This window comes from Inhella sp. (genome assembly GCF_041912635.1).
Lineage (GTDB): Bacteria > Pseudomonadota > Gammaproteobacteria > Burkholderiales > Burkholderiaceae_C > Inhella.
Genome location: NZ_JAYRMO010000016.1, coordinates 1 through 54,129 on the forward strand (window position 1 = coordinate 1; position 54,129 = coordinate 54,129).

Here is a 54,129-nt window from a genome sequence, read left to right on the forward strand (position 1 = left end):
GCAAGCCCAAGGAGAAGAAGGCCGTGGTGCTGACGATCGCCAGCCCCGAGTTCCGCCTGGTGCTGGCGCTGCATGTGCGCCTGGACGCCGAAGGCAAGCAGCATTTCGCGCGCCTGAACCGTGTGGATGCCGCGGAGTGGAGCGAACAGGCGTTCGTGGATGCGGTGTCCGAGTGCGGAAACATCTGCGTGGGCACGATGAACCGCGAATTGGGGCGGCACTTCACGCATGTCGGCATGTCCACGCCCAATCTGCTGGAGCGCGAGGCGCTGGCTTACCTGGACGCCCTGGGGGCGGGCCACCGCCGGCTGTACCAGGTCAGCGGTCTGGGCCTGGACTTTTACGCCACCCTGTTCGTGTCCGCCTTCGTGCCGCTGGACTTCCACGCCGAGGTGGAAACCGAGGCCGAGGAAGCCGACGCCGGCGAACTCGAGATGTTTTGAGTCAGCAGCCCACGGAGCCGCCCATGCACGCCGTCGCCAAACTGCAGGTCAAGGTGCTGGTGCTGGAAGAAGAGGGTGGTGCGGCCGAAGCCCTCAAGGCCTTCTGCGAGGGCGCGGACCTGCTGCCCGTCAAGGTGCAGTCCGAGCACCTGATGGCGGTGCTGCGCTCCAGCATCGATCTGGGCGCGCTGTTCCTTTCTGAGGCCTATGCCTGCCAGGGCCTTCAGGGCCGGCGCCTGGCGCATGAACTGCATCGCATCCGCCCCGAGCTGCCCATCTTTCTGCGCTGCGCCGAGCACACGGCCTTGAGCGAGGCCGATCAGCGCGTGGTGCGCCACGCCTACCGGCTGGATGAGCTGGAGGGCATGGCCGCCGTCATCCAGGCCTCCCTGTTCTCGCTCGTCTACCCCGAACCGCTGGTGCGCGGCATCGCCGAACTCACCTTGCAGGCCCTGCAGGGCCAGTTCAAGGACATCACCGTGCTGGCCGAGGCGCCCATCATCGTGCGCGACCGGCTGATCTACGGCGAGGTCTATTCGCTGATCCCCCTCGAAGCCAGCTGGTGTCGCGGCTACATGATGCTGCAGATCGAGGAGCGCGGCTTGCAACGCCTGCAGTCCCACCAACTGGCCGACATGGAGAGCACGCACCGCGACTCGATCCGTGCCATCAACAACGTCTTCTCCGAGACGACGAACCTGATCTGGGGCGCCTTCAAGAACCGCTTCATCGCCTGCGAGGACGCGAGCCTGAGCAAGATGACCCAGGTCCCCATCGTCATCAACCACCCGCAGCGCTACATCTCCTTCGGTAGCGAAGACCCGCAGCTGTGCTTCCGCTACCACCTGTGGGACAACGCGCTGCAGCAGGGCGAGGCCATCGAGCTGCACCAGCGCTTCGTCTTCAACCTCAGCTGGTCGCCCGAACTGTTCCGCGAAAACCAGGCGGCGGCCGATTCGATGCTGGCTTCCGGCGAGCTCGAACTTTTCTAAGTCCAACACCCCGAAACCCCCGAAAGCAGAGACCCATGGCACAAGTTCTTGTCGTCGACGACTCCAGCACCGTGCGCGATGAAGTGGCCGGTTTCCTCAAGAAGAACGGCTTGGACGTGGCCACCGCCAACGACGGCCGAGACGGCCTGGCCAAGCTCAAGGCCGACCCCAAGATCAAGCTGGTGGTCAGCGACGTCAACATGCCGAACATGGACGGCCTCACCATGGCCGAGAAGATCCGCGGCGAGCTGGGCAACAAGACCGTCAACATCGTCATGCTGACCACCGAGAACAGCCCGGTGATGAAGGAGCGCGGCAAGGCCGCCGGCGTCAAGGGCTGGATCGTCAAGCCCTTCAAGGGCGACGCGGTGATCGCCACCTTCAAGAAGCTGTGTGAGTAGCGTGCCACAGCTGGCTTCGCATAACCCGGCTGCGCTAGTTAGTGATCAGGCTGATGGTCCACTTGCTGAAGCTTCAATTAGCTGGCGGCTCTAATCAGGTTGGAGTGAAAGCAATCCAACCCTAGGCTCTATCAAGTCCAATGAGATTTGTGGCTCCGTTTCACCGAAGGTGGAAAGCCAGAAAGGCTTCGGCGTTCCTAGGAGCTTGAAACCAAGCCCGATGCCTTGGCGATTGAGAACGTAGACGTTGACGGTGTCCCAGTTTTCAGTGGTCCAGCTCATGCACTCCATGTGCTTGTGCAACTCGTGTCTGCGGGCGGGAAGCCAAACGACAGCGCTCCACTTTCCGTCCTTCTCTTTCAACTTCGGCTCACCATTTCGTCGAATTGGAGAGGGGTACTTGATTGGAAGAGCGCTCGCAAGAGCTGGTGAACTTGGCAGATCAAGTTCAACGGTATAGCTGTACGCCTTCCCACCGATGTGCATACCGTTTGTGATTACGGCGTCTACAAGAGCTGGCGAAGAGCTTGGATTTCGCGCCCACGTGAGGCCTCGATAGATCCGCGCATGTTCGCGCGAAAGGTGACCTACCTTGGACCCTGCAATGAACACACCCACAGCTTCAGTGTCATGCGGGTTGGTGTCCTCGGGCACAAGCGTGGCGGTGCAGTAAACCCAAGCGCGTTCGTCTGCTCGATTCTGTGCAACCGCAGCGATCTCTTCCCTATAGAACGACTCGCCTACCACTTCGAGTCCGAACTCGCCGTTGCCTTGAATGTAGGGCTGTTCTGGCATTTGGGTTGCTCAACGGTTGATGTAGCGACGTGATATCCCGACTCAGCAGAAATCGATGGTCTGCCGCCACTGATCTTCGGCAAGCGAACCTCTGTGGAAGTTCGCAGCCTAGTGCAGTGTTGCCGACAGCATGCGTTTTACTGAGGGCTGTGCGCATGGACGCAGCCCGCCGGGATTTCGCCCCGGCAAGCGACTCACTTTCTTGCTCGTGCAAGAAAGTAAGCAAAGAACACGGCCCCGATTCCGGCGCCCCGCCTGCGGCGGGGTCCCCTGCGCTGCGCGAAGCGCCGGGCCGGCCCAAAACTCACTGCGTTCGCTTTGCTCACTCCGTTCAGACAGTTGGGCCGAGCTTGATGGGTGGGCGTGCGTGCCGCACGCCGCCCGGCGCTTCTGTGCTGCTCGGCACCTGCATAGGGGCAGCAGCCAATAGCCGAAGACCGAACAGCCCGGCCTTCGACGATGGAGCCGTTTCCCGGCTGCTGGCTGTTCGGCTGTTGGCTGTCCGCCCTTCGTAGCTGCCGAGCAGCACAGCGGCTTGGGGCGCGCGCGCCGCGCGCTTCAACTTCTGGCCCAGGGCGGCCGTCCAAACGGAGAGAGCGAAGCGAACGCAGTGCGTTCCGCCCTGCGGCCCCAAGACGCGAGCAGCGCAGGGAATCCCCGGCCGCAGGCCGGGGACAGCGTAGCGGGCGCGTGTTCTTTGCCTACTTTCTTGCACGAGCAAGAAAGTAGGTCGGCTGCCGGGACGAAATCCCGGCGGGCTCTCAGGCGGGGCTCAAGTTCCTGTCGATCGGATCGCAAGAAGGGGGCTCAATGCATGCCAAGACTGCAACACCACACTGCTGGCAGGTAGTCATCACGCGGCATCACCCTGTTCCTGGTGGTACTGCGTCACCCGCTCCACCTCGTTCTTCGAACCCAGCACCACCGCCACACGCTCATGCAGCTTGGTGGGGCTGATGTCGAGGATGCGCTGCTTGCCGTTCGTGGCCAGGCCGCCGGCCTGCTCGACGATGAAGCCCATCGGGTTGGCCTCGTACATCAGGCGCAGCTTGCCGGCCTTCTGCGGTTCGCGCGCGTCCCAGGGGTACATGAAGATGCCGCCGCGGCAGAGGATTCGGTGCACATCCGCCACCATGCTGGCGATCCAGCGCATGTTGAAGTCCTTTTCGCGCGGACCCGTCGTGCCGGCCAGGCATTCGTCGATGTAGCGCTTCACCGGCGGGGCCCAGTGGCGCAGGTTCGACATGTTGATGGCGAACTCCTTGGTGTCGGCCGGGATCTTGACGTTGTCCTCGGTCAGCACCCAGGAGCCCATCTCGCGGTCCAGCGTGAACATGGCCACGCCATCGCCCACCGTCAGCACCAGGGTCGTCTGCGGCCCGTAGATGCAATAGCCGGCGGCGGCCTGCTGCTTGCCGGGCTGCAGGAAGTCTTCCTCGCTGACGCCGCGGTGGTTGTTGACCTTGCGCAGCACCGAGAAGATGGTGCCGATGCTGACGTTGACGTCGATGTTCGAGCTGCCGTCGAGGGGATCGAACAGCAGCAGGTACTCGCCCTGCGGGAAGCGGTTCGGCACCACATGGATGGAGTCCATCTCTTCGGACGCCATCGCGGCCAGGTGGCCGCCCCACTCATTGGCTTCGATCAGCACCTCGTTGGCGATGATGTCCAGCTTCTTCTGCACCTCGCCCTGCACGTTCTCGCTGTCGGCGCTGCCCAGCACATCACCCAGCGCGCCCTTGTTGACGCTGATGGCGATGCGCTTGCAGGCGCGCGCGACGACCTCGATCAGCAGGCGCAGCTGCGGCGGGATGCTGTTGTTCTGGCGCTGTTGTTCGACCAGGTACTGGGTCAGGCTGATGCGGGAGCTCATACGACCTCCAAGGCCTTGGTGACGATCTCGCGCACGTCATTGCTGAGTGTGCTGCGCTCGGCCAGGCGCTGCAGCGCCACCCTGGCCGCGCCGCGGAAGGGCTCGGCCAGCGTGGCCCAACGGTCCATGGCGCGCGCCAGGCGGCTGGCGGCCTGGGGGTTGATGGCGTCGAGGTGCGCGACCTGATCGGCCCACAGCACGTAGCCGCCGGCATCGGCGCGGTGGAAGGCGCCCGGGTTGAAGTTGCAGTACTGCACCAGCAGGCTGCGCGCGCGGTTCGGGTTCTTGAGCGTGAAGTCCGGGTGCTGCAGCAGCTTCTTGACGCGCTCGAACACCTTGCCGTCGCGCTCGGGGGCGCGGGCCTGCAGCATGAACCACTTGTCGATCACCAGGGCGTCGTGCGCGAACTGGGCATGGAAGTGGGCCAGCGCGGCGTCGGCCAGCGGCGCGTGCGCGCTCACCAGCGCGGCCAGGGCGCCGAAGCGCTCGGTCATGTTGTCGGCGTCCTTCACGCGCTGGTAGGCCTTGCCAGGCCACACCGGCTCGCCGCTCAAGGTGGAGGCACGCACCAGCAGGCTCAGGGCCAAGTTGGCCAGCGCGCGGCGGCCGGCGTCCTCGGCGCTGGGGCGGTAGCCGCCGCTCACCTGGTGGGCCTCGAAGGCCCATTCCCAATCGGCGCGCAGGGCCTGGGCGATTTGCGTCCAAGCGGCCTCGACGGCGGCGTGGATGGCCTGCGGGTCCACCACCTCCAGCTGCTCGGCCAGGTAGGCGGCCTCGGGCAGGCGCAGGGCCTCGGCCTTGAAGGCGGCATCGAGCTGCGGGTGACGCAGCACGGCGCGCATGGCGTCCAGGTAGGCGGCGTCCAGCACCAGGGCTTGGCCGGCGCGCACGGCGCCGAGGATGCGGTTCAACGCCAGGCGCTGGCTGGCCTCCCAGCGGTTGAAGGCATCGCTGTCGTGCTGCAGCAGGTTCAAGAGCTGGGCGTCGCTCAGGCCGTCGTCCAGCAGCACCGGGGCCGAGAAGCCCCGCAGCAGCGAGGGCGTGGGCTCCATCAGCACGTTGACGAAGTGGAACTCCTGCTCGGTCTGCTCCAGCAGCAGCACGGTCTCGCTGCCGTGGCTGGCCAGCTCGCCTTCCCACTGCAGCGGCAGGGCCTGGCCCTCGGGGCCGAGGAGGCCCATGCGCACGGGGATCAGCTGGGGCAGCTCACCCTTGCCGTTGTGCTGGCTGAGTTTGAGCGTGTAGCGGTGCGACTCGGCGTCGTACTGGCCGCGCGCCGTCACGCGCGGCGTGCCAGGCTGGCTGTACCAGCGCTTGAACAGATCCAGCTGGCTGGCCAGCTGCGAGCCCGGGTTGGCATCGGCCATGGCCTGGGCGAAGTCGTCGCAGGTCACGGCCTGGCCGTCGTGGCGCTCGAAGTAGAGCTTCAGGCCCTTGGCAAAACCCTCGCGGCCCAGCAGGGTCTGGTACAGGCCCACCACCTCGGCGCCCTTTTCGTAGACGGTGGCGGTGTAGAAGTTGTTGATCTCGACATAGCTGTCCGGGCGCACCGGGTGGGCCATCGAGCCGGCGTCCTCGGGGAACTGCACGGCGCGCAGGGCGCGCACCTGCTGGATGCGCTGCACGGCGCGGGCCGAAGGGGAGCCCGCCATGTCCATGCTGAATTCGCGGTCGCGGAAGACGGTCAGGCCTTCTTTCAGCGAGAGCTGGAACCAGTCCCGGCAGGTGACACGGTTGCCGGTCCAGTTGTGGAAGTACTCGTGCGCCACGATGGCTTCGATGCGCTGGAAGTCGGCATCCGTCGCCGTGGCGGGCGAAGCGAGCAGGGCGCTGGTGTTGAAGATGTTCAGGCCCTTGTTCTCCATCGCGCCCATGTTGAAGTCGCTGACCCCCACGATCATGAAGCGCTCCAGATCCAGCGGCAGGCCGAAGCGCGCCTCGTCCCAGACGATCGAGGCGATCAGCGAGTTCATCGCGTGCTCGGTCTTGTCCAGGTCGCCACGGCGCACGTAGACCTGCAGCAGGTGGTCCTTGCCCGAGCGGGTGCGGATGCGCTGCTCGCGCGCCACCAGATCGGCCGCCACCACGGCGAACAGATAGCTGGGCTTGGGGAAGGGGTCGTGCCACTTGGCGAAGTGCTTGCCACCGTCCAAGTCACCCTGCTCCAGCAGGTTGCCGTTGGAGAGCAGCACCGGGTACTTCGCCTTGTCGGCGCGCAGCAGCACGGTGTAGACCGCCATCACGTCGGGGCGGTCCAGGAAGTAGGTAATGCGGCGGAAGCCCTCGGCCTCGCACTGGGTGAAGAAGCCGCCGCCCGAGGTGTAGAGGCCGCTCAGCGCGGTGTTCTTTTCGGGGCAGCAGGTGTTGCGGATGACCAGCTCGAAGTCGCGGTCCGGCGCGTCGATGGTCAGCTCGTTGCCGTCCTGGCGGAAGCTCACCGGTTCGCCGTCGATCATCACGCGCAGCGGCGTCAGCTCTTCGCCGTGCAGCACCAGCGGGCCATGCGGCTGGTTGGCATTGCGCTTGACGGCCAGTTTGCTGGTGACCAGGGTCTTGGCGGGGTCGAGGTCGAGCGTCAGGTCGACGGTGGCGATCCAGTAGGTGGGCGCCTGGTAGTCGTGGCGGTGGATGACGTGGGCATGGCCTTCGCGCATGGCTGGCTCCTTCGCGGATATAGAAAAAGCCCGGCTGGGGCCGGGCTGGAACGATCAGACGCCCTGCTTGAGGGATTCGGTGATGAAGGCGTCGAGGTCGCCATCCAGCACCTTCTGGGTGTTGGAGATCTCGACGTTGGTGCGCAGGTCCTTGATGCGGCTCTGGTCCAGCACGTAGCTGCGGATCTGGTGACCCCAGCCCACATCGGTCTTGCTGTCCTCAAGCTTCTGCTGCTCGGCCATGCGCTTCTTCATCTCGTGGTCGTACAGGCGCGAGCGCAGGCGGCGCCAGGCGACGTCGCGGTTGCTGTGCTGGCTGCGGCTGTCCTGGCACTGCACCACGATGCCGGTGGGGATGTGCGTCAGGCGCACCGCCGAGTCGGTCTTGTTGATGTGCTGGCCGCCGGCGCCGCTGGCGCGGTAGGTGTCGGTGCGCACATCGGCCGGGTTGATGTCGATCTCGATCGAGTCATCGATTTCCGGGTAGACGAACAACGAGGCGAAGCTGGTGTGGCGGCCGCCGCTGCTGTCGAAGGGGCTCTTGCGCACCAGGCGGTGCACGCCGCTCTCGGTGCGCAGCAGGCCGAAGGCGTACTCGCCTTCCACCTTGATGGTGGCGCCCTTGATGCCGGCCACGTCGCCCGGGGTCTCGTCCTCGATCGTGTACTTGAAGCCCTTGCGCTCGCAGTACTTGATGTACTGGCGCAGCAGCATGCCGGCCCAGTCGCAGGCCTCGGTGCCGCCGGCGCCGGCCTGGATGTCGATGAAGCAGTTGCTCGGGTCCGCCGGGTTGTTGAACATGCGGCGGAACTCGAGCTCCTCGACGGCGGCGGTCAGCTTGGCCGTCTCGCCTTCCAGGGTCTCGATCGAGTCGTAGTCATCCTCGGCCTTGGCCATGTCGAACAACTCCAAGTTGTCGGCCAGATTGCCTTCGAGGTGATTGATGGTCTCGACCACGCGGTCGAGTTCGCGCTTTTCCTTGCCCAGTTCCTGGGCCCGCTTGGGCTCGTTCCAGACGGCAGGGTTTTCGAGGGCGGCGTTGACCTCGTTCAGTCGCAGGGCTTTGCGGTCGTAGTCAAAGATACCCCCGGAGCGCGTCGGTGCGCGCGCGGAGGTCATTGATCAGCGTGCCCAAGGCATTGATGCGTTCGGCGTCCATGTGCTTCGTTCGGTTGGGGGCCCGTCAGGGAAGGGCGCCAGGGTGGCGCGGCGCGGGCCGTTGAAGGGCGCGGATTCTCTCATGTCACCCCCGCGGGTAAGCCCGGGGAGGGCTTACGCGGCGCTGACGGCTTTTGTCAGAAAGCCGTAAGCGCCGCGGCCGCACCATGCCCGCACCCCAAAGCAGAGGAGCCGCCATGCTGCTCAGCGTCACCCTCATCAAGCTGCTGGCCGAGATCGCGCTGATGGCGTTGATCGGCCGCTGGTTGCTCGGCCTGCTGGCCGGCAAACAGCGCGAGTCCAACCTGTTCTACCAGGTGCTGGGCATCGTCACCCGGCCGGTGGAACGCCTCACGCGCGCCATCAGCCCGCGCCAGGTGCTGGACCGCCACATCCCGCTGGCCACCGGCCTGCTGCTGGCGTCCACCTGGTTCATCGCCACCCTGCTGAAAGTGCAGACCTGCGTGCAGATCGGGGTCGAGCAATGCCGCTGATGCTGCTGCTGCGCGGCTGCGCCTGGGTGCTGCTGGTGCTGGGCCTGCAGCGCGCGGCGCTGCGGGTGTTCGACCGCATGCTCGCGCTGGACCCCGGCCATGCCTTCGCCCGCGCCAGCCGCGCGCACCTGCGCGCCCAGGCGGGCGAGCGCGGTGCAGCCATCGCCGATCTGCAGCAGCTGCTGGTCCAGCGCCCCGCCGACGCTCCCACCTGGTTCAACCTCGGCTTCCTGCTGGAGGCCGAGGGTCGCGCCGCTGAGGCCGAGGCCGCGCTGCGCAGCGCCGTGCAGCACGACCCCAAACTGGACCGCGCCTGGTACGGCCTGGGCTTGAGCCTGCTGCAGCTGGGCCGGCATGAAGAGGCCATCGCGGCCTTCAAGCGCAACACCGAACTGCAGCCCCTGAGCCCCTATGGCTGGACGCAGCTGGCGCGCGCGCTGCAGCGTCACAACCAGCCTGTCGAGGCCGCCCGCGTCGTCGAGCACCTAAGCGGCTTCGAGCCCCAGGTGGCCGAAGCCCTGCGCCGCGAGCTAGGCACCGTTTCCTGAGCGCCGGCCACCGCAGGCCGGCAACCCGCACCAACCGGTGCTGACAAGAGCGAAGCCGAGGAGACCATGCAGTTGACCGAAAAGCATCGCCAGTACTGGCAGAAGAACCTGCGCATCACCGCAGTGCTTCTGGCCATCTGGTTTGTGGTGACCTATGTCGTCGCCTTCTACGCCCGTGATCTGAGCTTCACGTTCTTTGGCTGGCCCTTCAGTTTCTGGATGGGTGCCCAAGGCGCGTTGGTCGTTTACGTCCTCATCATTTGGTTCTATGCCCACTACATGAACAAGCTCGATCAAGAGCATGGCGTGGCCGAGGAGGAATGACATGGCAGGCATTGCACCCAGCGCCACCGCCGGCGGCAGCTCCAAAGCAGCCAACGCGGCCTTCAAGAAGCAGCTCAACAAGGTGTACGGCTGGTACACCGGCGGCTTCATCGCCTTCATCATCTTTCTGGCCATCGCCGAGCAGATGGGCCTGTCGCGCCAGGCCATCGGCCTGACCTTCCTGGCCGCCACCGTGCTGCTGTACGCGGGCATCGGTTTCATGAGCCGTACCAGCGATGCCAGCGAGTACTACGTCGCCGGCCGGCGCGTACCAGCGGTCTACAACGGCATGGCCACCGGCGCGGACTGGATGTCTGCCGCCAGCTTCATCGGCATGGCCGGCACGCTCTACCTGGGGGGCTACGGCGGCCTGGCCTTCATCATGGGCTGGACCGGCGGCTACTGCCTGGTGGCGCTGTTCCTGGCGCCCTATCTGCGCAAGTTCGGGCAGTTCACCATCCCCGACTTCCTGGGCGCGCGCTACGAGGGCAATCTGCCGCGCATGCTCGGCGTGCTGGCTGCCATCCTCTGCTCCTTCACCTATGTGGTGGCGCAGATCTATGGCGTGGGCCTGATCACCGCCCGCCTCACCGGCCTGGAGTTCACGGTCGGCATCTTTGCCGGCCTGGCCGGCATCCTGGTCTGTTCCTTCCTGGGTGGCATGCGCGCCGTCACCTGGACCCAGGTGGCGCAATACATCATCCTGATCATTGCCTACATGATCCCGGTGGCCTGGCTGTCGGTGAAGCAGACCGGCGTGCCGATCCCGCAAATCGTCTACGGCTACCAGCTGGAAAAGGTGACGGCCAAGGAGAAGCTGATCCAAGCCGACCCGAAGGAGCTGGAGGTCATTGCGATCTTCAAGCAGAAGGCCGCGGAGTTCGACGCCAAGCTCAAGGACGTGCCAGCGGCGCTGGCCGCCGACAAGGCCGCGGCCGAGAACAAGCTGGCCGAGCTGAAGGCCGCCAATGCACCGCTGGCCGACATTCAGGCCGCCGAGAAGGCGCTGGCCGCCGTGCCCAAGGACGAGGCCGCGGCCAAGGACAGCTGGGCCAAGGCCAAGAAGGCCAACGAGGACCGCGCCAAGCCCCTGGCCGGCATGCCGGCCCATGCGGCGCAGTTCAAGGGCGATCCGAACGGGGACGCCAAGGCGAAGGAGGCCTTCGACGTCGACCGCCGCAACTTCCTCGCCCTGGTGTTCTGCCTGATGGTGGGGACGGCCGCGCTGCCGCACATCCTGATGCGCTACTACACCACGCCTTCGGTGAAGGAGGCGCGCGAGTCCGTCACCTGGTCGCTGTTCTTCATCTTCCTGCTGTACTTCACCGCGCCGGCCCTGGCCGTGCTGGTCAAGTTCGAGGTCTTCAACAACCTCGTGGGCACGCCCTTTGACCAACTGCCGGCCTGGATTGCCAGCTGGGCCAAGGTCGATCCGGGTCTGCTGTCGGTGACCGACATCAACAAGGACGGCATCTTCCAGCTCGGCGAGATGAAGATTGGCGGCGACATCATCGTGCTGGCCACGCCCGAGATCGGCGGCCTGCCCTACGTCATCAGCGGCATGGTGGCGGCCGGCGGCCTGGCCGCGGCGCTGTCCACCGCCGACGGCCTGCTGCTGACGATTGCCAACGCGCTCAGCCACGACGTCTACTACAAGATGATCGACCCGAACGCCTCGACGGCACGGCGCGTCACCATCAGCAAGATCCTGCTGCTGGTGGTGGCCCTGTTGGCGGCCTCGGTGGCGGCGCAGAAGCCCGCGGACATCCTCTTCCTGGTGTCGGCGGCCTTCAGCTTCGCGGCGGCGGCCTTCTTCCCGGCCCTGGTGCTGGGCGTGTTCTGGAAGCGTGCCAACAAGTGGGGCGCCAGCGCGGGCATCGCCGCCGGCCTGGGCATCACCTTCTACTACATGGTCATGACCCAGCCCTGGCTGCGCTCGGTGTTCGGCGTCACCTCGCCGGTGGAGCTGTGGTGGGGCATCCTGCCCATCAGTGCCGGCCTGTTCGGCGTGCCGCTGGGCTTTGCGGTGATCATCATCGTCAGCCTGCTGACGCCCGCACCCGGCAAGGAGACGCAGGAGCTCGTCGAGCATGTGCGCTACCCCGACCTGAAACTGGGCCGCGCTTGATACCGCGCAAGCCCTGCTGAGGCCCGGGCCCTGCATCATGCAGGGCCCTTTTTCTTTTCCGCCCCGCCATGGCCGACACCCCTTCCGCGCACCTGCTGGCGCAGCAGATGGCGCAATGGCGCCAGCACCACCCCTTCGACGCGATGGCGCAGGCGCCGCTGGAGCAACTGGTGCGGGCCGCCGACCTGGTGTACTTCGCGCCCGAGGAAGTGATCGCCGCGCCCAGCGATGGCGAGGCCCGGCACCTGTATGTCGTCAAGAGCGGGGTGGTGACGGCGCAGCGCGGCCTGGCCGAGCTGGACCGCCCCGGCGAGGGCTGGCAGTACGAGGCCGGTGACTGCTTCCCGATGGCGGCGCTGATGCAGGGCCGTGCGGTTACCGCCACCTACAGCGCCGAGACCGATGTGTTTGCCTGGGCGCTGCCGGCCGAGCTGGTGCGCAGCGTGGCAGCCGTCAGCCCGCCGCTGGCCGCGCACCTCAGCGAGCGCGTGCTGCAGCTCATCAGCCTGGCCAGCCGCGCCCAGGCCCAGGCCGCCACGCAGGCGGCGCTGGCCGAACAGTCGATGGAGCGGCCGCTGGGCGAGCTGATGCGCCGCAACCCGCTGGCGGTGGCGGCGGACATGCCGCTGGAGCTGGCGCTGCGCGCCATGGCCGGCCGGCGCGTGGGCTCGGTGATGGTGGTGGACGCGCAGCAGCGTCCGATCGGCATCCTCACGCGCGACGACCTGTTGGAGCGCATCACCCTGCCGCAGCGCTCGCTGGCCACGCCCATCCGCGCCGTGATGAGCCAGCCGGTGCGCACGCTCACTGTGCAGCACACCGCGCAGGACGCAGCCCTGCTGATGAGCCGCTACACCCTGCGCCATGTGCCGGTGGTCGATGGCGAAAGCCTGGTCGGCATCGTCTCGGAGCGCGACCTGTTCGCGCTCTCGCGCCTGTCGGTGCAGCGCATCGGTGCGGACCTGCGCGCCGCGCAGGAGGTGCAGGAGCTGCGCGAACTGGCGCCCCGCATCCGCGAACTGGCGCGTCACCTCGGCGCCCAGGGCGTGGGCGCGCACACGCTCACCGCGCTGATCTCCCACCTGAACGATCTGCTCACCGAGCGCCTGGTGGAACTGCATGCCGAGCAGCTTGGCCTGGACCTGAGCCAGGCCGCCTGGCTGGTGTTCGGCAGCGAGGGGCGCGGCGAGCAGTCCGTCGCCACCGACCAGGACAACGGCATCGTCTTCCAGAGCGCCAACCCCGATGACGACCGGCCGCGCTGGCTGGCCCTGGGCGAGCGCGTCTGCGCCAGCCTGGACGCCTGCGGCTTCCCGCTCTGCAAGGGCGGGGTGATGGCCTCGCAGCCGGACTGCTGCCGCTCGGTCGAGGAGTGGTGCGAGCGCTTCGAAAGCTGGCTGGGCCGCGGCACGCCCGAGGAACTGCTGGCGGCCTCGATCTACTTCGATGGCCGGGCGCTGGCCGGCGCTGTGCAGCTGGCCGAGCCCCTGCGCGCCATTGCGCGCGGCCCGGCCAGCGGCCGCTTCCTGCACCTGCTGACCGAGGCGGCGCTGCGCGGCAAGGTGCCGCTGTCCTGGCGCGGCGCGCTCGACCCCCAGGAGCGCGAGGGCCGCCTGGGCCTGGACCTGAAGGCCGGTGGCTCGGCCGTGTTCGTCGAGGCCGCGCGCATCCTGGCGCTGGCGCAGGGCCTGGATGCCCTGGGCACCCGCGAGCGCCTGCTGCGTGCGGGCGAGCAGCTGGGCGTGCCCGCGCCCGAGCGCGAGGGCTGGACGGCGGCCTTCGAGTTCCTGCAGGGCCTGCGCCTGCGCGCCCATCTGGAATCGCCCGCCGACCCCGACAACCCCAACTGGGTGCTGCTCGAATCGCTCAACGACCTGGACCGCCGTACCCTGCGGGTGTCGCTGCGCGTGGCCCAGCGCCTGCAGCAGCGCCTGCAGCTTGACTACCTGAAGTCATGAAGCCGCTGCTGCAGCGATGGCAGGACTGGCGCGCCGCCGCCGCGCGCGAGCAGGCCGCGGCCACGGCCCGGCGCTGGGTGCTGATCGACGTCGAGACCAGCGGGCTGGACATGGTGCGCGACCGCCTGATCGCCGTGGCCGGCGTGGCGCTGCACTGGGAACCGGATCTCGGCGGCGGGCGGCCCCGGCTGCGTGTGGCCGACAGCCTGGAGATCGTGCTGCGGGCGCCCGAGGGCCTGGTGCTCGACGAGGTGGCGCGTCGCAACATCCTGCTGCATGGCATCGGCCGTGGCGAGCAAGGCCAGGGCCAGGCACCCGAGCAGGCGCTGCAGGCCCTGCTGGCCTTCGTGGCCGGTGCGCCCTGCCTGGGCTTTCATGCCGCCTTTGATGCCGGCATGCTGGACCGCGAGTGGCGCCGCCAGACCGGCCGCCCCTGGCCCGCTGCCTGGCTGGACCTGGCCGTGCTGGCGCGCGCGCTCTACCCCGAATGGCCCGAGCGCCGCACGCTGGACGACTGGCTGGATGCCTTCGGCCTGGCCGCCAGCCAGCGCCACCGCGCCAGCGCCGATGCCTGGGCCAGCGCCGAGCTGCTGCAATGCCTGTGGCCGCGCTGGCGCACCCTGGCGGCCGGCCGCCCGCCCTGGACGGTGGCGCGGGAGTTGCTCGCCGCGCGCCGTTGGCTAAGCTGAGGGCCCTGATTCACCGGAGCGCCAATGCCCCTGAGCCGCCGCCAGACCCTCGCCTGTGGTGCGGCCCTGGGCTTGCCCGCGCACGCCGCGTTGGCTCCCTTGCAGCTGGCGGCGGAAGTCTTCCCGCCCTTCAGCCAGCAGGTAGAGGGCCGCGCCGAAGGCCTGGACTGCGAGCTGGTGCGGGCGGTGCTGGGCGGCCTGGGTCGCAGCGCCGAGATCCAGCTGTTGCCCTGGAAGCGCGCCCTGCTGGAACTGGAGCGTGGCAGCCTGGATGGCGTCATTGGCATCAGCCGCGGCAATTTGAATGAACGCGAGGAGGTGCTGGCCTTTCCGGACGAACCGCTGGCCGGTTCGCACAGCCACTTCTTTTTCCGCCGCGACCAGCCTTTTGCCTTCGATGGCCTGTTCACTTTGAAGGGCCGCAGCGTGGCGGTGCTGGCGGGTTACCAGTACCCGCCGGACTTCATGGCCGCGGCCTACTTCACGCGCGAGCCCTCGGCCACCCATGAGCAGAGCCTGCGCAAGCTGCTGGCCCGGCGAGTGGACTTGGCCCTGGTGCACGCCGGTGTAGGCGAGCATCTGCTGCAGCGCGAGGGCTGGCAGCGCGAGCTGGCGGCCGACCAGACGCCGATCGCCCCGGGGCGCCTGTACGTGGGCTTTGCGCGCCAGCGTGGCCACACGCAGCTGGCGCAGCGCTTTGGTGAGGCGCTGCGCCGCTACAAGGCCCAGCCGGCCTACCACGCGCTGCTGGCACGCTATGGCGTGCGCCCCGAGAACGTTCAGACCCTGCCCGCCTGATGCAGCGCCGCCCCGCCCTTGCCGCCTGTGCCGCCCTGGCCTTGCCGCCCCATGGCTGGGGCGCGCGCGATGCCATCGCCCACTGGGCGGCGCAGTTCCAGCCCAGCACCCTCAGCGCGCAGGCGCAGCGCGAGGAGCTGGCCTGGTTCCGCGCCGCCGCCGCGCCCTTCCGCGGCCAGTCCATCAAGGTCGTCGCCGAGATCATCGACACGCACGAGTACGAGGCCAAGGTGCTGGCCCCGGCTTTCAGCGAGATCACCGGCATCCAGGTCCAGCACGATCTCATCCCCGAGGGCGAGGTGGTGCGCCGCATCCGCGAGCAGATGCTCAAGGGCACGCCACATTACGACGCCTATGTGAACGACAGCGACCTCATCGGCACGCACTGGCGCTACGACGCCACGCTGGTGCTGAGCGACTGGATGCGCGGCGAGGGCCGCGCCCAGACCCTGCCCACGCTGGACCTGAAGGACTTCATCGGCCTGGCCTTCACCACCGCGCCCAACGGCGATCTGTACCAGCTGCCCGACCAGCAGTTCGCCAACCTCTACTGGTTCCGTCACGACTGGTTCAGCCGCCCCGATCTGCAGCGCCGCTTCCAGACCCGCTATGGCTACGCGCTGGGCGTGCCGCTGAACTGGTCGGCCTACGAGGACATCGCCGAGTTCTTCACCCACGAGGTGCAGCGCCTTGATGGCCGGCGCGTCTACGGCCATATGGATTACGGCAAGCGCGACCCTTCCCTGGGCTGGCGCTTCACCGATGCCTGGCTCTCGATGGCCGGCCAGGGCAGCCCCGGCTACCCCAATGGCCTGCCGGTGGATGAATGGGGCATTCGCATGGAAGGCTGCCGCCCCGTGGGCGCCAGCGTGGCGCGCGGCGGCGGCACCAACAGCCCGGCGGCGCGCTACGCGCTGGAGCGTTACCTGGACTGGCTGCGCCGCTTCGCTCCGCCCGGCGCGGCCGAGCTGGACTTCAACCAGGCCGGCCCGGTGCCGGGGCAGGGCGCCATCGCCCAGCAGATCTTCTGGTACACGGCCTTCACAGCGGCCATGTCCAAACCGGGCCTGCCGGTCAACCATGCCGATGGCCGGCCCAAATGGCGCGTCGCGCCCTCGCCGCACGGCGCCTACTGGCAGAGCGGCATGCAGCGCGGCTACCAGGACGTGGGCGCCTGGACCCTGCTCAAGAGCACCCCGCTGGCGCGCCGCCGCATGGCCTGGCTGTACGCGCAGTTCTGCGTCTGCAAGGCGGTGTCGCTGAAGAAGAGCCTGACCGGCCTGACCTTCGTGCGCGAGAGCGACATCCGCTCCGAGGCCATGACGCGCTTGGCGCCGCGCCTGGGTGGCCTGGTGGAGTTCTACCGCAGCCCCTCCCGCGTGTACTGGACACCGACCGGCCCGAACGTGCCCGACTACCCCGAGCTGGCCGAGCTCTGGTGGCAACACATCGGCATGGCCAGCGAAGGGCGCGTGGGCGCGCAGCAGGCGCTGGACGATCTGGCCGAGGCCATGGACGCCAGCCTGGCCCGGCTGGCGCGCAGCCAAAGCGGCCCCTGCGCGCCGCGCTTGCGCGAGCGCCTGGCCGAGGCGCAGTGGCAGGCCCTGCCCGGCGCGGCCCGCCCGCGCCTGGCCAATGAGAAGCCGCCCGGCCGCACCATCGCCTACGAGCGCCTGCTGCGCATGTGGCAGTTCGGCTCCGACGCCAAATAGGGCCTTCCCCTTCATTCCCATGACGGAGGTCACCCCGGCAGGGGGCGTGCGAGCATCGCCGCCCTTTGTCTGCAACGGCGCTTGGTGCCGAGGGAGCCTGTGATGCTGCGTGTGAGTCTTTACGTTCTTTGCCTGGCCGGCCTGAGCGCCTGTGCCACGGCGCCGGAGGAGGCCAAGCAGGCCGCCGCCGACGACTGCGTCCGCACCGAGGCCCCGCTGGGCAGCAACATTGCCCGCAAACAGAGCTGCCGCAAGGCCAGTGCCGCCGAGGTGGCGGCCTCGCAGGACGCACTTCGCAACATTCAGGACAACAACACGCGCACGCCCAGCAGCGTGCGCTCGGCGCAGTAACTCAGCGCAGAAAGTCGCTCAGCAGGGCGGCCAGCGCTTCGGGCTGGTCGTGGTGCAGCATGTGGCCGCAGCCGCTCAGGCGTTCGCGCTGCAGCTGCACCAGCACCGCCAGGCGGGCCTCCAGCTCGCTGCGCGGAAAGCGGGTGCCCCAGTAGGCGGCCAGGCTGTCGTCCTCCCCTTCCACGAACAGCACCGGCGCGCGGATGCCCGCCCAGCAGGCCAGCACCTCGGCGCTGCGGTAGGGCACACCATGCAGGCGCTTGTGCACGGGGTCGGCGCGCAGGCGCCGGCCGCCCGCCACCGGCTCGCTCCACTGCTGCGCCAGCCAGGCGGCGCGTGCGCTGCTGAGGCGCGGGTTGGTCTTGCGCAGGCGCGCGGCCACGGCATCCAGGTCGGCGTAGGGGCGCAGTTCGGCCGCTTGCTTCAGTTCGTCCAGCCAGCGCGCCAGCCGCTTGGGGGCTTCGCTCACCGGGCTGTCGGGCAGGCCGAAGCCCTCCAGATTGACGAGCCGGTGGATGCGCTCGGGCCGCACGCCGGCGTATTGCATGGCCACATTGCCGCCCATGCTGTGCCCCAGCAGGTCCACGGCCGCGCCGGGGGCGATCAGATCGAGCCAGGCGTCCAGATCGCCCAGGTAGTCGGCAAACCAGTAGGCGTCGGCACCGCTGGCCTGGCTGTGGCCGAAGCCGCGCCAGTCCAGCGCCCAGATCGGGCGATCCCAGGCCAGCGCATCCACCAGGAACTGGAACGAGGCGGCCAGGTCCATCCAGCCGTGCAGCAGCACCAGAGGCCGGCCCTCGCCGGGCCAATGCAGCGCATGCAGGCGCAGGCCGCGCAGGGTTTCAAAGCGCGACGCCGCGGCGCGCTGGGGCTGGTAGGTGTTCATCGCGGTCGAGTGTGCCGGATGGCCGAGCCCGGCTTGTCGTCGAAGCAGTTGCCACCATGGCCGGTGCCGACCTGCTGGTGCGGGTCCATGGGCACCAGCTGATTGGAGCGGTTGGGCAGGGTGCGGGTGCAGCGGCCATCGGGCCAGCGCGTCATGGTGCCGCCACCCGCAAGCTCGATGGTCACGGGCTCGTTGGCGATGGCGCGGGCCATCCGCTCCTCGGCCGAGTAACGGGGGCTGTTGGCACGTGGGTCCTGCACGGCCTGCTGGGCCGGGCTGAGGTCCTGGCTGGGTTGCCAGCCCTTGGGCAGGTTCAGATTGAGTGGGCGCGGTGTCGCGGCGCCCTCTGCAGCACTGGCCGGTGCCGCCGGCAGGGTGATGGCGCCGGGGGCCGGCTGGGCGCTGCTGAACTCCGGCACAGGCACGGTGGCCGGGCGTGGGGCGGCTGTGGCCAGGGCGCGCGGCGGCGTGGGGGCGGCGGCAGGCGGAGGGGGTGGCGGTGCCTTGAGCGGAATCAGCCGCACCTCGCTGCGCCGGTGCGCCGCATGGGGCAGGCTGCGCTGCTGAATCAGAAGCAGGCCCAGCAGGCCGTGCAGCAGTAGCACGGCGGTGACGGGCAGGGCGGTCTTGCGGGGCGGCTGGTAGAGCAAGGCGCAGGCAGTGACGAAGGGTCGCGCATTCTGCGTCGGCCCAAAATCCGGCACATGAGCAAGAAGTCATCCCATGTCAGCGCGACCCCCGCCACCGATTGGCTGCGCGCGCAAGGCATCCCCTTCACGGAACACCCCTACGAGTACGTCGAGCACGGCGGCACGGCCGAATCTTCTAGACAGCTGGGCGTGGACGAGCACGCGGTCGTCAAGACCCTGGTGATGCAGGACGAGGACGCCAAACCCCTGGTGGTGCTGATGCACGGCGACCGCCAGGTCAGCCTGAAGGAGCTGGCGCGCCAGATCCCCTGCAAGAAGGTCGAGCCCTGCAAGCCCGAGGTGGCGCAGCGGCATTCCGGCTACCAGGTGGGCGGCACCTCGCCCTTCGGCCTGCGCAAGGCCATGCCCGTGTATGTGCAGGCCTCGGTGCTGGCGCTGCCGCGCATCTGCATCAATGGCGGGCGCCGCGGGTTTTTGGTGGGGATTGATCCGCGGGTATTGACCGACGCCTTGGGTGCAAAAGCAGTCGGCTGCGCCTCGCCACAATAAGGGCCATGAACGACACCCTGCTTTCTCTGGTGGCTACCGTCGCCGCCTACCTGATCGGTTCCCTGTCCTTCGCCGTCATCTTCAGCAAGCTGATGGGCCTGGCCGATCCGCGTTCCTATGGATCGGGCAACCCCGGCGCCACCAATGTGCTGCGCAGCGGCAACAAGGCCGCCGCCATCCTGACCCTGGTGTTCGACGCCCTGAAGGGCTACCTGCCGGTGCTGGCGGTGCTGATCTGGGGCGAGCGCTACGGCCTGGGCGAGGGCACGGCGGCCCTGGTCGGCCTCGGGGCCTTCCTAGGCCATCTGTGGCCGGTCTTCTTCAAGTTCAAGGGCGGCAAGGGTGTGGCCACGGCGGCCGGCGTGCTGTTCGCGCTCAACCCCCTGCTGGGCGTGGCCACGCTGGCCACCTGGGCCATCCTGGTGTTCTTCACCCGCCTGGTCTCGCTCGGTTCGATTGTGGCGGCGCTGTTCGCGCCGCTGTACCAGGCCCTGATCTGGGATATGGGGCCCATCGTCGGCGCGGCCGGCCTGATGGGCTTGTTGCTGGTGTGGCGCCATGAGGCGAACATCAAGCGTCTGTTTGCCGGCACCGAAAGCCGGCTGGGAGCCAAGAAGTGACAAATTCCGTGCAGCGCGTGGGCATGGCCAAGCGCTACAGCGAAGCCGCCATCCACCACGGCGTGGTCTATCTGGCCGGTCAGGTGGCCGACACCACGGCCGGCCAGGGCATTGAAGCCCAGACCACCGAGGTGCTGGCGATGGTGGACCGGGTTCTGGCCGAGTGCGGCTCCGACAAGCAGCACCTGCTGCGGGTCGAGATCTACCTGGCCGACCTGGCCGACTACGACGGCATGAACAAGGTCTGGGACACCTGGGTGGCGCCCGGCTTTGCGCCGCCGCGCGCCACCGTGCAGGCCCAGCTGGCCAAGCCGGCCTGGCGGGTGGAGATGGTCGTCACCGCCGCGCAGCGGAGCCCGGCGTGAGCGAGCCGGCCCCGGTTGCCGCCGCGCCGGGCTGGACGGTGCGCGCCTGGGCCGGTGTCGGTCTGGTGGTGGCCCTGGCCTTTGCGCTGGCCTGGGGCCTGCAACTGCGGCGTGACACGCGCGAGCGCGAGCTGATCGAGTCGGTGCGCGCGCTTTCGCGCGACGGCGGCCTGCAGATGCTGACGCGCGCCGACTGCCGCGACTGCAGCGCCACGCTGGAGTGGCTGCGCAAGGTCGAGATCCGCGTCGAGACCTGTGATCTGGGCCAGCAGCCGGCCTGCGGCGCGGCCCACCCGCCGCAGGAGCTCAAGCGCCTGCCGGTGTTCGTGGTGCACGGCCGCCAGCTGGTGCGCAGCACTGAGCTCAGCGACCTGCGCGAGGCCCTGGAGGCCGCGGCCTCAAAGCCCCAGCCTTGAGGGCTCGCCCCGCCCCAGCCGCACCAGCTGGGGCTCGCCGTCCGTCAGGTCCACCACCGTGGTGGGCTCGCGCGGGCAGGCGCCCATGCTTACCACCGCTTCGAGCTGGTGGCCGAAGCGCTCCAGGATTTCGTCCGGGTCGTTGAGCGGATCGTCTTCGCCGGGCGGGATGAAGGTGGTGGCCAGCAGCGGCTGGCCCAGCTCGGCCAACAGGGCCTGGGTGACCACGCAGTCCGGTACGCGCAGCCCGATGGTGCGGCGGTTCGGGTGCGAAAGCCGGCGCGGCACTTCCTTGGTGGCGGGCAGGATGAAGGTGTAGGCGCCGGGCGTGCAGCTCTTCAGCAGCCGGTACTGGCGGTTGTCCACCATCGCGTAATTGGCCAGCTCGCTCAGGTCGCGGCAGAGCAGGGTCAGGTGGTGCTTTTCGTCCACCCCACGCACGCGGCGCAGCTGTTCGGCGGCGTTCTTGTCGTCCAGATGGCAGACCAGCGCGTAGCTCGAATCGGTGGGGATGGCGGCCAGGCCGCCCTTGTGCAGCAGCTGGGCCGCCTGCTTGAGCAGGCGGACCTGGGGGTTGTCGGGGTGAACGTCGAAGAGCAGGGCCATGCCCGGCATTTTCAGCGGGGCAGGGCCTGGACGATGCGCGCCTCGAGTTCAGCCGCCTCTTCGACCCGAAAGCCGCGGTGTGCCCACAACACCTGGCCATCCGGGGCAATCAACACCGAGCTGGGCATGCCCTTGATGGCGAAGCGCTTGGCGGCCTCGCCCTGCGCGTCGAAGGCCAGCGCGAAGGCGGCCGGCGTGCGCGCCAGAAAAGCGTCTGCGTCGGCGCGCTGCTTGTCGAGGTTGATGGCCAGCACCTGCAGGCCGCGCGCGCCGTACTTCTTCTGCAGTTCGCCCATCCACGGGAAGCTTTGCCGGCAGGGCCCGCACCAGGAGGCCCAGAAGTCCAGGTAAACCAGCTGGCCGCGCAGTTCACTCAGCTGTTTGGCGGGCAGCGTGGCCTGCGGCAAGGCGATGTCGGGCGCAGGCTGGCCAGGTTCAACGGCCTGCGCCGCGCCCGCCAGCAGCCAGGCCAGCAGCGCGGCCCTCATACGAAGCCCAGGCCGTTGAGCTGCAGGCCGGTCAGGTCGATCTGCAGCAGATTGAGCTCGTGGTCGGCCGCCAGGATGCCCAGGTCATACGGCTTCATGCCGCCGTCCAGCATCGCCACAAAGCTGGCGCGGGTGGCGTCGTCGGGGGCCTGGCCCACCACATTGGTGTAGAGCAGGTCCACCACCGCGCCATGGCTGGCATTCGGGCCCAGGCGGGCATCCAGGGCCAGCTGCATCAGGGTGGCGTAGGTGTACTGACCGCTGTCCATCAGGCCCAGGCCGATGCCGGCGTAGCTGCGGTACTCCTCGATCTTCAGCGTGGGGCTGTCGAACACGGCGCCGAGGATCTTGGCCACGGTGCCGGCATTGCCGGCGAGGTCGAGCGCGAGCTTGTAGTCGCTGAAGGCCAGGCGCTCGACGTTCTTCAGCGTCAGCGTGGCATTGCCGGCAGTGGCGGTCACGGTCCAGTCCGTCGCGCCCTTGGCCAGCAGGTAGTTGATGCGCGAGAGGTTGAAGTCCACCTGGTCGATGCCGCCCGCGCCGTCGATGTTCTGCGCGCCAGTGCCAGCGGTGAAGCGGTCGTTGCCGGCGCTGCCCACCAGATTGGCCTCAGGGAAGAGGTCGGCCACCTTGACGGTGTCGGTGCCGTTGTTGAACACCAGCACCTCGACGTTGTAGAGAACCGCCTGCATGCCGCCGCCGCTGGCACCGGAGACGGTGTCCACATGGATGGCGCCGTCGGTGCCGCGCGTGATCTCGAAATAGGCGCGCGGCTGGATGCCGAAGGCGACGGTGTCGGTGCCGCCCAGGCCATCAATCGTGTACTTGCCGGTCTCGACGATGTTCCATTTGTCGTCGCGCGTGGTGCCGCGGAAGGTGGCCATGGTGGTCTCCTAGGGTAGGGCGTCGCGCAGCAGCGCGCCGTCCGGGTCGATGGCGAGAAAGGGCAGGCCGCTGCGCTGGAGCAGCTCCAGACCCTCCTGCTCCTTCAGCATGGCCAGGCTGCTGAGGGCGCCGGCCGCCACGGTGAGCGGCGCCACCACGCTGACCGAGCGCCAGAAGCGCACCGGCCAGCCGGTGCGCGGGTTCAGCACATGGCAGTAGCGCTGGCCGTCCAGCTCGAAGTAGCGCTCGTAGTCGCCACTGGTGGCCAGGCCGCCCTGGTGCAGCGGCAGGCTGGCAATCAGCTTGCCCGGTTGGCGCGGGTGCTGGATGCCGATCTGCCAGGGCTTGCCATCGGGCTTGGGGCCGAGCACACGGATGTCGCCGGCCAGGTTCACATGGCCGTTGCGCACGCCGGCGGCCTTCAGCGCGGCGGCGGCGCGGTCGGCCGCGTATTCCTTGCCGAAGCCGCCGAAGTCCAGCTCCATGCCGGCCTCGGGCAGGCGCAGGCTCTTGCCTTCGCGCGCCACGCGCGGCCACCCGATCAGCGCGACCAGCGGCACCAGCTCGTCTGGCTGCGGCAGGCGCGGCTGCTTGAAGTTCCAGGCGCGCCGCAGCACGCCCGAGGTGGGGTCGAACAGGCCGTCGCTGTCCTGGTGCAGGGTGTCGGCAAAGCGCAGCAGGGCCAGGGTTTCGTCGTCCAGCTCCACCGGTTCCCCGCCGGCCTGGGCATTGATGCGGCCGATCAGGCTGTCGGCGCGGTAGCGCGAGTACTTGTGCTCGATGCGCAGCACCTCGTCGATGCCGATCTGCGCCAGGCGGCGCGCCTCGGCCTCGTCGCTCGCGGCCAGCACGATCTCGGCGCTGCCGCCCAGGGCCTGGAAGGGGTGGCGGAACACCTGCATCAGAAGCTCCGGCTCAGGCCGAGCTGCCAGCTGCGCGCCGCAAAGGGCGCCAGGCCCGTGCTGCCGCTCCCGAGGTACCAGTCGCCACGCTGGGCGTAATGCTCCAGCTTGATGTCAGCCGTCCAATCGGGTGTCGCCTGCCAGGCGAGCTTCAGGCCCAGGGTGCGGGCGCCGAAAGAGGACAGGCGTTGGTCCAGCGAGAACTGCAGCCAGTCCTCGGGCGGCTGAGTGGCAAAGGGCGCGGCCTCGGGGTCGACCTCGACGTAGAAGCGGGCCTTGCGCTGGTTGTGCAGACGCAGCGAAGGCGTCAGGCTCAAGCCCCAGGGCAGGGGCTGCACGAACTCCAGGCCGGCCGTCTGCGCCTGCACGCCATAGCTGTCCTGGTAGTGGCGCAGGCTCCAGCGCAGGGTCTGGCCGCCCTCTTCCAGATGCTGGTGGAAGCGCAGCAGCAGGCGCGTGGCGTGGCGGGAACGCGGGCGTTCGTCGGAGACCTTGTAGGGGTCGTTCAGGTAGCCGCGGGCACGGTTGTGGCCCAGGGTCAGCTGCAGCAGCTGGCGCGGGTTCAGCACCTGCGTGACGCCAAGCGTCCAGTCCAGCACCTGTTTCTTCTCATCCACCACCAGGCCGGTGACGGGGTTGATGCGGTCCCGGCTCGCACCCAGCCCGGCCGTCCAGGTCCGGTTGCGGTCTTCGGTGGACCAGCTGCCGCTGAGCGCCAGGCCGCGCGAGCGGTAGTCGGTCTCGTTCGAGTAGGCGGCCGTCAGGCCGAGGCTGGCGTCATCGAAGTAGCGGGTCAGCGTCAGGTCGGCGGCATTGCGCTCGTCTTTCAGCTGGCTGATGGCACGGGTGTGGAAGGCGGGCGAGGCGCCCGAGATCGCGTCGTGGATGGCGGTGGCGCCCAGGGCCCAGCGGCTGGACAAGGGGGCGAGCACATGCAGAGACGGTGCGCGGATTCGCACCCGCTCGCGGCCGGGCTGGTAGTCCAGATAGTCCAGGTACTTGAGGGCAATCTGGCCCTGATCGGGCGCGCCATCGGCCAGGGCCGGCTCGGCCAGGCCGGGCAGGCACAGGGCGGCGGCGAGCAGGCGGCTAGTTGCAGCCACAGCCACTCGCCCCCACGCCGGCGCCGCCGGCAGCGGCTTCTTTGCTGGCGTAGATGTGTTCGGCAAAGCCAGCCTCCAGGCGGTCGGCCTCGAAGCCCATGGCCTTCTTGGCCAGCAGGCCTTTCTCCCAGGGCTGTACCGGGGTGATGGAGCAGGCCGAGAGCCAGCTCAGGCCAAGCACAAGAAGCCAGGTGGGGCGACGCATGGGGCACTCCGCGCGATGGGGTGTGCGGATCTTCGCGCAGGCGCTTGGCCCCTTTGTAAAGCCTGTGTTGCAGCTTGCTACGCTGCTGCCATGTCCGAACACCTGCCCCGCCGTCAGGCCCTGCTGCTGGGTGCCGCCAGCCTGCTGTCGGCCTGTGCCAGCCCGCCGCCGCCCAGCGCCCACCCCGAGGGCTGGCACGAGTTCGCGCTGCCAGGCAAGCGCCGTAACCGTTACCGCAGCGTCGTCAAGGAAGGGCGCACGGCCTTCGAGGCCGTCTCCGACCACTCGGCCAGCCTGTGGCGGCGGCGTCTGAGCATCCCGGCGGCGCGTGTCGGCCCGGTCAGCTTTTCCTGGTGGGTCGAAGGCCTGCTGGCCGAATCCGACGTCAGCGACAGCGCGCGCGAGGACGCGGTGGCGCGCGTCATCTTCGGCTTCGACGGCGACCACCGCCGCCTGAGCGGCGCCACGCGCGCGCAGTTCGAACTGGCCGAGCTGCTGACGGGGGAGACCCCGCCCTATGCCACGCTGATGTATGTGTGGGAGCGCCGCGCGCCCGTGGAGGCGGTGATCACCAACCCGCGCTCGGACCGCATCCGCAAGATCGTGCTCGACACCGGCGCCAGCCAGCTGGGCCGCTGGCGCGACCACCGCCGCCACCTGGCGCAGGATTTCGAGCGCGCCTTCGGCGAGCCGCCGGGCGATCTGGTCTCGGTGGCCTTCATGACCGACAGCGACAACACCCGCGGCCGGGCGCGCAGCTGGTACGGGCCCCTCAGCTTCGGCTGATGCCGGCTTCGCGCCTCAGCTGACGCGGGCTTCCAGCAGTTCCCACACCGGCCGCAGCTTGGCCGACAGCGGGGGCAGGCTGCCGAGCTCGGTGCGGCTCTCGGCGGGTGAGTGGAAATCGCTGCCGCGCGAGGCCAGCAGCTCGAATTCCAGCGCCATGTCGGTGTAGCGCACCGCTTCGGCGTCGCTGTGGCTGCCCGTCACCACTTCCACGCCCTGGCCGCCATGGGTCTTGAACTCGCTGAAGAGCGCGAACTCGGCCGTCGGGCTGAAGGCATAGCGCGCCGGGTGGGCGATGACGGCCACGCCGCCGGCCTCGCGGATCCAGCGCACCGCATCCCCCAGCGCAGCCCAGCGGTGCTCCACATAGCCGGGCTTGCCTTCCTTCAGGAAGCGGCGGAAGACCTCGGGGATGTCGTTGCAGACCCCGCTCTCCACCAGGAAGCGTGCGAAGTGCGTGCGCGAGATCAGATCGGGGTTGCCCACATGCTTGAGCGCGCCCTCGTAAGCGCCGGGGATGCCCACCGCCGCCAGGCCGGCGGCCATCTCGCGCGCACGCTGCTCGCGCCCGCCGCGCGTGGCGCGCAGGCCTTCCACCAGTTGCGCATCCGTTTCATCCACGCCCAGGCCGACGATGTGCACCACCTGGCCGGCGAAGCTGACCGAGATTTCCACCCCGGCCAGGAAGGGCATGCCGTGGGCCTGCGCGGCCGCGCGCGCGCGGGCAATGCCGCTCACCTCGTCGTGGTCCGTCAGCGCCCACAGCTCCACGCCCTGGGCGGCGGCACGCGCCGCCACGGCCTCCGGCGCCAGCGTGCCGTCCGAGACGGTGGAGTGGCAGTGCAGATCGGCGTTGCTGAGGACATGAAAGCGGGGCATGGGCCGATTATCGAAGCCGGGGCGCCGCCGTATGCTGGGCCATCCAAAGGCCCCACCTTCGCGCACCCATGAGCCGACTTTCGCTGCTGGACCTTGCCTTCTTCGTGGCCGAAAACGCCGCCAGCCCCAAGCATGTGGCCGGGCTGCACATCCACGCCCGGCCGGCCGGCGCCAAGGCCGGCTTCGCGCGCGCCCTGTTCGAAGAGTTCCTGACCCACACCGAGGTGGCGCCGCCCTTCAACCGGGTGATCCGCTTCATCAGCCCCGGCCTGATGCCGGACTGGGTGGAGGCCGATCAGGTGGACCTGAGCCAGCACCTGTTCTTCCACAGCCTCAAGCCCGGCAAGAACCAGCGCGAGCACCTGTACGCGCTGGTGAGCAAGCTGCATGAACCCATGCTGGACCGCAGCCGCCCGCTGTGGGAAGTGCATGTGATCGACAAGCTCTGGGACGGCCAGTTCGCCATCTACTACAAGATGCACCACGCCTATGCGGACGGCATCACCATGACGCGCTGGGGCGTGGCCTCGCTGGCAGAAGGCCCGGCCGACCTGGAGCTGCGCCCGGTCTGGACCACCAACCACGTCAAGCGCCGCGGTGGCGGCGGGCGCAGCAAGTTGAACCAGCGCCTGGTGGGCAGCGTGTGGAAGCAGCTCACCGCCAACAGCAAGCGCGCCATCGGCATCGGCCGCCTGGGCGCCATGCTGGCGCTGGAAGCCGTCAAGCTCACCAAGAACGCCATTGCCTTGCCCTTCATGGCGCCGGGCGACACGCCCTTCACCGGCACCGCCACGCCCGGCCGCCAGTTCGCCACCGCGGCGCTGCCGATGACGCGCATCGCCGCCGTGCGCAAGGCCGCCCGCGCCACCCTCAACCACGTGGCCCTGACCTGCCTGGACGGCGCCATGCACCGTTACCTGCAGGACGAGGGCATTGCGCTGGATCGGCCCATCACCATCCAGATGCCGGTAAACCTGCGCCGCGAAGGGCAGAACGACGTGGGCAACAAGATCGGCATCATCCTGGTGGACCTCTCGCCGCCCACCGACGACGCCTACATCCGCCTGCGCAACGTCGGCTACTCGCTGCGCAATGTGCGCCAGATGATCGACACCGTGGCGCCGGAGGCGATCGAGACCTACACCATCCTCACCGGCGTGCTGGGCCAGCTGGCGGCGATGTTCGGCCTGGCCGACGTCATCACCCCGATGGGCAATGCCACCGTCTCCAACGTGCCCGGGCCCGAGCAGCGCCTGTTCCTGAAGGGCGCCGAGCTGCGCGAGATGCACCCGGTCTCCACCCTGCCGCCCACGCACCTGATCAACATCACGCTGTTCAGCTACGCGGGCGAGTTGAATTTCGGCTTGATCGCGACCGACCAGATGCCGCATCTGGGCCGCCTGGCCCGGTACATCGAAGAAGAATTCAGCGCGCTGGAGAAAGCCCTCAGAGCCTGAAGCGCGCCACCCGCTCGCTGAGCTGATCGGCCTGCTCGGCCAGCGTGGCGGCGGCGGCAGCGCTTTGCTCCACCATGGCGGCGTTTCGCTGCGTCAGTTGGTCAACGGCGCGCACGGCCTGGTCCACCTGGCCAATCTCATCGCCCTGGCGCCGGGCGGCGGCGCTGATGTCCTCGATCACCACGCTGACCCGGCCGACGGCCTCGACGATGTGCGACATGGTGAGACCCGCTTCGTGCATGAGTGCGGTGCCACCCTCCACCCGTTCGGCCGAGCTGCTGATCAGCTGTTTGATCTCGCGTGCGGCCGACGCTGCGCGTTGCGCGAGGTTGCGCACCTCGGTAGCCACCACCGCAAAGCCGCGCCCCTGCTCACCCGCGCGCGCCGCTTCCACGGCGGCGTTCAGCGCCAGGATGTTGGTCTGGAAGGCGATGCCATCGATCACGCCAATGATGTCGGTGATGCGGCGTGAGCTTTGCTGGATCGCTTCCATGGTCTGCACCACCGCCTGCACCTTGGCGCCACCCTGCTCGGCCACGGCGGCAGCCTCGCGTGCCATGCCATGGGCACGGCCGGTAGCCTCGCTGGTCAGGCCCACCTCGGTGGCCAGTTCGTTGACGCGGGCGGCCGCCTCCTGCAATCGGCTGGCGGCCGCTTCGCTGCGATTGGAAAGCTCCAGGTTGTCGGCGCGAACTTCCTGGCTGGCCGTGTGCACCTGCTGGGCGCCGCTTTGCACCTGGCGCAGCAGCTCGCCGTGGCGGTCAAAGCTTTCGCGGGCGGCCAGCTTTTCAGTGGACACATCGGCCGCAAGTTGCTTCAGTGTCTTCTCCAGCGTGTCCAGGCGCTCGCGCAGCACGGCCTGCTCAGGCGGTGCTGCGTGCAGGCTTTGCAGATGGGCCGCCGCCTGGGCTTGCGCGCCTTCCTGGTCAGCCTGGCCGGACAGGCGCAGCAGGCTGTGCAGGCGGTGTTCCTGCAGCGCGGTGTTGGCTTGCAGCAGGGCCAACGCTGCTGGGCGGCGGTTCGATTGCGCGCGCACGCTCGCCTGCTCGTCGAACAGTCGGTTCAGCCAGCCGGCAGTCGGCAGGGCCACGGCCAGCAGGATGAACAGGAGCAGCAGGGTGAAACGTCGTTGCAGCGAGAGATCGCGCATGCAGGGGCTCGGCAGTTCAAGGAAGACCCTGATGCCGCCCAGCGCGCGTGACGGTCGTGTGACCTCAGGCCAGCGCTTCCACCAGCAGCTGCAGCCGCGCCTGGCCGTTCCAGGCATCGCGCTGCAGCCGGTAGGCCAGGCGCACGCGCGGGCCGTCGAGCGTGTCGGCGCGGCGGAACCAGATGGCGTCGAAATCCTGCCCCTGCTGGCGCAGGCGCAGCTTCAGATGCCCGCTGCCGACCAGGCGCTGGTCGCGCAGCTCGAATTCGTCGACGAACAGCGGGGCCTCGAAGCCCTGGCCCCAGACCTGGCCCTCCAACTGCTCGGCCATCGCCAGGGTGAGCTGCTCGGCGCCCAGGGCGCCGTCATGGCGCAGCTCGCGCGCCAGCGCTTCGGGCGGCAGCCAGTCCTGCGCAATGGCGCGCAGCGCGGCCTCGAAGCGCGCCGGCTCGGGCGCGTCCAGGGTGCAGCCGGCGGCCATGGCGTGGCCGCCAAATTTGGCCAGCAGGCCGGGCTCGCGCTTGGCCAGCAGGTCCAGGGCGTCGCGCAGATGAAAGCCGGGGATCGAGCGGCCCGAGCCCTTGAGCCGGCCGTCGGCGCCGCGGGCGAACACGAAGCAGGGGCGGTGCAGCGCGTCCTTCAGGCGCCCGGCCAGGATGCCAACCACGCCTTCGTGGAAGCTCTCGTCAAACAGGGCCAGGGCGGGCGGTGGCGCGCCCTGGGGCAGGGCGCGCGCGAGCAGCAGCTCCGCTTGTTCGCGCATGTCGGTTTCCACCGCGCGGCGCTCGCGGTTGATGGCGTCGAGCTGCTGGGCCAGCAGCAGGGCGCGTGCGGGGTCGTCGCAGCGCAGGCATTCGATGCCGAGGCGCATGTCGGCCAGGCGGCCCGCGGCGTTGACGCGCGGGCCCAGCGCAAAGCCGAAGTCCTGGCTGCTGGCGCGCTCGCTCTCGCGCCCCGCCACCTGGAAGAGCGCGCGGATGCCCGGCTGCATTTGGCCGGCGCGGATGCGGCGCAGGCCCTGCGCTACGAGGCGGCGGTTGTTGGCGTCCAGCGGCACCACATCGGCCACGGTGCCCAGGGCGACAAGGTCGAGCAGGCTGTCCAGGCGCGGCTGCTGGGTGGCTTCGAAGGCGCCGCGCGCGCGCAACTCGGCGCGCAGGGCCAGCAGCACGTAGAAGGCCACGCCCACGCCGGCCAGGGCCTTGCTGGGGAAGGGGCAACCGGGCTGGTTGGGGTTGACGATGGCGTCGGCCGCCGGCAGCTGCACCCGGCCCTCGGCATCCGCCGCGCACAGGTGGTGGTCGGTGACGACGACCTGCAGGCCCTGCGCCTTGGCGTGCGCCACGCCCTCCAGGCTGGCGATTCCGTTGTCTACGGTGATCAGCACCTGGGCCTGCTGGGCGAGCGCGAGGTCGACGATGGCGGGGGTGAGGCCGTAGCCGTGCACGGCGCGGTCGGGCACCACGTAATCCAGCTGCTCGGGCCGCGCGCCCAGCAGGGCCAGGCCGCGCAAGAGCGTGGCGCAGGCGGTGGCGCCGTCGCAGTCGTAGTCGGCCACCACGCACAGGCGCCGGCCGGCAGCGAGGGCGTCGGCCAGCAGGGCTGCGGCCTGCTCGCTGCCCTTGAGTTGGGCGGGCGGGTGCAGATGGCGCAGATCGGGGTCCAGCTCGGCGGCGCTGCGCACGCCGCGGGCGGCGTACAGGCGCGCCAGCAGCGGGCTCAGGCCCTGCTGCTCCAGCGCCCAGGCGCTGCGCGGCTCGGCGTTGCGGGCGATGACACGCAGGGGCGCGCTCATTGGTCGAGCTCCCGCAGCAGCTCGGTCAAGGCGGGCGCTTGGCGGCGTTGCCAAGGCCAGCGCCAACGCGGCTTGGCAGGCAGCCAGCTGCGTGCGCGCACATCCCCGGCCAAGGTGAGCCGAGCCGGGCGGCCGGCCGCGGCCTCGCGCCGCAGTGCTGCGATCGGGCCGCCATCGAGGCGTGCCCAATGCTCGGCGTGCTCTGCGGGGTCCAGCGGGGGCTCGGGCTCCAGCACCAGATGGCTCGGCAATGCCGGCCCCTTGCCCGCCCCCCACATCCAGACGCTGTTGACGATCAGGGCCCCGCGCGCGGCACGGGCCTGGTTGATCGGGTGCTCGTGCAGCAGCATCTGGGCCTCGTTCTGCAGCCGGCGCAGCCAGCGCTCGGCCGGCAGCCAGGGGCTGAGTGAACGCTGGGCGATGCGGTTCAGGCTGGCCAGCTGAAGGCCGGCCAGCTGCTCGTGCCCCAGCAGCCAGCGGTCCGGTTGCAGGCACTCGAACTGCCAGCCCTCGGTCGCCGGGAACAGCGGCGCCAGCAACTCGAACAGCGCACGGCCCTCGGCCTCGTCCAGCGCCAGCAGGGTCGGGGGCAGGGCGATGGCCTGCTGGGCATCCAGCTGCAGGTGCAGGGGGCTGAGCCAGGCCCAGGCCGGTGCCTGCAGGCCTTGCGGCGCGGCGGCCCAGGCGGCCAGGGGCGCGGCGCCATGCAGCCCGGCGGCTGCGGCCAGGGTCTGTTCGAAGGGGGTGTCCAGGCTGCTGGCGTCGCCGCCCAGGTCAGGGCCGGCAATCTGCCAGTCGTTCAGCAGGGCTTGCAGCTCGGCACCGGCGCGCAGCTCCGGAGCGTTGCCGGAGGTGGCGATCACGCAATGCATGCGAGGGATTATCTAGACCCCCCCGAAGCGCCTTCGGCGCCTCCCCCCCAGGGGGCGCCACCAGCGGCCCGGCAAAGCCGGTTCCGCGGTGGCACTTGGGGTACTGAGCTCTTCTGAGGAGTGTCGCCATGGATGCGGGCTGCGGTTGGGCTGTCACCGAAGCGTCATGTGCGATTCCTAGAATCATTCGATGACCCTCAAAGCGCTGCGCCTGCTGGATCGCGAACAAGCCATCCTGGAGTTCCAACGCCGTGTGCTGGCACAGGCCATGCGCGAGGACGTGCCGCTGCTGGAGCGCCTGCGCTACCTGTGCATCGTCTCCAGCAACCTCGATGAGTTCTTCGAGGTGCGCTTCTCGGACTTGCTCGATGCCCTGCGCGACAAGAGCGGCGACATCAAGCACGAGGACGTGGAGCGCGTGGGCGCGGCCGCGCACGAGTTGATCGACAGCCAGTACGCGATCTACAACGAGCAGCTGATGCCGGCGCTGCAGCAGCGCGGCATCCTCATCCGCAACCATGCCGAACGCAACGAGACGCAGCGCCGCTGGGTGGCGCGCTTCTTCGAGCGCGAGGTTAGGCCGCTGCTGGTGCCGGTGAGCCTGGACCCGGCCCACCCCTTCCCGCAGGTGGCCAACAAGGCGCTGCACTTCATCGTCAAGCTCTCGGGCAAGGACGCGCTGGGGCGCGACAGCCCGATCGCCATCGTCAAGGTGCCGCGCGTGCTGCCGCGCGTCATCCGCCTGCCCCAGCATGTGGCGCCGGGCGAGCAATGCTTCGTGCTGCTCAGCAGCGTCATCCGTGCCCATCTGACCGAGCTCTTCCCGGGCCGTGAGGTGGTGTCCTTCTCGCAGTTCCGCGTCACGCGCGATTCCGACCTGGAGTTCGACGAGGACCTGGTCGGCAACCTGCGCCACGCCGTGCGCAGCAGCCTCACCACCCGCCACTTCGGCCGCGCGGTGCGCCTGGAGGTGGTGCGCAGCTGCCCCGAGGAGCTCTACCAGCTGCTGCTGCGCCAGTTCGACCTGCCCGATGCCGCGCTCTACCGCGTCAATGGCCCCGTGAACCTGGTGCGCCTGAACGAGCTGATCGACCAGACTCAGGCGCCCGACCTGCGTTTCGAACCGCACGAGCCTGTGTGGCCGCAGGGCCGGCTGCCGCGCCAGAAGCCGATGTTCGAGCGTCTGGCCAAGAGCGACGTGCTGCTGCACCACCCCTTCGAGAGCTTCGAGCCCGTCATCAAGTTCCTGCGCCAGGCCGTGGACGACCCCGAGGTGCTGGCCATCAAGCAGACGATCTACCGCACCGGCACGGAATCGGTGCTGATGGACCTGCTGGTGGAGGCGGCGCGGCGCGGCAAGGAAGTGCTGGCCGTGGTGGAGCTGAAGGCGCGTTTTGACGAGGAGGCCAATGTCAATTGGGCCGAGCGCCTGGAGGCCGCCGGCGCGCAGGTGGTGTACGGCATCGTGGGCCTGAAGACACACGGCAAGATGCTGCTGGTGACGCGCCGCGAAGGCTCCGGCGCCAAGCGCCGGCTGCGCCGCTACCTGCACCTCTCGACCGGCAACTACAACCCACGCACGGCGCGCTTTTATACCGACATCGGCCTGCTGACCGCCGACCCGGCACTCACTGCCGACGCCGATGCCGTGTTCGGCCTGCTGGCCAGCACCAGCCATATGCGGCGCATGCACAAGCTGGTGCTTGCACCGTTCGCCATGCATGCGCGCTGGTGCGGCTACCTGGAGCAGGTGCGCAAGGCCGCGGCGGCCGGCCACGGCGCGCGCGTGGTGGTGAAGATCAATGCCCTCACCGACGTCGAGCTGATCGAGGCCCTGGTGGCCTGCGGCCAGGCCGGCGCGCAGATCGACCTGATCGTGCGCGGCGCCTGCCGGCTGGCGCCCGGTGTGCCGGGCCAGACCGACAACATCCGCGTGCGCTCGGTCGTCGGCCGTTTTCTGGAGCACACGCGGGTGATGTACTTCCGCTGGGGCGACAGCGACCGCGAGGAGGCGCTCTACCTGTCCAGTGCCGACTGGATGAGCCGCAATATGCGCGGGCGGATCGAACTGGCCTGGCCGATCACCGAGCCGAAGTTGCGCCAGCGCGTCATCGACGAGGCCATCCAGCCCTATCTGCACGATGGCAAGGACGCCTGGCGGCAGGACGCCCGCGGCCACTACACCCGGGTGGACCCGGAAGGGCAGAGCGCCCAGCAGGCCCTGGTCGAGCGCTACCGGGCGGAGTGACCCGGCCGTGGACCTGATCCTCTGGCGCCATGCCGAGGCGCATCCGCTGCGCGAGGGGCAGTCCGATCTGGAGCGTCGCCTCACCGCCCAGGGCGAGCGCCAGGCGCGCCGCATGGCGGTGTGGCTGGAACAGCGCCTGCCGGCCAGCGCCCTGCTGCTGGTGAGCCCAGCCCAGCGCTGTCAGGCCACCGTGCGCGCGCTGGAGGGGCGCACGCCCCGCACCGTGGCCGCGCTCGGCCCCGAGCAGGGCGTGGACGCGCTGCTGGCGGCGGTGCAATGGCCGGATGCCGCGGCTCCCGTGCTGGTGGTGGGCCATCAGCCCACGCTGGGCCAGGTGGCCGCGCGCCTGCTGGCGGGGACCGAGCAGGACTGGAGCGTCAAGAAGGCCGGTGTGTGGTGGCTGCGCTCGCGCCGCCGTGCCGGCCAGTTGCAGACCGTGCTGCACGGCGTGATGGGGCCGGAGCTGCTGTAGCCACTCAGGCGCGGATGTCCAGCTCCAGCAATCCCGTCTTGGCCCAGGCCTGCGCCTCCTCGGTCAGCAGGTAGAGCGCCTGCGGGTGCTGGACGCCCCAGCCGCGCGCCATCTGCACGCGCACCTGGCGGCCCTGGCGGCGCAGCTGGATGTGCTGCTCCTGGATCGGGCCACGCGCGTGGCACTTGATGACGGCCAGGCGCAGCGCCAGCACCTGCCAGATCAGGCTGTCGTCGCGCAGCTCGGCCTCGAGCTTGCGCAGGCCGCCGCGCTGGCCCAGCGCGATCTGGCTGAGGCGGCGCAGCTGGTTCTGCGAAAAGCCCGGCGCGTCCAGATGCGCCAGCAGGTATTGCGCGTGGCGATGGTGGTCGTGGTGCGAGACCAGCATGCCGATCTCGTGCAGCGCCGCGGCCCAGCCCATCTCCAGCTGGCGCTCGGGCGCGGCCTCGGCGTCGAGCTGGCGGTGCAGGCGCTGGCCGAGCGCGCGCACGCGCTGCGCCTGCTCGCGGTCCACGGCGAAGCGCTGCTGCAGCTCCAGCACGGTGGGTTCGCGCGGGTCGTCCGCCGGGCGGCGGGCGCGCAGGCGTTCGTCCAGCTCCACCACCAGGCCCTGGCGCAGCGCGCCCTTGGCGGGCAGGATCTCGTCGATTTCGAAGAGACTCATCAGCGTGTAGAGGATGCACAGCCCCCCGGCCACCACGCCGCGGCGGTCGTCCTTCAGGCCAGGCAGGCGCAGCGCCGCCACGCTGCCGGCCTGGATGCAGGCGTCGATGCACCAGCGCAATCCGTCCGGCGTGATGCGGCCGTCGCTGTGCCCGGAGTCCTCCAGGATTTGCGAGACCGCACCGGCGGTGCCCGAGCTGCCCAGCACCTCCAGCCAAGCGGGCTGGCAGTGGCGGCGGCCGAACAGGGCCAGCGCCTCTTCCAGCTCGGCCGCGGCGGCAATTTGCGCCGCGCGAAAGGCCTCGGCCGTCAGCCGCCCTTCGGCGAAGTAGCGCACCGACAGGCCGACGCTGCCGATGCGGAACGACTCCACCGCCAGCGGCTGGTTGCCCTGGCCCAGGATCAGTTCGGTGCTGCGGCCGCCGATGTCAATCACCAGGCGCGTGTGTGCCGCCGGCTGCAGGTGCGAGACACCGCTGTAAATCAAGCGCGCCTCCTCACGGCCGGCGATGACCTCCACCGGGTGCCCGAGCGCCTCTTGTGCGCGCAGCAGAAAGGCATCGCGATTGGCGGCCTCGCGCAGGGTCTGGGTGGCGACGGCGCGCAGGCGCTCGGCCGGGAAGCCCTGCAGCTCGCGGCCGAAGCGGCGCAAGCAGTCGAGCGCGCGTGTCATCGCCGCCTCGGTGAGGCGGCCTTCGGCGTCCAGCCCGGCGCCCAGGCGCACGGGTTCCTTCCAGTAGGCCAGGGTTTTGTAGTCACCGGCGCGCAGGCGCGCCACTTCCAGGCGGAAGCTGTTCGAGCCCAGGTCGATGGCGGCGTAGGTGTCGGCCGCCCAGCGGCTGTTCTTCGGCGAGGGGGTCAGCATGGGGCGGGATTCTGTGCCGGTTTCATGACAGGGCCTGCCGGCGCGCGCCGACCCGCCTGCGACAATCCGCGCCCTTTGCGCTACGCCCCTACGCCCCCATGACCCTTGCCGCCATCGTCCTGGTCACCCTGGTGGGCGGTTTGCTGTCGGTGCTGATCGCGGCCTGGCTGACCGTGAGCCTGCTCTCGCGCCTGGTCAAGCACCTGGTCAGCCTGTCGGCCGGCGTGCTGCTGGGCACCGCCCTGCTGCATGTGCTGCCCGAGGCCTTCGAGAGCCAGGCCGGCATCCAGGAGCTGTTCCTGACCCTGCTCGGCGGCCTGTTGTTCTTCTTCCTGCTGGAAAAGGTGGAGCTGTACCGCCACAGCCACCACCATGAAGGTGACGGGCATGAGCATCACCACCATTTCGACCAGGAGCAGGCGGGGCGCGGCGGGCTCTCGGTGCTGGTGGGCGACGGCATCCACAACTTTTGCGACGGCGTGCTGATCGCCGCCGCCTTCCTGACCGACCCCAAGCTGGGTTGGCTGACCGCCGGGGCCATCATTGCGCACGAGATCCCGCAGGAAGTGGGCGACTACCTGGTGCTGCTGAACGCTGGCTTCAGCCGCGGGCGCGCGCTGTTCTACAACGCGCTCTCGGGCCTGGCCGGGGTGGTCGGCGGCGTTGCCGGCTACTTCCTGATCCAGCCCTTCGAGAGCCTGCTGCCCTATCTGATGGTGGTGGCGGCCTCCAGCTTCATTTACGTGGCGGTGGCCGATCTGATCCCGCAATTGCAGCGCCGCCTGCCATGGCGCGCCACCGCCTTGCAGCTGTTCTGGCTGGCACTGGGCCTGGGTTTCACTTTGCTACTCGCCCGCGGCCACGCGCACTGAGCCACATCAGGGCAGGTAAAGGATCTTCAGGCTGGCGTCCAGCTCGTGCAGCGGCAGCACGCCGATGGCCAGAGGTTGACGACGCAGCTGCGCGCGCAGCTGGCTGGGAGTGTCCAGTTGCAGCGGCTTGCGGCTGCCGCCGCTGAAGGTGGCGCGTGACCATTCGGCACGCAGCTGCGCGGCACTGCGGCGCAGCACCTGTTCGGCAAAGGGCGCCAGCCAGGCGTCGCCCGGCACCAGCAGCTGCGGCACGCGGCCGTCCTCCAGGGTCTTGAGGCGGCGCAGGAACAGCGCCTCGACCTCGTCGCGGCCCAGCGCCGGCAGCTCGCTTTGCGCCGCCGCCACCACCGCCACGGTGGGGATGCCGTGGCGGCGTAGCAGGGCGTCCAGCAGGCCTTGCTCGCGCAGCGCCTGCAGCGCAGCGAACACGTCGGCCGCCCGCACCTTGCTGGCGCGCGGCACGGCGCAATGCGCGTTGGCGTGGCCCAGCGGCAGGCGCCAGCGGCCCAGCGGCGGGTCGGGCTGCTCACGCAGGTAGTGGCTCAGCTCGAACTGCGTTGTCACGGCGTACTGCGTGCGCCCCAGGGCGAGCTTGCGCAAGGCCTTGTCCGGAGCCGGCGCGTCGTCGCGCTTCCAGGTGCCGGCGCCGAATTGCGCGTCCAGCAGGGGGTAGCTGTAGTGCAAGACCGCGCCCACGGTCTGGTCCAGGCGCATGTCCGCCAGGCGCTGCAGCGGCGCGCTGTTCGTCGAGCCCACCAGCACCTCGGGCAGGGCCCAGAGCGGGGGGCTCCATTCGTAAAGGCCGGGCTGGCGCACCCAGTCGGGGTTGGTGTGGCAGCGCAGGTCGATCTCGCCGGCCTCGGCGGCCTGGTCCAGCCGGGCGCGTGGCAGCATCACGAAGCTGGCCTTGCGCTTGAGTTGCTGGGCCAGCAGATGGCCTAGCTCGGCATTCAAGCCCTCGGGGGCCTGGCCCTCGCGCTGGCTCAGGAAGGGGGCGGCCCAGGCCGTGGACAAGCCCACCCGCAGCAGCGGCGCGTCCTCGGCGGCCAGCGCCACCGAGGTGAGCAGGCCGAGGCTGAAAGAGGCGAGGGCGCGGCGCATCTAGAACACGAAGTCCAGGTTCAGCGACCACTGGTTAACGCGGCCGTCCCAGGCCGGCCCCTGGTAGGGCCCGATGGGCGGCGGCGCTGGCACCTCCAGGTAATGGCTCTGCCCGGTGATGCGGCCCTCGCGCGTGGCGCGGTAGCGCTCCCATTGCAGCTTGAGCGCGGCGCGGGCGTGGAAGTCCCAGCGCAGGCCCAGCTGGGTGATGCGGCGGTCGTTCGGCGTCTGCAGGTAGAGGTCGATCAGCTGGTTGGCCTGGCGCGCCGCGGCCGGTGCCGCCGGGTGAGTCTGCAGGCCCAGAGGGGGCTCCTTGAAGCGAATTTCCCCCAGCACGGCGTAGGGCGACCAATCGCCCAGCCGGTGCGCCGCCAGCACGTACCAGGCGAGGGAGTCCGCCACGATGGAGTTGTTGCTGCTGCGCCGGGCGATCTCAGCAGTCAGCGACCAGCTGCCGCTCTCATGCTGCAGGGCCACGGTCTGCACCTGCGCGTGCACGCCTTCCAGCGGCGCGCGCGCCGCCAGCACGGCGGCACAGTTGGTGCAGGCAGTTGTACCGGCAATGAGCTGGCTGTAGAGCCGCTGCACATTGGCCAGGTGCATGTCGAAGCGGTAGTCGGAGCCGGCCACGCGCAGGCTCCACGGCCCCTCGTCGTAGCGCAGCGCCAGGCTGACCATGCGGTTGGCATCGATGGTGCCGGAGGGCAGGGCCAGCTCGGCGCGGCCGGCGCTGAACTCGGTGCGCAGTTCGCCCTGCGCCAGGCTGCGCGCATGGCGCAGCGCCAGCCCGTCCACATGGGTGAAGGGGTTGAGCTGGTAGACCGTGTTGACCGGGCGCGCGGTCGTCTGGGCGTAGCCCAGGTGGCGCGTCTCGGAATGCAGGAACACCGGCAGCGCGGTGCGGCCGAGCTTGAGGTTCAGATTGGGCTGGGCGTCCCAGCCGAGGTAGATCCACTCGTTGCGCGGGCGCTGGCCGTAGCGCACGTCGTCGCGGGCCAGCAGCTGCCAGACGGCCTGCACGCCCGGCGCGAACTCGTAGCGGGTTTGCACCGCGAGCAGGCTGTCGCCGTCGAACCGGACGCGGCCATTCAGGCTGGTGTTGCGGTTGCGGCCATCGCCGCGCACCCCCACCACCGGGTCATCGGCCACATGCGCGGCGAGCGTGCCATAGCCTTCAATCTGCCAGGGGTGCGGCTCTTCGACCCCTTCGCTGGCCTGGACCAACGGTGCCAGGGCCAGCAGGCCCCAGCCCAGCATGCGAACTCTGCGCATTCATCCTCCCGCCCCCGCTGGGACGGGGGTGAGCGGACTCTAGTGCAGCGCTGCGCGAAGGGCCAGCCTTCGCTGTGCAAGCCAGGGTTTCAACGCACCACCAGCACGGGGATCTTGCTGTGCGTCAACACCTTTTGGGTCTCGCTGCCCAGCAGCAGGGCCGAGACGCCGCGACGGCCATGGCTGGCCATGACGAGCAGATCGGCCTTGATGCGCTCGGCGTGGTCGACGATGGCGCGCCAGGGCTGGTTGCCCTCGACGCTGCTGGCCTCGCAGCGCACGCCGGCTGCGCTGGCGGCGTTCTGCACCGCCAGCAGGCGGGCGTTGGCCACGCGCAACTCGGCGTCCAGGTGTTCCTGGGGGCTGATGGGCTGGGTCTCGGCCAGCGGGCTGTAGGGGTAGGGCTCGGTGACGGTCAGCGCGTACAGCTGGCTGCCGAGCTTCTGGGCCAGTTCCACCGCCTGGGCCACGGCGGTGGCGGTGATGTCGGACCCATCGGTGGTGACGAGGATGCGGGCGTACATGCGAGGCTCCCGTTGAAGACCCCGTCAGTCTGCCGGCCGCCCCGCGGGGCGGCCTTGCGCTTCGTCAAGACCGTGCCAGCGGGCGGCTCGGGTCGGCGCTCCATTCGCTCCAGGAGCCCGGGTAGAGCCGGCCCTCGCCCAGGCCGGCCAGGGCCTGGCTGAAGAGGTTGTGGCAGGCAGTGACACCCGAGCCGCATTGGTGCAGCACCTCGCCCGGTGCCTCGCCCAGCAGAGCCTGCCATTCGGCGCGCAGCTGCGCCGCCGGCTTGAAGCGGCCGTCGGGCTGCAAATTGAGCGCGAAGGGGCGGTTCAGGGCGCCGGGGATGTGGCCGGCCTGGCGGTCCAGGGGTTCGACCTCGCCGCGGTAGCGCTCGGGGGCGCGGGCGTCCACCAGGGCCTGGCGGCCCAACTGCGCCAGCAGGCCGGCCGCGTCGATGGTGGCCATGCCGGGCGCGGGCAAAGTGCTTGGGGGCGGCAGCGCGCTGCCGGCGGGGGTGCCGGTCTGCAGCGGCAAGCCCGCGGCCTGCCAGGCGCCGAAGCCGCCATCCAGCAGGCGCACGGAGCTCTCGCCCAGCCAGCGCAGCATCCACCACAGGCGCACGGCAAACATGCCCCCGCTGCCGTCATACGCGACCACCGCGCGGCCCTGCTGCCAGCCGCGCGCCGCCAACCGGGCGGCGAACTCCTCGCGCGTGGGCAGCGGGTGGCGGCCGCGGAAGCGCCCGGCGGCGTCATGCAGCGGGGCGCTCAGGTCTTCGTCCAGATGCAGGTATTGCGCGCCGGGCAGATGGCCCTGCGCATAGGCGGCACGGCCGGCCTGCGGGTTGCCGAGCTCGAAGCGGCAGTCGAACAGCAGCGGCGGATTGGGGCCCTGCAGTTCACGCTGCAGGTCGGAGGCGGAGATCAGCATGTCATTCATTGTGGGCGTCCGAAGGAAGGTCTTTCGCTTGACGGCTGCGCAGCAAGGTGGCGGTGAGCCCGGCGCCGACGATCAGCAGCATGCCCAGCAGCGCCAGCCAGCCCGGCGCTTCGTCGAACACCAGCCAGCCCAGCAGGGCCGAGAACACGATGCCGCTGTAGTTCAGGCTGGCATTGGCCAGCATCTTGCCGCGCGCGTAGGCGGCGGTCATCAGCACCTGGGCCAGGGTGGCGCTGATGCCCACGGCCAGCAGCAAGGCCATGCCGTAGAGGGTATGGCCCTGCGGCCGAAGTGGCGCCGGCGTGAAGAGCGAGAGCAGGCCGGCCGCGACGACGCCGGCGAGCGAGAAGTAGAAGACCACGCGGATCTCCGGCTCGCCCGCACGGCCCAGCGCGGTGACCTGCAGATAGGCCATGGCTGCGAGCATGCCTGAGGCCAGGCCGGCCAGGCCCCAAGGTAGTTGGTCGCGCGCAAACGTGGGCTGCAGCACCAGGGCCACGCCCACAAAACCCACCAGCACGGCCACGATCAGCCGCGGGTCCAGGCTCTTGCCGCCCAACAGGATGGCGCCACCCAGCAGGAACAGCGCCATCCAGATCGCACTCATCTGGTTCAGCGTCATCGCCGTGGCCAGCGGCAGGCCGGCGATGGCCCAGAACCACAGCAGCAGCGCCGCCACGCCGATGACGCCGCGCCACACATGCATCCAGGGCAGGCGCGTGCCCAGGGCCACGCCGCGCCAGCGCGCCAGCAGGAGCAGCAGGGCCACGCCCACCAGGCTGCGCACCAGCAGGATCTCGCTGGGGCTGTACTGGCTGCTGGCGAGCTTGACGCACAGGCCCATCAGGCTGAACAGCAGGGCGGCGCCGAGCATCAGGAAAGGTGCGGGCATGGGGAATGAAAAACGCCCGGCGGACCGGGCGTTGCGTTCAAAGCGCCATTTTCTGGCGGTACCACTGGTGGAAGTGCTTCATGCCGTCTTCCATCGGGCTCTGGTAGGGGCCGACCTCGTTGTCGCCGCGCTCGAACAGGGCGCGACGCCCCGCATCCATGCGCTCGCCGATCTCGTCGTCCTCGATGCAGGTTTCCATGTAGGCGGCCTGCTGAGCCTCGACGAACTCGCGCTCGAAAGCGGCGATCTCTTCGGGGTAGAAGAACTCGACCACATTGAGCGTCTTGTTCGGCCCCTGCGGATACAAGTTGGAGACCACCAGCACATGCGGGTACCACTCGACCATCAGGGTCGGGTAGTAGGTCAGCCAGATGGCGCCCTGCTTGGGCGGCTGGCCCTCGCGGAACTTCATCAGGGCGTCGTGCCAGCGGCGGTAGACCTTGGAGCCGGGCTTGTCCAGCGCGCCCTTGACGCCCACGGTCTGCACCGAGAACTCCTTGCCCCATTGCCAGGCAAGGTCGTCACAGGTGACGAACTGCCCCAGGCCGGGGTGGAAGGGGCCGACGTGGTAGTCCTCCAGATAGACCTCGATGAAGGTCTTCCAGTTGTAGTTGCACTCGTGCACCTGCACCTTGTCGAGCACATAGCCGCTGAAGTCCAGGTCCTGGGCCACCTGCAGGCCGGCCAGATCGGCAGCGATGTCGCGACCGTTGTCCTCGAACAGCAGGCCGTTCCACTCGCGCAGATTCCAGCGGTTCAGGTGCAGGCAGGGGTCTTCGGGGAAGTGCGGCGCGCCGATCAGCTCGCCCTGCAGGCCGTAGGTCCAGCGGTGCAGCGGGCAGACGATGTTGCTGCCGCTGTTGCCGCGGCCCTTCAGCATCACGGCCTGACGGTGGCGGCAGATGTTGGAAATGAGCTGCACGCCCTCGTGCCCGCGCACCAGGGCGCGGCCTTCGCCTTCCTGGGCCAGGGCCAGGTAATCACCCACCTCGGGCACGGCCAGCTGGTGCCCGATGTAGCGAGGGCCAGGTCGGATGATGCGCTCCTGCTCGCGCTCATAGAGCGCCTGATCGAAATAAGCAGAAACGGGGAGCTGCGTGGTGTGACCGCTTTTCAGCGCCCCGATGGCCAAGCTCAGATCCGACATGATCCAAGGGTCTCCAAGACACCCGTCGTTCGGGCCGCTTGGGATGAGCGGCGGCCCTTCGACGTACAAAAGCCCGGCGACACCGGGCTTGCGAACCCTGGCGCACGGCGCGCGAGGGGGGTCGGATTCTAGCCATCCTCCGTAAAAACCCACCCGCCGTGGGCGGGCTTTGATCACCCTCCCTAAGCGGGGGATCTGGGGTTCTCCTGGGGGGTGGCCGCCTACAATCGCGCCCCTTTTTCTGTCGCCGGCCATGCCCAAAAGCGCGAAACCCCCTGTTCCCGCAAGCTTTGATGCCGCGCTGGCCGAACTGGAGCAATTGGTCGGCGCCATGGAAGGCGGCGCATTGCCGCTGGAGCAGCTGCTGAGCGGCTACCAACGCGGGGCCGAGCTGCTGGGTTTCTGCCGTGAGCGCCTGCAGTCGGTGGAACAACAAGTGAAGCTGCTGGACGAAGGCACGCTGAAGGCCTGGGAGGACGGCTCCGCATGAGCGACCTGAATTTCGACGCCTGGGCCGCGGCCCAGCGCCAACGCTGCGAGACCCTGCTGGACGCCTGGGTGCCGCTGGAAGCCCCGGCGGGGCTGGGTGAGGCCATGCGCTATGCGGTGCTGGAAGGCGGCAAGCGCCTGCGCCCGCTGCTGGCCCTGGCCGCCTGCGAGGCCGTGCAGGGTGAAACCGCCGCTGCCGAGCGCGCCGCCATTGCGGTGGAATTGATTCACGCCTACTCCCTGGTGCACGACGACATGCCCTGCATGGACAACGACGTGCTGCGCCGTGGCAAGCCCACCGTGCATGTGGCCTTTGGCGAGGCCCAGGCCATGCTGGCCGGCGACGCCATGCAGGCCCTGGCCTTCGAGGTGCTGACGCCCGACGGCGGCCTGGACCTGGCGCTGCAGGCGCGGCTCTGTGCTCTGCTGGCGCGTGCCTCCGGCCACGCCGGCATGGCCGGCGGCCAGGCGATCGATCTGGCTGCCATCGGCCAGCCGCTGAACGAGACCCAGCTGCGCGACATGCACCGCCGCAAGACCGGCCTGCTGCTGCAGGCCAGCGTGATGATGGGCGCGGCCTGCGGCAACCCGAGCGCCGCCGAGCATCAGGCCCTGCTGACCTACGGCGCCGACATCGGCCTGGCCTTCCAGGTGGTGGACGACATCCTGGACGTGACCCAGGATTCCGCCACGTTGGGCAAAACCGCCGGCAAGGACCAGGAAGCCAACAAGCCGACCTATGTGAGCGTGCTGGGCCTGGAGGCCTCGCGCCGCTACGCCACGCACCTGCGCGACGAGGCGCTGGCCGCTCTCGAGTCCGCCCCGCGCCTGCGCAGCCAGCGCCTGCGCGAACTGGCCTTCCAGGTCGTTGCAAGAGAGTGTTGAGATGAGCGATAGCCTGCTGAACCAGATCAACAGCCCGGCCGACCTGAAGAAGCTCAGCCGCGCGGAACTGCACCGCCTGGCCGGTGAGCTGCGCCAGTACGTCGTCGACTCGGTCTCCAAGACCGGCGGCCACTTCTCCAGCAACCTGGGAACGGTGGAGCTGACGATCGCCCTGCACACGGTGTTCGACACCCCGCGCGACCGCATCGTCTGGGACGTCGGCCACCAGACCTACCCGCACAAGATCCTGACCGGCCGGCGTGACCGCATGCACACGCTGCGCCAGCTCGGCGGGCTCTCCGGCTTCCCGCGCCGCGATGAGAGCGAGTACGACACCTTCGGCACCGCGCACTCCAGCACCAGCATCTCGGCCGCGCATGGCATGGCCATGGCCGCCAAGATCAAGGGCGAGGAGCGTCGCGCGATTGCCGTCATCGGCGACGGCGCGATGACCGCCGGCATGGCCTTCGAGGCCCTGAACAACGCCGGCGTGGCGCATGGCGGGTTGATGGGCGATCTGCTCGTCATCCTCAACGACAACGACATGTCGATCAGCCCGCCGGTGGGCGCGCTGAACAAGTACCTGACGCGCCTGATGAGCGGCAGCCTGTACGGCGAGGTGCGCGAGGGCGCCAAGTCGGTGCTGAAGAACACACCGCTGTACGAGTTCGCGCGCCGCTTCGAGGAACACACCAAGGGCATGTTCGTGCCCGGCACCATCTTTGAAGAGTTCGGCTTCAACTACGTCGGCCCGATCGACGGCCACGATCTGGACGCGCTGATCCCCACGCTGGAAAACCTCAAGCACAAGCGCGGCCCGCAGTTCCTGCACGTCATCACCAAGAAGGGCCAGGGCTACAAGCTGGCCGAGGCTGACCCGGTCAAGTACCACGGCCCCACGCCCTTCGACCCGCTGCAGGGCATCCAGCCCTCCACCAAGCCGGCCAAGAAGAGCTTCACCCAGGTGTTTGGAGAGTGGCTTTGCGACCAGGCCGAGGCCGACCAGAAGCTCGTCGGCATCACCCCCGCGATGCGCGAGGGCTCGGGCATGGTGGAGTTCCACAAGCGCTTCCCAACCCGTTACTACGACGTCGGCATCGCCGAGCAGCACGCCGCCACCTTTGCCGCCGGCCTGGCCTGCGAGGGCCTGAAGCCGGTTCTGGCGATCTACTCCACCTTCCTGCAGCGCGCCTACGACCAGCTGATCCACGACGTGGCGCTGCAGAACCTGGATGTGACCTTCGCGCTGGACCGCGCCGGTCTGGTGGGGGCCGACGGCGCGACCCATGCCGGCAACTACGACATCGCCTTCACGCGCTGCATCCCGAACATGGCGGTGCTGACGCCAGCCGATGAACGCGAGTGCCGCCAGCTGCTCAGCACGGCCTACCAGCACCCTGGCCCGGCCACGGTGCGCTACCCGCGCGGCGCCGGTTGCGGTGCCGACCCGGGCAAGGATCTCGCCGTGCTGCCCTGGGGCCAGGGCGAGCTGCGCCGTCAGGGCCAGGGTGGCGTGGCCATCCTCGCCTTCGGCACCTTGCTCTACCCGGCGTTGCAAGCTGCCGAGGGCCTGGACGCCACGGTGGCGAACATGCGCTTCGTCAAGCCGCTGGACGGCGCGCTGGTGGAGCGCCTGGCGCGCAGCCATCGCCTGCTCGTCACCCTGGAAGACGCCTGCGTGATGGGCGGTGCCGGCTCGGCCGTGCTCGAACACCTGAACGCCATCGGCCTGAGCGTGCCGGTGCTGCAGCTCGGCCTGCCTGACGCCTTCATCGAGCATGGCGACCCGGCCCTGCTGATGGCGCAATGCGGGCTGGACGCCGCTGGCATCGAGCGCAGCATCCGTGCCCGCCTGGGCCAGCCCACGCTGCGCGCAGTCAACGGCGCCTGAATGATTGATTGAACGCAGCGCTCAAGCTTTCTGACGCTGCGGGATTTCAAGGCGTGCGAAGCTGCGCGCCTTGACCCGAACGAAGTCCCGATGAGTCCGACCGCCCACACCACGCACATCCCCGACACCCAGAGCGAGCGCGACGAGCGCCATCTGGCGATCCAGCAGGTCGGGGTCAAGCGCGTGCGCTTTCCGCTGACGCTCAAGCTGGGTGCGCAGCAGCAGGGCACGGTGGGCGAGTGGAGCCTGGACGTGGCCCTGCCGGCGGAGAAGAAGGGCACGCATATGTCGCGCTTCGTCGCCTGGCTGGAAGCCGGCGCCGAGCAGGCGCTGGACGCCGCCGCGCTGCGCGAGCGCCATCTGCAGATGCTGCAACTGCTGGGCGCGCAGGCCGGGCGCATCGAGGTGGCCTTCACCCTCTTTATCAAGAAGCGCGCACCGGTCTCAGGCATCGAGAGCCGGCTGGACCACCAGGCGCGCTGGGTGATCGAGACCGACGCCAGCGGCCACACCACCACCTGGCAGGAGGTGACCGTGCCGGTGAAGTCGCTCTGCCCCTGCTCGAAGGAAATCAGCGACTACGGCGCCCACAACCAGCGCTCGCTGGTGACGATCCGCGCCGAGCTGCTGCAGCCCCTGCCCTTTGCCGAGCAGGTGCGCTTCGCCGAAGAAAGTGCCAGCTCCGAACTCTGGCCGCTGCTCAAGCGTGCCGATGAGAAATGGGTGACCGAGCGCGCCTACGAGAACCCTCGCTTCGTGGAAGACCTGGTGCGCGAGGTGGCGCTGCGGCTCAACGCCGACGCGCGTATCGGCCGCTACCGCGTCGAGGTGGAGAACTTCGAGTCCATCCACGCGCACTCGGCGTTTGCGGTGATCGAGCGCTGAGCGCCCGCCTTCCCTGACTCAAGCGCAGCGGTGCAGGCGCACCGCCAAGGCCTTGGCTGCCGGCGTGCGCGCCCCCTTCGCCACCAGCCCGGTCGGCACCAGGGGCGTGGCCTCGGGGAAGTAGGCGGCGCAGCAGCCGTTTGCCATTTCCAGCGCGCGCACCTCGAAGCCGCGCAACCAGCGCGTCTGGCCGTCGTCGATGGGCAGGCCTTCCACGTCCACCCGCTCACCTTCGCGCAGGCCCAGGCGGGCCAGCTCGGCGGGGCTGAGGAACACCACCTCGCGCGTGCCGAAGACATTGCGGTAGCGGTCGTCCTGGCCGTAGACGGTGGTGTTGAACTGGTCGTGGCTGCGCACCGTCATCAGGCCCAGCACCTGGTCCTGCTCGGCGGCGGGCAGCTGGGCGCGAGCGCGCGCCAGCGGGCCGTCTTCGGGGATGGCGTGGGCCACCAGCTGCGCCTTGCCGCTGGCGGTGCGCCATTCGCGCCGCGCCGCCGGGTTGGGCAGCCAGAAGCCGCCGGGTTGGAGCAACTTGCGGTTGAAGTCCTCGAAGCCATCGAACACGCCGCGCTGGCAGTGCTCGATGTGCGCGCGGATGCGGTCGTAGTCCTCGATCAGCTCCAACCAAGGCACCGAGCCGTCGTGCAGCAGCGCGTGGCCGAGCTGGGCCACGATGGCCGGCTCGCTGCGCATCTGCTCGGACAGCGGCGCCTGGATGCCGCGCGAGGCGTGCACCATGCTCATCGAGTCCTCCACCGAGACGCGCTGCTCGCGCCCGCCGGTGTGGTCGGCATCGGTGCGGCTCAGGCAGGGCAGCAGCAGACCCACGCGGCCGGGGTGCAGGTGCGTGCGGTTGGGCTTGGTGGCGATGTGCAGGGTGAAGGGGGTCTTGGAGAGCGCGGCCAGCACCTGCGGTGCGTCGGCGCCGGCCACCGCGAAGTTGCCGCCCAGGCTCAGCAGCCCCTGCAGCTCGCCGCGCAGCAGGGCCTCGGCGGTGCCCAGCGCATCCAGGCCGCTGCCGTGGTTCAGCTGCAGGCCGGGAAATTCGGCCTCCTGGTTGGCCAGCCAGCGCGCGGGCACGGCATAGGTGCAGCCCATGGTGCGGTCGCCCTGCACATTGCTGTGGCCGCGCACGGGCACCAGGCCGGCACCGGGCCGCCCCAGCATGCCGCGCAGCAGCTGCAGGTTCGCCACCATCTGGATGGTGGCAATGGCGTGCTCGTGGTGGGTCAGGCCCATGCACCAGGTCACCAGCGTGGCGCGGCTCTTGGCCAGCTCCTCGGCCAGCTCGTGCAGGGCCTCGCGCGGCAGGCCGCTGGCGCGTTCGATGCGGCCCCAGTCTTCACCACGCAAATCGGCCAGCAGGGCCTCGAAGCCTTCGCAATGCTGCTGGATGAAGGGCAGCTCGAAGACGCTGCGACCCTGCGCCTCCAGCTCCACCCAGCGCTTCATCACGCCCTTGAGCGCGGCCAGGTCGCCCCCTGGCTTGACGGTGTAGACCGTCTTGGCGACGCGGTGGCCGCGGTTCGTCAGCATCTCGCCCATGTCCTTGGGGTCGGCGAAGTTGACGAAGCCGCGCTCCACCAGCGGGTTCAGGGCCAGCACCGTGGCGCCGCGTTTGCTGGCGGCGTGCAGGGTGCCCATCAGGCGCGGGTGGTTGGTGGCGGGGTTCTGGCCGATGACGAGGATGCAGTCGGCCTGCTCGAAGTCGCTCAGCTGCGCCGTGCCCTTGCCCACCCCGATCTGCGCCTTCAGGGCCAGGCCCGAGGGCTCGTGGCAGAGGTTGCTGGAATCGGGCAGATTGGCCGAGCCATAGGCGCGTGCCAGCAGCTGCCAGAGGAAGGCGGCCTCGTTGCTGGCGCGGCCCGAGGTGTAGAAGCTGACCCGCGTGGGCTCCAGGCCGCGCAGGGTCTGCGCCGCCAGCTGCAGCGCATCGGCCCAGGCGATGGGCTCGTAGCGGTCCGTCACCGGGTTGTAGAGCAGGGGCTCGGTCAGGCGCCCGGCGGCCTCGATGTCGCGTTCCTTCCACTGGCGCAGCTCGGCCAGGGTGTGGCGGCCGAAGAAGGCGGCATCGGCCTTCAGCGGCGTCATCTCCCAGGCGATGGCCTTCTGGCCCTGCTCGCAGGAATCGGGGCCGAAGCTGCCGGGGCGGTCAGGGAAGGCGCAGCCGGGGCAGTCAAAGCCCTCGGGCTTGTTGGCCTTGAGGAAGCTGCGCACCACCTTGAGCGGGATGCCTTGCTGGCTGAAGGCGTCCAGGCTCGCTTTGACGGCGCCGCGGCCGCCGGCGGGGGCGTCGTATTGGCTCATGTCGGCAGGAAGCCTTCGACCGACAGATAGCGCTCCCCGGTGTCGTAATTGAAGCCGAGCACCCGTGCGCCGGGCTTGAGCTTGGGCAGTTGCTGTTCAATCGCGCGCAGCGTGGCACCGCTGCTGATGCCGACCAGCATGCCCTCTTCACGCGCGCAGCGACGGGCCATCTCGCGTGCGGCCTCGGCGTCGACGGCGATCACGCCGTCCAGCAGCCGGGTGTCCAGGTTCAGCGGAATGAAGCCGGCGCCGATGCCCTGGATCGGGTGGGGCGCGGGCTGACCGCCGCTGATGACCGGGCTGGCGGCGGGTTCCACCGCAAAGACCTGCAGCTGCGGCCAGCGCTGCTTGAGCACGCGGGCACAGCCGCTCAGGTGGCCGCCGGTGCCCACGCCGGTGATCAGCGCGTCCAGGCCGTCGGGGAAGTCGGCAGCGATCTCTTCGGCGGTGGTGTGGACGTGGATGTCGACATTGGCCGGGTTTTCGAACTGTTGCGGCATCCAGCTGCCCGGGGTCTCGGCAATCAGTTCCTGGGCGCGCGCGATGGCGCCCTTCATGCCCTTCTCACGCGGTGTCAGCTCGAAGCGCGCGCCGTAAGCCAGCATCAGGCGGCGGCGCTCCACGCTCATGCTGTCGGGCATCACCAGCACCAGCTGGTAGCCCTTGACGGCCGCCACCATCGCCAGGCCCACGCCGGTGTTGCCCGAGGTGGGTTCGATGATGGTGCCGCCCGGCCGCAGCGCGCCGCTGCGCTCGGCGGCCTCCACCATCGAGAGCGCGATGCGGTCTTTGATGGAACCGCCCGGGTTGGCGCGCTCGCACTTGATCCAGACCTCGGCGCTGGGGCCGAACAGGCGCTGGATGCGCACATGGGGGGTGTTGCCGATGGTGTCGAGGATGGTGTTGGCGCGCATGGTTTCAATCTCCCGAAGAGGGTGCAAGGGTAGCGGCGATGGCGGCGCGGCGCGCCTGCTCGATGGCCTGGCCGATCACTTCGCCGCGCTTGCCGGCCGCCAGCAGCGGGGCGGAAATGGCGGCGCTGTCCACGGCTTGGGCAGCGGCCAGGGCGGCCAGCAGGCGCTCGGCCTGCGGGTAGGCGCGGCCCGCCAGACCGAGGCGGCCGCGCGCGTCGGCCTCGCAGACCTGCATCAGCTGCGCAAAGCGCTCGGGCCGGCGCAGCGCGTCGCAGCGCTGCAGCAGGCGTTGCACGGCGGGGGCCTCGAAGCTGCCGCTCTGGTGCACATGGATGTGCTGGGCGCAGGCCAGCTCGGCCAGCTCGCGGGCGTCGTTGGGCACCTTCCAGCGCGCGCACAGCGCCGCCAGCGGGGCCAGGCCGCCATGGTCGTGGCCGCGGTGGCGCGGCAGCTCCTCAGCGGGAGTGAGGGCCTTGCCAAGGTCGTGGGTGAGCGCCGCGAAGCGTACGGGCAGCGGCGCCTGCATCGCCACGCATTGGTTCAGCACCAGCTCGATGTGCGCGCCGGTGTCCACCTCGGGGTGGTGGGCGGCCGGCTGCGGCACGCCCCACAGCGCCTCCAGCTCGGGGGCGATGCGCGCCAGCGCGCCACAGTCGCGCAGCACCTGCAGCAGGCGCACCGGGTGGGCCTCCATCAGGCCGCGGGCGATCTCCTGCCACACGCGTTCGGGCACCAGGTGGTCGGCCTCGCCCTCGGCCACCATCTGGCGGCACAGGTCCAGGGTTTCCGGTGCCACCGTGAAATCACCGAAACGGGCGGCGAAGCGCGCCAGACGCAGGATGCGCACCGGATCCTCGGCAAAGGCCGGGCTGACATGGCGCAGCACGCGCTGCTCAATGTCGCGCTGGCCGCCATAGGGGTCGATCAGCCGGCCGTCCTCGGCGCGGGCGATGGCGTTGATGGTCAGGTCGCGGCGCGCCAGGTCTTCTTCCAGCGTCACCTCGGGCGCGGCGTAGACCTCAAAGCCCTTGTAGCCGCGCCCGCTCTTGCGCTCGGTGCGCGCCAGCGCGTGCTCTTCGTGCGTGCGCGGGTGCAGGAAGACCGGAAAGTCCTTGCCCACCGGCTCGAAGCCGGCCGCCACCATCTGCTCGGGCGTGGCGCCCACCACCACCCAATCGCGGTCGCTCACCGGGCGGCCCAGCAAGGCGTCGCGCACGGCGCCGCCCACCTCGTAGATCTGCATCAGCGCGGCACCTCGCCGGCTTGGCTGCGGTAGGGCTCGTCGTCCGGCACAAAGCGCTGCTCGGCCAGCGCGTCGGCCACCCAGGCCTGCACCGCGGGGTTGCCTTCCAGCGCCCGCACATAGGCCATGCAGCGCGCGCCCAGCGGCAGGCCGTAACGGGTGACGCGCATGGCCACCGGGGCGAAGTAGGCGTCCACGGCGCCGAACTCGGGGCCCATCAACCACGGGCCGCCGTGGGCCTGAAGCTCGGGCTCCCACAGGGCCTGCAGGCGCTGCAGATCGGCGCGCAGGGCGGGGTGCTCGGTCAGCAGGCGCTCGCCCACGGTGCGCAGGTCGGCCTCGATGTTCATCGGGCACAGGCGGCGCAGTTCGCCAAAGCCGCTGTGCATGGTGGCGGCCAGGGTGCGGGCGCGGGCGCGGGCCTTGGGTTCGCGTGGCCACACCGGGTGTTGCGGGAACAGGTCGGCCACGCGCTCGGCAATCGCCAGGCTGTCCCAGGTGCTGAAGCCGTCGTCTTCCACCAGCACCGGCACGCGTGCGGTGGGGCTGTGCTGGGCGGCTGTGGCGCTGAACTGCGAGCCGGGCTGGAAATGGTCGAAATAGATCAGCTGCTCTTCGAAGGGGATGCCGAAATGCTTCAGCAGCACCCAGGGGCGCATAGACCAGGAGGAGTAGTTCTTGTTGCCGATGATGAGTTGCATGGAAGTTTTCCGTCGATTTAGGTTAAGTTTCTGCTCCGGCGCGGCGCGGCTCGGATCAAGTGCCACCGCGGATCCGGTTCCGCCGGGCCGCTGGTGGCGCCCCCTTGAGGGGGAGGCGGCGAAGCCGCTTCGGGGGTGGGCCCTACCGCCGTGCGCGCAGGTCGTCCAGCCGGGCCTCGGCCTGGCCGGGGGCCAGGTAGCCGGGCACGATGGCGCCCAGGCTGTGCGCCTGCAGGCCCAGCTCGCGCAGGCCCGGCAGGTGGCCGCTGGCCACATTGGGCACCTGTAGCGAGCGCAGGTTGTCGCGGCTCAGCAGGCCGCCGGGCAGCAGCTCGAACAGCGCCGCCTGCAGCATCGCCAGCGGGCCGGGCAGGGGCAGGATGGGGCGGGCGCAGCCGGCCAACTGGCCGGCGTAGCGCACCAGCTCGCGCAGGGTCTTGACCTCGGGCCCGGCCAGCTCGTAGCTGTGGCCGATGGTCTCGTCCCACTCCAGGCAGCGGCGCAGCGCGGCGGCCACGTCGCCCACCCAGACGGGTTGCAGCTTGGCGTCGGCGCCGCCCAGCAGCATCAGGGGCAACACGCGCTGCAGGCTGGCAAAGAGGTTGAGGAAGCTGTCGTGCGCGCCGAACACGACCGAGGGCCGCAGCACGGTGAGCTTGAGCCCCTCCATGGCGCGCAAGGTGGCTTCACCGCGCGCCTTGGCGTGCAAGTAGAGCGAGCCGCTGCGCTCGCCGCCCTCCACGCCCAGGGCGCTGACGTGGATGAGCCGCGGCACGCCGCCGCTCAGGCAGGCCTTGCCCAGGCGGTGCGGCCATTGCACCTGCACGCGCTCGAAATCGGCCGCGCTGCCCTGCAGGATGGCGATCAAGTTGACGACGGCATCGTGCCCGGGCAGCAGGCGCTCCAGCAGGCCGGCCTCGCCCAGCACATCGCCCTTGATGACGGTGACGGCCGGCAAGGGGGCCAGGCCGCGCCATTGGCGGTCGCGCCGCGTGGGCACGGTGGCGCTGTGGCCGGCACGTTGCAGTTCTTCGCACAAGGCGCGGCCGATGAAGCCGCTGCCACCGAGGACCAAGACTTTCATGGCAGATCCTGATTGGAAGTTGGGGCGGTAGTGGGCCGCGGCCCGATGCGCTGGCCCAGGCGTTCGCGCAGGCTGGCCTGCGGCTCGCCCATCAGCCGGGCATAGACGGTGGCATTGGCCAGCACCTTCTTGACGTAGTCGCGCGTCTCGGTGAAGGGGATCAATTCGGCCCAGGCGGCGGCATCGAGCTCGCCGCCTTCGCGCCAGCGGCGCGGCCGGCCGGGGCCGGCGTTGTAGGCCGCCGCCGCCAAGGGCAGGGCGCCGCCGAAGTCGTCCAGCACCATGCGCAAGTAGCCCATGCCTAGGCGCAGGTTCAGGTCCATGTCATTGATGCGCTGCGGGTTGTAGGCCAGGCCGAGCTTGCGCGCCGTCCATTTGGCGGTGGCGGGCATCAGCTGCATCAGGCCGCTGGCGCCCACGCCGCTGCGCGCGTCCTGGATGAAGCGCGACTCCTGGCGGATCAGGCCGTAGGGGTCGGCGGGGTGCAGGCCGGCGGCGCGCGCGCGCTCCACCAGCTGCTCGCGGAAGGGCATGGGGTAGCGCTGCGTCAGGTCGATCTGCTGCGTGGTCTTTTCGCTGGTGTTGATGCAGCGGTCCCAGACCTGGGCCTCGCAGGCGCGCTGGGCGGCGGCCAGCAGCTCGCGCTCGGCCATGCCGCGCAGGCTGAAGTTCCATTCGCGCACGCCCTCGCCGCGCATTCCCAGCTCGATCAGGCGCAGCGCGCGCGTCAGGCCGGGGTGCTGGGCGGCGGCTTGGCGCTCGGCCGGGCTCAGCGGGGCCGGCACCGCCGGCAGCGCCAGGCGCAGGCCCAGTTCCTCGGCCG

General features: G+C 69.6%; 54 protein-coding genes (1 of these 54 only partly in view). 25 read left to right on the forward strand and 29 right to left on the reverse strand.

The features are described 5' to 3' along the window. The 3 genes from ACE3QP_RS10870 to ACE3QP_RS10880 form a co-directional block, all read left to right on the forward strand. Nucleotides 1–443: hypothetical protein (locus ACE3QP_RS10870; protein WP_374436000.1), on the forward strand; the 443-nt coding region annotated here is incomplete at its 5' end. A 23-nt stretch (nt 444–466) separates the two neighbouring features. Next, complete coding sequence (locus ACE3QP_RS10875; RefSeq protein ID WP_374436002.1) at nt 467–1,435, forward strand: chemotaxis protein CheX; 969 nt, start codon at nt 467–469, stop codon at nt 1,433–1,435. Nucleotides 1,436–1,470: 35 nt separating this feature from the next. Next, nucleotides 1,471–1,836 carry a response regulator gene (locus ACE3QP_RS10880; RefSeq protein WP_198111938.1) on the forward strand — a complete coding sequence of 122 codons (366 nt, stop codon included), beginning with the start codon at nt 1,471–1,473 and terminating at the stop codon, nt 1,834–1,836. A gap of 90 nt (nt 1,837–1,926) precedes the next feature. Here ACE3QP_RS10880 and ACE3QP_RS10885 read toward each other — a convergent pair whose 3' ends face one another. From ACE3QP_RS10885 to prfB, 4 genes are all read right to left on the reverse strand, one after another. Continuing rightward, entirely contained in the window at nt 1,927–2,631 is a 705-nt protein-coding gene (locus tag ACE3QP_RS10885; RefSeq protein ID WP_374436004.1) for a hypothetical protein, read from the reverse strand. Nucleotides 2,632–3,484: 853 nt separating this feature from the next. Next, entirely contained in the window at nt 3,485–4,504 is a 1,020-nt protein-coding gene (locus ACE3QP_RS10890) for a class 1 fructose-bisphosphatase (protein WP_374436006.1), read from the reverse strand. After that, the gene (pepN, locus tag ACE3QP_RS10895; RefSeq protein ID WP_374436007.1) at nt 4,501–7,158 is read right to left on the reverse strand and encodes an aminopeptidase N; all 2,658 of its coding nucleotides are present in this window, start codon (nt 7,156–7,158) and stop codon (nt 4,501–4,503) included. The genes ACE3QP_RS10890 and pepN overlap by 4 nt, the downstream gene beginning before the upstream one ends. 54 nt (nt 7,159–7,212) lie before the next feature. Next, a protein-coding gene (gene prfB / locus ACE3QP_RS10900; RefSeq protein WP_374436009.1) for a peptide chain release factor 2 occupies nt 7,213–8,317 on the reverse strand; the annotation gives its coding sequence in 2 pieces (ribosomal slippage) (nt 7,213–8,235 and nt 8,237–8,317; 1,104 coding nt in all). Between the two features lie 196 nt (nt 8,318–8,513). Here prfB and ACE3QP_RS10905 point away from each other — a divergent pair. The 9 genes from ACE3QP_RS10905 to ACE3QP_RS10945 all read left to right on the forward strand — a co-directional run bounded on the left by ACE3QP_RS10905 (nt 8,514) and on the right by ACE3QP_RS10945 (nt 17,318). Continuing rightward, nucleotides 8,514–8,810, forward strand: a complete 297-nt coding sequence (locus tag ACE3QP_RS10905) for a hypothetical protein (protein WP_198111942.1) — start codon at nt 8,514–8,516, stop codon at nt 8,808–8,810. After that, complete coding sequence (locus tag ACE3QP_RS10910; RefSeq protein ID WP_374436012.1) at nt 8,810–9,358, forward strand: tetratricopeptide repeat protein; 549 nt, start codon at nt 8,810–8,812, stop codon at nt 9,356–9,358. Before ACE3QP_RS10905 ends, ACE3QP_RS10910 begins: the two co-directional genes overlap by 1 nt. Nucleotides 9,359–9,424: 66 nt before the next feature. After that, nucleotides 9,425–9,682: a DUF4212 domain-containing protein gene (locus tag ACE3QP_RS10915; protein WP_374436014.1), complete on the forward strand. Its 258-nt coding sequence runs from the start codon at nt 9,425–9,427 to the stop codon at nt 9,680–9,682. Between the two features lies 1 nt (nt 9,683). After that, nucleotides 9,684–11,810 carry a VC_2705 family sodium/solute symporter gene (locus tag ACE3QP_RS10920; RefSeq protein ID WP_374436015.1) on the forward strand — a complete coding sequence of 709 codons (2,127 nt, stop codon included), beginning with the start codon at nt 9,684–9,686 and terminating at the stop codon, nt 11,808–11,810. Nucleotides 11,811–11,878: 68 nt separating this feature from the next. Next, entirely contained in the window at nt 11,879–13,768 is a 1,890-nt protein-coding gene (locus tag ACE3QP_RS10925; protein WP_374436016.1) for a DUF294 nucleotidyltransferase-like domain-containing protein, read from the forward strand. Continuing rightward, nucleotides 13,765–14,457, forward strand: a complete 693-nt coding sequence (locus ACE3QP_RS10930; RefSeq protein ID WP_374436017.1) for a 3'-5' exonuclease — start codon at nt 13,765–13,767, stop codon at nt 14,455–14,457. The genes ACE3QP_RS10925 and ACE3QP_RS10930 overlap by 4 nt, the downstream gene beginning before the upstream one ends. A 24-nt stretch (nt 14,458–14,481) precedes the next feature. Beyond that, nucleotides 14,482–15,255, forward strand: coding sequence for a substrate-binding periplasmic protein (locus ACE3QP_RS10935; protein WP_374436018.1), 774 nt, complete (start codon nt 14,482–14,484; stop codon nt 15,253–15,255). Further along, on the forward strand, nt 15,255–16,967 hold the full coding sequence (locus ACE3QP_RS10940) for a carbohydrate ABC transporter substrate-binding protein (RefSeq protein ID WP_374436019.1): 1,713 nt from the start codon (nt 15,255–15,257) through the stop codon (nt 16,965–16,967). Before ACE3QP_RS10935 ends, ACE3QP_RS10940 begins: the two co-directional genes overlap by 1 nt. Nucleotides 16,968–17,069: 102 nt before the next feature. Then, nucleotides 17,070–17,318, forward strand: coding sequence for a hypothetical protein (locus tag ACE3QP_RS10945; RefSeq protein ID WP_374436020.1), 249 nt, complete (start codon nt 17,070–17,072; stop codon nt 17,316–17,318). A gap of 1 nt (nt 17,319) precedes the next feature. On the opposite strand, the gene ACE3QP_RS10950 is transcribed toward ACE3QP_RS10945, so the two are convergent. After that, nucleotides 17,320–18,204, reverse strand: a complete 885-nt coding sequence (locus ACE3QP_RS10950) for an alpha/beta fold hydrolase (RefSeq protein WP_374436021.1) — start codon at nt 18,202–18,204, stop codon at nt 17,320–17,322. Then, nucleotides 18,201–18,854, reverse strand: coding sequence for a hypothetical protein (locus ACE3QP_RS10955; protein WP_374436023.1), 654 nt, complete (start codon nt 18,852–18,854; stop codon nt 18,201–18,203). Before ACE3QP_RS10955 ends, ACE3QP_RS10950 begins: the two co-directional genes overlap by 4 nt. Before the next feature lie 54 nt (nt 18,855–18,908). On the opposite strand from ACE3QP_RS10955, the gene ybaK reads away from it, so the two are divergent. The 4 genes from ybaK to ACE3QP_RS10975 are packed head-to-tail and all read left to right on the forward strand — an operon-like array spanning nt 18,909 to nt 20,804. Further along, a complete protein-coding gene (gene ybaK, locus ACE3QP_RS10960) occupies nt 18,909–19,403 on the forward strand; it encodes a Cys-tRNA(Pro) deacylase (protein WP_374436025.1) in 495 nt (164 codons plus the stop codon). 5 nt (nt 19,404–19,408) lie between these two features. After that, entirely contained in the window at nt 19,409–20,023 is a 615-nt protein-coding gene (plsY, locus tag ACE3QP_RS10965) for a glycerol-3-phosphate 1-O-acyltransferase PlsY (RefSeq protein ID WP_374436027.1), read from the forward strand. Between the two features lie 23 nt (nt 20,024–20,046). Further along, on the forward strand, nt 20,047–20,388 hold the full coding sequence (locus ACE3QP_RS10970; protein WP_198112040.1) for a RidA family protein: 342 nt from the start codon (nt 20,047–20,049) through the stop codon (nt 20,386–20,388). After that, nucleotides 20,385–20,804 carry a hypothetical protein gene (locus ACE3QP_RS10975; protein ID WP_198111955.1) on the forward strand — a complete coding sequence of 140 codons (420 nt, stop codon included), beginning with the start codon at nt 20,385–20,387 and terminating at the stop codon, nt 20,802–20,804. Before ACE3QP_RS10970 ends, ACE3QP_RS10975 begins: the two co-directional genes overlap by 4 nt. Here the strand turns inward: ACE3QP_RS10975 and ACE3QP_RS10980 are convergent. Genes ACE3QP_RS10980 through ACE3QP_RS11005 form a run of 6 tightly spaced genes read right to left on the reverse strand, consistent with a single transcriptional unit; the run spans nt 20,787 to nt 24,993 of the window. Next, entirely contained in the window at nt 20,787–21,410 is a 624-nt protein-coding gene (locus tag ACE3QP_RS10980) for an L-threonylcarbamoyladenylate synthase (protein ID WP_374436029.1), read from the reverse strand. The genes ACE3QP_RS10975 and ACE3QP_RS10980 overlap by 18 nt on opposite strands. 11 nt (nt 21,411–21,421) lie before the next feature. Continuing rightward, on the reverse strand, nt 21,422–21,898 hold the full coding sequence (locus ACE3QP_RS10985) for a TlpA family protein disulfide reductase (RefSeq protein WP_374436030.1): 477 nt from the start codon (nt 21,896–21,898) through the stop codon (nt 21,422–21,424). Next, on the reverse strand, nt 21,895–22,782 hold the full coding sequence (locus tag ACE3QP_RS10990) for a hypothetical protein (protein WP_374436032.1): 888 nt from the start codon (nt 22,780–22,782) through the stop codon (nt 21,895–21,897). Before ACE3QP_RS10990 ends, ACE3QP_RS10985 begins: the two co-directional genes overlap by 4 nt. 9 nt (nt 22,783–22,791) lie before the next feature. Then, nucleotides 22,792–23,685: an FAD:protein FMN transferase gene (locus tag ACE3QP_RS10995; RefSeq protein WP_374436033.1), complete on the reverse strand. Its 894-nt coding sequence runs from the start codon at nt 23,683–23,685 to the stop codon at nt 22,792–22,794. Beyond that, nucleotides 23,685–24,788: a DUF3570 domain-containing protein gene (locus ACE3QP_RS11000; protein ID WP_374436035.1), complete on the reverse strand. Its 1,104-nt coding sequence runs from the start codon at nt 24,786–24,788 to the stop codon at nt 23,685–23,687. The genes ACE3QP_RS10995 and ACE3QP_RS11000 overlap by 1 nt, the downstream gene beginning before the upstream one ends. Next, complete coding sequence (locus tag ACE3QP_RS11005) at nt 24,775–24,993, reverse strand: DUF4266 domain-containing protein (RefSeq protein ID WP_374436037.1); 219 nt, start codon at nt 24,991–24,993, stop codon at nt 24,775–24,777. Before ACE3QP_RS11005 ends, ACE3QP_RS11000 begins: the two co-directional genes overlap by 14 nt. A gap of 90 nt (nt 24,994–25,083) precedes the next feature. Between ACE3QP_RS11005 and ACE3QP_RS11010 the strand changes: the two genes are divergently transcribed. Next, on the forward strand, nt 25,084–25,779 hold the full coding sequence (locus tag ACE3QP_RS11010; RefSeq protein WP_374436039.1) for a DUF3047 domain-containing protein: 696 nt from the start codon (nt 25,084–25,086) through the stop codon (nt 25,777–25,779). 15 nt (nt 25,780–25,794) lie between these two features. Here the strand turns inward: ACE3QP_RS11010 and ACE3QP_RS11015 are convergent, their stop codons facing one another. Continuing rightward, entirely contained in the window at nt 25,795–26,658 is an 864-nt protein-coding gene (locus tag ACE3QP_RS11015) for a 3',5'-nucleoside bisphosphate phosphatase (protein ID WP_374436041.1), read from the reverse strand. Between the two features lie 68 nt (nt 26,659–26,726). On the opposite strand from ACE3QP_RS11015, the gene ACE3QP_RS11020 reads away from it, so the two are divergent. Beyond that, entirely contained in the window at nt 26,727–28,115 is a 1,389-nt protein-coding gene (locus ACE3QP_RS11020) for a wax ester/triacylglycerol synthase domain-containing protein (RefSeq protein WP_374436042.1), read from the forward strand. Here ACE3QP_RS11020 and ACE3QP_RS11025 read toward each other — a convergent pair. The 3 genes from ACE3QP_RS11025 to ACE3QP_RS11035 form a co-directional block, all read right to left on the reverse strand. Continuing rightward, nucleotides 28,105–29,265, reverse strand: coding sequence for a methyl-accepting chemotaxis protein (locus ACE3QP_RS11025; RefSeq protein WP_374436044.1), 1,161 nt, complete (start codon nt 29,263–29,265; stop codon nt 28,105–28,107). The two genes, ACE3QP_RS11020 and ACE3QP_RS11025, sit on opposite strands and share 11 nt — an antisense overlap. A gap of 64 nt (nt 29,266–29,329) precedes the next feature. Next, nucleotides 29,330–31,060 carry a single-stranded-DNA-specific exonuclease RecJ gene (gene recJ, locus ACE3QP_RS11030; protein ID WP_374436046.1) on the reverse strand — a complete coding sequence of 577 codons (1,731 nt, stop codon included), beginning with the start codon at nt 31,058–31,060 and terminating at the stop codon, nt 29,330–29,332. Continuing rightward, nucleotides 31,057–31,932 carry a hypothetical protein gene (locus tag ACE3QP_RS11035; protein ID WP_374436048.1) on the reverse strand — a complete coding sequence of 292 codons (876 nt, stop codon included), beginning with the start codon at nt 31,930–31,932 and terminating at the stop codon, nt 31,057–31,059. The genes recJ and ACE3QP_RS11035 overlap by 4 nt, the downstream gene beginning before the upstream one ends. A gap of 190 nt (nt 31,933–32,122) precedes the next feature. Between ACE3QP_RS11035 and ppk1 the strand changes: the two genes are divergently transcribed. Together ppk1 and ACE3QP_RS11045 are read left to right on the forward strand one after the other, a co-directional pair. Further along, nucleotides 32,123–34,180, forward strand: coding sequence for a polyphosphate kinase 1 (gene ppk1, locus ACE3QP_RS11040; protein WP_374436049.1), 2,058 nt, complete (start codon nt 32,123–32,125; stop codon nt 34,178–34,180). Between the two features lie 7 nt (nt 34,181–34,187). Beyond that, nucleotides 34,188–34,652 carry a histidine phosphatase family protein gene (locus ACE3QP_RS11045; RefSeq protein WP_374436051.1) on the forward strand — a complete coding sequence of 155 codons (465 nt, stop codon included), beginning with the start codon at nt 34,188–34,190 and terminating at the stop codon, nt 34,650–34,652. Between the two features lie 4 nt (nt 34,653–34,656). Here ACE3QP_RS11045 and ACE3QP_RS11050 read toward each other — a convergent pair whose 3' ends face one another. After that, a complete protein-coding gene (locus ACE3QP_RS11050) occupies nt 34,657–36,180 on the reverse strand; it encodes an exopolyphosphatase (RefSeq protein WP_374436053.1) in 1,524 nt (507 codons plus the stop codon). A 98-nt stretch (nt 36,181–36,278) separates the two neighbouring features. On the opposite strand from ACE3QP_RS11050, the gene ACE3QP_RS11055 reads away from it, so the two are divergent. Continuing rightward, nucleotides 36,279–37,052, forward strand: a complete 774-nt coding sequence (locus ACE3QP_RS11055; RefSeq protein ID WP_374436054.1) for a ZIP family metal transporter — start codon at nt 36,279–36,281, stop codon at nt 37,050–37,052. A gap of 6 nt (nt 37,053–37,058) precedes the next feature. On the opposite strand, the gene ACE3QP_RS11060 is transcribed toward ACE3QP_RS11055, so the two are convergent. From ACE3QP_RS11060 to ACE3QP_RS11085, 6 genes are all read right to left on the reverse strand, one after another. Then, entirely contained in the window at nt 37,059–38,153 is a 1,095-nt protein-coding gene (locus tag ACE3QP_RS11060) for a substrate-binding periplasmic protein (protein WP_374436056.1), read from the reverse strand. Continuing rightward, nucleotides 38,154–39,425: a hypothetical protein gene (locus ACE3QP_RS11065; protein ID WP_374436057.1), complete on the reverse strand. Its 1,272-nt coding sequence runs from the start codon at nt 39,423–39,425 to the stop codon at nt 38,154–38,156. It abuts the gene before it with no gap. Between the two features lie 89 nt (nt 39,426–39,514). Beyond that, nucleotides 39,515–39,949 (reverse strand): universal stress protein, encoded by a 435-nt coding sequence (locus ACE3QP_RS11070; RefSeq protein ID WP_374436059.1) that lies wholly within the window; start codon nt 39,947–39,949, stop codon nt 39,515–39,517. 64 nt (nt 39,950–40,013) lie between these two features. Next, nucleotides 40,014–40,868, reverse strand: a complete 855-nt coding sequence (locus ACE3QP_RS11075; protein WP_374436060.1) for a sulfurtransferase — start codon at nt 40,866–40,868, stop codon at nt 40,014–40,016. Next, nucleotides 40,861–41,760 carry a DMT family transporter gene (locus tag ACE3QP_RS11080; protein WP_374436062.1) on the reverse strand — a complete coding sequence of 300 codons (900 nt, stop codon included), beginning with the start codon at nt 41,758–41,760 and terminating at the stop codon, nt 40,861–40,863. Before ACE3QP_RS11080 ends, ACE3QP_RS11075 begins: the two co-directional genes overlap by 8 nt. Nucleotides 41,761–41,797: 37 nt before the next feature. Next, a complete protein-coding gene (locus tag ACE3QP_RS11085) occupies nt 41,798–42,907 on the reverse strand; it encodes an aromatic ring-hydroxylating dioxygenase subunit alpha (protein ID WP_374436063.1) in 1,110 nt (369 codons plus the stop codon). Between the two features lie 253 nt (nt 42,908–43,160). Between ACE3QP_RS11085 and ACE3QP_RS11090 the strand changes: the two genes are divergently transcribed. The 4 genes from ACE3QP_RS11090 (at nt 43,161) to folE2 (ending at nt 47,057) form a co-directional block, all read left to right on the forward strand. Beyond that, nucleotides 43,161–43,397, forward strand: a complete 237-nt coding sequence (locus ACE3QP_RS11090) for an exodeoxyribonuclease VII small subunit (protein ID WP_198111978.1) — start codon at nt 43,161–43,163, stop codon at nt 43,395–43,397. Next, nucleotides 43,394–44,281 carry a polyprenyl synthetase family protein gene (locus ACE3QP_RS11095; protein ID WP_374436065.1) on the forward strand — a complete coding sequence of 296 codons (888 nt, stop codon included), beginning with the start codon at nt 43,394–43,396 and terminating at the stop codon, nt 44,279–44,281. The genes ACE3QP_RS11090 and ACE3QP_RS11095 overlap by 4 nt, the downstream gene beginning before the upstream one ends. Before the next feature lies 1 nt (nt 44,282). Beyond that, on the forward strand, nt 44,283–46,172 hold the full coding sequence (dxs, locus tag ACE3QP_RS11100; protein WP_374436067.1) for a 1-deoxy-D-xylulose-5-phosphate synthase: 1,890 nt from the start codon (nt 44,283–44,285) through the stop codon (nt 46,170–46,172). 90 nt (nt 46,173–46,262) lie between these two features. Then, nucleotides 46,263–47,057 (forward strand): GTP cyclohydrolase FolE2, encoded by a 795-nt coding sequence (gene folE2, locus ACE3QP_RS11105; protein WP_374436068.1) that lies wholly within the window; start codon nt 46,263–46,265, stop codon nt 47,055–47,057. Nucleotides 47,058–47,075: 18 nt separating this feature from the next. Here the strand turns inward: folE2 and ACE3QP_RS11110 are convergent, their stop codons facing one another. The 6 genes from ACE3QP_RS11110 to ACE3QP_RS11135 form a co-directional block, all read right to left on the reverse strand. Further along, on the reverse strand, nt 47,076–49,364 hold the full coding sequence (locus ACE3QP_RS11110) for an FdhF/YdeP family oxidoreductase (RefSeq protein ID WP_374436069.1): 2,289 nt from the start codon (nt 49,362–49,364) through the stop codon (nt 47,076–47,078). Then, nucleotides 49,361–50,278, reverse strand: coding sequence for a cysteine synthase A (gene cysK, locus ACE3QP_RS11115; protein WP_374436071.1), 918 nt, complete (start codon nt 50,276–50,278; stop codon nt 49,361–49,363). The genes ACE3QP_RS11110 and cysK overlap by 4 nt, the downstream gene beginning before the upstream one ends. Nucleotides 50,279–50,282: 4 nt before the next feature. Further along, complete coding sequence (locus ACE3QP_RS11120) at nt 50,283–51,521, reverse strand: multifunctional CCA addition/repair protein (RefSeq protein ID WP_374436073.1); 1,239 nt, start codon at nt 51,519–51,521, stop codon at nt 50,283–50,285. Next, a complete protein-coding gene (locus tag ACE3QP_RS11125) occupies nt 51,521–52,222 on the reverse strand; it encodes a glutathione S-transferase family protein (protein WP_374436074.1) in 702 nt (233 codons plus the stop codon). Before ACE3QP_RS11125 ends, ACE3QP_RS11120 begins: the two co-directional genes overlap by 1 nt. Before the next feature lie 142 nt (nt 52,223–52,364). Beyond that, complete coding sequence (locus tag ACE3QP_RS11130; RefSeq protein ID WP_374436076.1) at nt 52,365–53,306, reverse strand: complex I NDUFA9 subunit family protein; 942 nt, start codon at nt 53,304–53,306, stop codon at nt 52,365–52,367. Then, a protein-coding gene (locus ACE3QP_RS11135) for a transglycosylase SLT domain-containing protein (RefSeq protein ID WP_374436078.1) crosses the window boundary here: on the reverse strand, nt 53,303–54,129 show its end. It continues 1,156 nt past the right edge of the window; the window shows 827 of its 1,983 coding nt (coding positions 1,157–1,983); the start codon falls outside the window, past its right edge — the gene reads right to left on this strand; it ends in the stop codon at nt 53,303–53,305. Before ACE3QP_RS11135 ends, ACE3QP_RS11130 begins: the two co-directional genes overlap by 4 nt.

What these genes read in the sequence shown, in the direction of transcription:
- ACE3QP_RS10880 (WP_198111938.1), top strand. Translation starts at nt 1,471, where the DNA reads ATGGCACAAGTTCTTGTCGTCGACGACTCCAGCACCGTGCGCGATGAA.
- ACE3QP_RS11060 (WP_374436056.1), bottom strand. Translation starts at nt 38,153, where the DNA reads ATGCGCCGCGCCCTCGCCTCTTTCAGCCTCGGCCTGCTCACCTCGGTG.
- ACE3QP_RS11075 (WP_374436060.1), bottom strand. Translation starts at nt 40,868, where the DNA reads ATGAATGACATGCTGATCTCCGCCTCCGACCTGCAGCGTGAACTGCAG.
- ACE3QP_RS10935 (WP_374436018.1), top strand. Translation starts at nt 14,482, where the DNA reads ATGCCCCTGAGCCGCCGCCAGACCCTCGCCTGTGGTGCGGCCCTGGGC.
- pepN (WP_374436007.1), bottom strand. Translation starts at nt 7,158, where the DNA reads ATGCGCGAAGGCCATGCCCACGTCATCCACCGCCACGACTACCAGGCG.
- ACE3QP_RS10890 (WP_374436006.1), bottom strand. Translation starts at nt 4,504, where the DNA reads ATGAGCTCCCGCATCAGCCTGACCCAGTACCTGGTCGAACAACAGCGC.
- ACE3QP_RS10920 (WP_374436015.1), top strand. Translation starts at nt 9,684, where the DNA reads ATGGCAGGCATTGCACCCAGCGCCACCGCCGGCGGCAGCTCCAAAGCA.
- ACE3QP_RS10940 (WP_374436019.1), top strand. Translation starts at nt 15,255, where the DNA reads ATGCAGCGCCGCCCCGCCCTTGCCGCCTGTGCCGCCCTGGCCTTGCCG.
- ACE3QP_RS10990 (WP_374436032.1), bottom strand. Translation starts at nt 22,782, where the DNA reads ATGGCCACCTTCCGCGGCACCACGCGCGACGACAAATGGAACATCGTC.
- ACE3QP_RS11090 (WP_198111978.1), top strand. Translation starts at nt 43,161, where the DNA reads ATGCCCAAAAGCGCGAAACCCCCTGTTCCCGCAAGCTTTGATGCCGCG.
- ACE3QP_RS11065 (WP_374436057.1), bottom strand. Translation starts at nt 39,425, where the DNA reads ATGCGCAGAGTTCGCATGCTGGGCTGGGGCCTGCTGGCCCTGGCACCG.
- ACE3QP_RS10885 (WP_374436004.1), bottom strand. Translation starts at nt 2,631, where the DNA reads ATGCCAGAACAGCCCTACATTCAAGGCAACGGCGAGTTCGGACTCGAA.
- ACE3QP_RS11035 (WP_374436048.1), bottom strand. Translation starts at nt 31,932, where the DNA reads ATGCATTGCGTGATCGCCACCTCCGGCAACGCTCCGGAGCTGCGCGCC.
- ACE3QP_RS11080 (WP_374436062.1), bottom strand. Translation starts at nt 41,760, where the DNA reads ATGCCCGCACCTTTCCTGATGCTCGGCGCCGCCCTGCTGTTCAGCCTG.
- ACE3QP_RS10995 (WP_374436033.1), bottom strand. Translation starts at nt 23,685, where the DNA reads ATGCAGGTGTTCCGCCACCCCTTCCAGGCCCTGGGCGGCAGCGCCGAG.
- ACE3QP_RS11050 (WP_374436053.1), bottom strand. Translation starts at nt 36,180, where the DNA reads ATGCTGACCCCCTCGCCGAAGAACAGCCGCTGGGCGGCCGACACCTAC.
- ACE3QP_RS11120 (WP_374436073.1), bottom strand. Translation starts at nt 51,521, where the DNA reads ATGCAGATCTACGAGGTGGGCGGCGCCGTGCGCGACGCCTTGCTGGGC.
- ACE3QP_RS10915 (WP_374436014.1), top strand. Translation starts at nt 9,425, where the DNA reads ATGCAGTTGACCGAAAAGCATCGCCAGTACTGGCAGAAGAACCTGCGC.
- ACE3QP_RS11130 (WP_374436076.1), bottom strand. Translation starts at nt 53,306, where the DNA reads ATGAAAGTCTTGGTCCTCGGTGGCAGCGGCTTCATCGGCCGCGCCTTG.
- ACE3QP_RS10905 (WP_198111942.1), top strand. Translation starts at nt 8,514, where the DNA reads ATGCTGCTCAGCGTCACCCTCATCAAGCTGCTGGCCGAGATCGCGCTG.
- ACE3QP_RS11020 (WP_374436042.1), top strand. Translation starts at nt 26,727, where the DNA reads ATGAGCCGACTTTCGCTGCTGGACCTTGCCTTCTTCGTGGCCGAAAAC.
- ACE3QP_RS10945 (WP_374436020.1), top strand. Translation starts at nt 17,070, where the DNA reads ATGCTGCGTGTGAGTCTTTACGTTCTTTGCCTGGCCGGCCTGAGCGCC.
- ACE3QP_RS11125 (WP_374436074.1), bottom strand. Translation starts at nt 52,222, where the DNA reads ATGCAACTCATCATCGGCAACAAGAACTACTCCTCCTGGTCTATGCGC.
- ppk1 (WP_374436049.1), top strand. Translation starts at nt 32,123, where the DNA reads ATGACCCTCAAAGCGCTGCGCCTGCTGGATCGCGAACAAGCCATCCTG.
- ACE3QP_RS10970 (WP_198112040.1), top strand. Translation starts at nt 20,047, where the DNA reads ATGGCCAAGCGCTACAGCGAAGCCGCCATCCACCACGGCGTGGTCTAT.
- ACE3QP_RS11055 (WP_374436054.1), top strand. Translation starts at nt 36,279, where the DNA reads ATGACCCTTGCCGCCATCGTCCTGGTCACCCTGGTGGGCGGTTTGCTG.
- ACE3QP_RS10930 (WP_374436017.1), top strand. Translation starts at nt 13,765, where the DNA reads ATGAAGCCGCTGCTGCAGCGATGGCAGGACTGGCGCGCCGCCGCCGCG.
- folE2 (WP_374436068.1), top strand. Translation starts at nt 46,263, where the DNA reads ATGAGTCCGACCGCCCACACCACGCACATCCCCGACACCCAGAGCGAG.
- dxs (WP_374436067.1), top strand. Translation starts at nt 44,283, where the DNA reads ATGAGCGATAGCCTGCTGAACCAGATCAACAGCCCGGCCGACCTGAAG.
- ACE3QP_RS11025 (WP_374436044.1), bottom strand. Translation starts at nt 29,265, where the DNA reads ATGCGCGATCTCTCGCTGCAACGACGTTTCACCCTGCTGCTCCTGTTC.
- plsY (WP_374436027.1), top strand. Translation starts at nt 19,409, where the DNA reads ATGAACGACACCCTGCTTTCTCTGGTGGCTACCGTCGCCGCCTACCTG.
- ACE3QP_RS10910 (WP_374436012.1), top strand. Translation starts at nt 8,810, where the DNA reads ATGCTGCTGCTGCGCGGCTGCGCCTGGGTGCTGCTGGTGCTGGGCCTG.
- ACE3QP_RS10875 (WP_374436002.1), top strand. Translation starts at nt 467, where the DNA reads ATGCACGCCGTCGCCAAACTGCAGGTCAAGGTGCTGGTGCTGGAAGAA.
- ACE3QP_RS11070 (WP_374436059.1), bottom strand. Translation starts at nt 39,949, where the DNA reads ATGTACGCCCGCATCCTCGTCACCACCGATGGGTCCGACATCACCGCC.
- ACE3QP_RS10985 (WP_374436030.1), bottom strand. Translation starts at nt 21,898, where the DNA reads ATGAGGGCCGCGCTGCTGGCCTGGCTGCTGGCGGGCGCGGCGCAGGCC.
- ACE3QP_RS11010 (WP_374436039.1), top strand. Translation starts at nt 25,084, where the DNA reads ATGTCCGAACACCTGCCCCGCCGTCAGGCCCTGCTGCTGGGTGCCGCC.
- ACE3QP_RS11005 (WP_374436037.1), bottom strand. Translation starts at nt 24,993, where the DNA reads ATGCGTCGCCCCACCTGGCTTCTTGTGCTTGGCCTGAGCTGGCTCTCG.
- ACE3QP_RS11095 (WP_374436065.1), top strand. Translation starts at nt 43,394, where the DNA reads ATGAGCGACCTGAATTTCGACGCCTGGGCCGCGGCCCAGCGCCAACGC.
- ACE3QP_RS10980 (WP_374436029.1), bottom strand. Translation starts at nt 21,410, where the DNA reads ATGGCCCTGCTCTTCGACGTTCACCCCGACAACCCCCAGGTCCGCCTG.
- ybaK (WP_374436025.1), top strand. Translation starts at nt 18,909, where the DNA reads ATGAGCAAGAAGTCATCCCATGTCAGCGCGACCCCCGCCACCGATTGG.
- ACE3QP_RS10950 (WP_374436021.1), bottom strand. Translation starts at nt 18,204, where the DNA reads ATGAACACCTACCAGCCCCAGCGCGCCGCGGCGTCGCGCTTTGAAACC.
- ACE3QP_RS10925 (WP_374436016.1), top strand. Translation starts at nt 11,879, where the DNA reads ATGGCCGACACCCCTTCCGCGCACCTGCTGGCGCAGCAGATGGCGCAA.
- ACE3QP_RS11015 (WP_374436041.1), bottom strand. Translation starts at nt 26,658, where the DNA reads ATGCCCCGCTTTCATGTCCTCAGCAACGCCGATCTGCACTGCCACTCC.
- ACE3QP_RS11110 (WP_374436069.1), bottom strand. Translation starts at nt 49,364, where the DNA reads ATGAGCCAATACGACGCCCCCGCCGGCGGCCGCGGCGCCGTCAAAGCG.
- recJ (WP_374436046.1), bottom strand. Translation starts at nt 31,060, where the DNA reads ATGAGCGCGCCCCTGCGTGTCATCGCCCGCAACGCCGAGCCGCGCAGC.
- cysK (WP_374436071.1), bottom strand. Translation starts at nt 50,278, where the DNA reads ATGCGCGCCAACACCATCCTCGACACCATCGGCAACACCCCCCATGTG.
- ACE3QP_RS11085 (WP_374436063.1), bottom strand. Translation starts at nt 42,907, where the DNA reads ATGTCGGATCTGAGCTTGGCCATCGGGGCGCTGAAAAGCGGTCACACC.